The following is a 57,671-nucleotide window of genomic DNA, read 5'->3' as shown; positions in this document are numbered from 1 at the left end:
GAACTCCTGCCCGTAGAGCTCGATCAACCGCCGCCGGTCATAGGCGTTGCTCTGTTCCAGAAGGTCGGCGATATCGGCTGCGTGCAGCGGCTCCATTTCCGCCCAGAGCATCTCGCGGTCCTGCGTCTCGACCGCATACATGATCCGCGAAATCAACGCCCGCGTCAGCGGATGATGATCCTCATCTCCCTCCGCCTCGGGGGTCAGATCGTCCTCGTCTTCCGCCATATCGCCCCCTTGCCCGTCACAGTCGCGGGCAGGATTAAAGAACCGCTTTACAGAAAACAATCACAATGGGCCGATTTACCCCGACCGTGTCGCCGCTTATCCTCCGGCTTGCATAATCCGTCACCAAAAGGGGTCACATGCCGCCCAGAACCCTGATCACCGGTCACATCCTCAGCTTTGACCACTCGCCCTTCGAGGCCGGCGACCCCACCGATGCCGCCCGGCTGCACGAGGCGTTGTTGATCGAGGAGGGCCGGATCACCGCCCTCGGCACCGCACAGGCGTTGCACGCACAGGCGCCTGACGCGGCCCGGACCGACATGGGCAATCACCTGATTACCGCAGGTTTTGTCGATGCACATGTGCACTACCCCCAGACCGCGATCATCGCCAGTTGGGGCAAACGCCTGATCGACTGGCTGAATACCTATACCTTCCCAGAGGAAATGCGCCTCTCTGATCCCGCCTATGCCGCTGACATCGCGGGTCGCTATCTTGATCTGACCCTCGCCCATGGCACCACCACCTGCGCCAGCTTTTGCACCATCCACCCCGCCAGCGTGACCGCCTTTTTCGAGGCGGCACAGGCGCGCGGCCTGCGCGCCGTGGCGGGCAAGACCTGCATGGACCGCAACGCGCCCGAGGGGCTGCGCGACACGGCGCAATCGGCCTATGATGACAGCAAGCAGCTTTTGCAAACATGGCACGGCGTTGACCGGCTCTCTTACGCCATCACGCCCCGGTTTTCGCCCACCTCGACGCCAGATCAACTCGCCGCCTTGGGCGCGCTCTGGTCGGAATACCCCGATTGCCTGATGCAAACCCACCTCTCTGAACAGACCGACGAGGTTGCATGGGTTAAATCCCTCTACCCAGAGGCGCGCGACTATCTCGACACCTACGACTCGCACGGCCTCTTGGGGGCGCGCGGGCTCTATGGCCACGCCATCCACCTTGACGCGCGCGAGCGCGACCGCCTGCGCGAAGTGGGCGCGGCGCTGATCCATTGTCCCACCTCCAACACCTTCATCGGTTCAGGTCTCTTCAACCTCGCAGCCCGCATCGCCGAAGGCCAGCGCATCGGCCTGGCCACCGACACCGGCGGCGGCTCGTCTTTCTCGATGCTGCGCACCATGGCCGCCGCCTATGAAATCGGGCAATTGACCGGCACGGCGCTGCACCCCGCCCAGCTTCTCTGGCTCGCCACCGCAGGCTCGGCGCAGGCGCTGCACATGGGGTCAAAGATCGGCAATATAGCCCCCGGCATGGAGGCCGATCTCGTCGCCCTCGATCTCGCCTCAACCCCCGCGATTGCCCAACGCAGCGCGCGGGCGGATGACCTATGGGAGGCGCTCTTTCCCACCCTCATGATGGGCGACGACCGCGCCATCGCAGGCGTCTGGGTGGCGGGCAAGGCGGTGTAACTGGGGGGCTTGGGCAAGCAAAAGCACGCAGCCGCGCGGTCGCTGGGCCGGGGACTAGCGAAGCAACGGGGTGGATGCCACTTAATGTTAGCAAAGTCCGTATGACGTCACAGTGAGGCTCGCGCTCTACAAATCGCTAGGCCGTCACGCCAAAGGCGTGCCGAGATAAAGCGGCGCACCTTCGGTGCGACGGACGGCCCGGCGATCGCGCGGCGGCGCGTACCGCGCCTTGTCCCGCGCGGCACGCACCCCCGTCACACCACCTGCGACAGAATCTCCAGCGCCGCCTCATGCTGCGCGCGCCCGGCCGCGGCAATCACCCGGCCACCGTGATGCGCGGGGCCACCCTGCCAGTTGGTGACAATGCCGCCCGCCGCCTCGATCACCGCAATCGGCGCCTGAATGTCATACGGCGCAAGCCCGGCCTCGATCACCAGATCAACATGCCCTGCCGCAACCAGAGAATAGGCATAGCAATCAAGCCCATAGCGCGTCAACTTCGCGTGGCTCGCAACGTCGGCAAAGCCTGCCGCCTCAGCCGGGCTGCCCAATTCCGGGAATGTGGTAAAGACGATCGCCTCGGACAAGGACCGCGCGCCCAGCACCCGTAAATCCCGTGTGCCCATCGGCCCGACCATCCGCGCCGCGCCCCAACCGCCCTCAAACCGCTCGCCGATATAGGGTTGGTCGATAATGCCGTAAATCGGGCCGCTCGCATCGGACACCGCGATCAACACGCCCCAGGTCGGAGACCCGGACATGAACGCCCGCGTGCCGTCGATCGGATCAAGCACCCAAGTCAGGCCGCTCGTGCCCTCAACCGCGCCATATTCTTCGCCAAGGATTCCATCCTGCGGGCGCAATCGCCCCAGAACCTCGCGCATTGACCGTTCGGTTGCGCGGTCGCCCTCAGTCACCGGATCAAACCGCCCTTCGGGCAGCTTGTTCTCCGCCGTCAGATCGGCACTGCGAAAAAACGGCAGGACAGCCCCGCGCGCAGCATCTGCCACCGCATGGGCTGTCCTGACGATATCTGTCTTATCCATTCCGGCCCGCCTTTCCTACCGCATGCGCAGAGGGATAGCCCTTGGGCCGGTCAGGCTCAAGCCACCTCGCTCAGCACCCGAGCAAGGTCAAACAGGCGGCGGCGCTGGTTCTCTGGAATGGCGTAATAAGACCGCACCAGATCGAGCGCTTCCTTGTCTCCCATCAGGTCGGCACGTGCCGGATCGCTTTTCTCGCGCTCCACGCCGCCATCCTGTTCCAGCCCCTCAAAGAAAAAGCTGATCGTCACATCAAGTGATTCTGCGATATCCCAGAGCCGTGACGCGCTGACACGGTTCGCGCCGGTTTCGTACTTCTGAATCTGTTGAAATTTAATTCCCACACTCTCGGCCAGCTGCTGCTGGGTCATTCCCACCAGCCAGCGGCGGTGACGAATGCGTTTTCCGACGTGCACATCTACGGGGTGCGGCATTGAATGTTCCTTTTTACCTACTCTGAGATTTACCGTAATTCTGACAAACCGGGACTGGAATCTCGGAAATCACGCCACGCATCCCAGCGGCGTGTGCCAGAACTTATCAAGATGGTGTTAAAATTCAAGAAATATCGCTATCCATTTGCGTGACCTATACGAAAGAAACTCAATCTAAGCGGGCGCCTACCCTATTGCACAGGGTAAATACGGTCACGCCTCCGGAAACCTCAGGCGATTTGACAGCCCGAATCGAATTCGTCTAACCAACGCGCTTAGACTTACCTCGCAACGCCAGAATCACAAGGGTCCGACATGCGCGCTTATCAGATCCCCGCCCGAGGCGCAGACCCTGCCCTGACCACCCTCCCCCGCCCGCTCCCGAAATCGGGCGAACTCGCCCTGCGAATCGCCGCCTGCGGGCTCAACTTCGCGGATCTCTTGATGATCAAGGGCGCGTATCAGGACACGCCAGAGCCACCCTTCACCCTCGGAATGGAGGTGGCCGGCACGGTCGAGGCGCTCGGCCCCGACACGCGCGGCCCCGCTCCCGGCACCCGCGTCGCGGTCTTCGCCGGTCAGGGCGGGTTGGCGGACTATGGCTGCTTTCCGGCCGCCCGCGCCGTGCCTCTGCCCGACAGCATGACCTTTGCCGACGCGGCGGCCTTTCAGGTGGCCTATGGCACCAGCCATGTCGCGCTGGATCACAAGGCGCATCTGCAACCGGGCGAGACCCTGCTCGTTCTGGGGGCCGCCGGGGGCGTGGGTCTGACCGCGGTTGAGATCGGCAAGCAAATGGGCGCGCGTGTCATCGCCTGCGCGCGCGGCGCAGACAAACTCGCCGTGGCGAAACGCGCCGGGGCCGACCACCTGATCGACGCCGCGGAGCAGGACATCCGCGAGACGTGCCGCGCCTTGGGAGGCGTCGACGTGGTCTATGACCCGGTCGGTGGCGATCACTTCAAGGCCGCCTTTCGCGCCTGCAACCCCGAGGCCCGCATTCTCACCATCGGCTTTGCCTCTGGCGAGGTGCCGCAAATCCCGGCAAATCACCTCTTGGTCAAGAATATCAGCGTGATGGGCCTCTACTGGGGCGGCTATCTCAAATTCCGTCCCGAGGTGGTGACAAACAGCCTCGCGACCCTCTTTGACTGGTATGCGCAGGGGCTCCTGCGCCCGCATGTCTCGCACCTTCTGCCGCTCGAACAGACCGCAGAGGCGCTCGATCTGCTGCGCACGCGCAAATCCACCGGCAAGGTCGTCATCACACTGGACTGAGAACCGGCGGCGTCAGCGCCCCGAATCCCTGCCGCAGCATCCGCATCAAGGCACACCGCACCTCGTCGCGGCCCGCCCGCGCATAGAGATTGATCTTCTGCACCCCAAGCTCAGGCAGAGCCCCGCCGGGATGGATCGCCTCGAGATGTGGCGGCATGCTGTCCTCCAGCAACGCGCCGACCGCCAGATCGGCGCTCACCAACGCCTCGACCGCGCGGTCATCTTCGGAATCCACCGCCATCTCCCAATCGACGCCAGCCGCGTCCAGTTTGCGCAGCACGATCGGCCGGAAAATGCATTGCCGACAAAACGCCAGCCGCAGCGGCCGACGTTTCCACGACACACCCGCCGGCGCCCCCGTCCAGCGCAGCATCATTTCGGTCAGCGTCTCCCCCCCCTCGCCCAGACCTTCTTCGGTGGTCAGGATCACATCCACCTCACCCCGCGCCAAGGCTTCGCGCAGCTTGATCGTGCTCGACGAGCGCAGGTTCACCTTGACCCGCGGATAGGCGGCGTTGAACTGCTTGAGAACCCGTGGCACCACCGGATAGACGATGTCATGCGGCACCCCAAGCGCTAGTTCCCCTTCAAAGGTCTCTTCGGTCAAGCGTCCCACCACCTCATCATTGAGATCGAGCATCCGCCGCGCATACCCCACCAATTGCTCGCCCGAGGCGGTCAGCGAAACCCGCCGATTGGCCCGGTCAAACAGCGTCAGGTCCAGCATCTCTTCGAGCCGCTTGATTTGCATCGACACCGCCGATTGCGTGAGGTTCAACGCGGTCGCCGCCCGCGTCACGCCGCCTTGATCGGCAACCGCGACCAAAGAGCGCAATGTCGTGATATCCAGATTTCGCATTCATCACAGTCCTTGATGATATGATGATCAAACATTCATTTTCAAAATTGAACCAATCGTGGCAAAAGATCAATATCAGAAATGCAAACCCGCCCTCACATCACCAAAGGGAAAGGAAAAACCATGACCTTTCACAGTAACACCCCCGCCCTTCGCGCCGCCTTCCCCGGATTGAGCCTGCGGTTTGCGGATATGCTGGCGGTTTGGCATCAGCGCCGCGTCCTGCGTTACCTCGACGACGCAGCCCTTCGGGACATTGGCCTGACCCGCGAGGCGGCCTTGCGCGAAGCAGAGCGCGCCTTCTGGGATTTGCCCCGTCGGCTGCATTGCTGAGCAATGCTGCGCTGACCCCGAGGACAGGTTTGACACGGCCGTGCAGGATCGGACCAGACCCCGAAAAATGCACGGCTTCGACCCACAGCGTCAGGTCAAAACCACGTCGCACAACACCCGGAAACACCCCCGCCAACCAACCACCGCCAGTCCCCCGCAGAAAACCTGGCGGAAACAGTCATAAACGCTTGAAATGTAGGGGGTGGCACCCGATATTACTGGCAATGTCCCGGAACCGGGACGGCCATTCACATATCGGAGGGTTACATGGCAGAGTTTAACACGATCCGGACGGCGACGGGCACGCGCACCGCCCAGATTGACGCGGGCCTGCGCGCGCATATGAACAAGGTCTACGGCACGATGTCCGTTGGCATGCTCATCACTGCGTTGGCGGCATGGGCCATCGCGGGGCTTGCCGTGACAACCGATCCCTCGGCTGCGGCCGCCCAATTGCCCAACGGCACGATGCTGTCGGGCCTCGGTGCCGCCCTTTACCTCTCGCCGCTCAAATGGGTGGTGATGCTGGCCCCGCTCGCCTTCATCTTTCTTGGCTGGGGCGCGCTCCTGCGGCGCGGCTCCGCGGCCGCCGTTCAGCTTGGCTTCTTCGCCTTTGCGGCGCTGATCGGCATCTCGATGAGCTCGATCTTTCTGGTTTTCACCAGCTTCTCGATCGCGCAGACCTTCATCGTGACCGCCATCGCCTTCGCGGGCCTGTCGCTCTATGGCTACACCACCAAAAAGGACATCTCCGGCTGGGGATCGTTCCTCATCATGGGCGTGATCGGTCTCATCGTGGTCATGGTGATCAACATCTTCCTGCAGAGCCCGGCTGTGATGTTCGCCATTTCCGCCATCGGCCTTTTGATCTTCGCGGGCCTCACCGCCTTTTACACGCAGGAAATCAAGAGCACCTATGTGGCGCATGCCGCTCAGGGTGATCAGGAATGGCTGGACAAGGCCGCCTATGACGGGGCGCTGAACCTCTACATCAGCTTCCTCAACATGTTCCAGTTCCTCCTCATGTTCATGGGGCAACAGGAATAACAGCGATCGCTTCCGCGAAACCATTCTACCGAAACCCGCCGGTCAATCCACCGACGGGTTTTTTCATGTCCGAAACCAGCCTGTGACACAGATCAAGGCCATCTAGACACGTCACCGTTACTATGAGGTTAAAGAAACATCATAGAAAGTGTGCCCAATGCTGCGCCTTGGCCTCATCCTGCATCTCTTCATCGGCTCCACCCTGTCCGGCTCGGCTGTCATAGCCGCCCTCACCATGGGATATGACACGTTGTATCCCATCCTGATCGCCGCCCTTCTGGGGTTTATCGCGGCCTTTCCGGTGACCTATATCGTCACCAAAAAGCTCTACGAACTGCGCTAGGTCCGGATCGTACGGTTTGACCGCACAACCGTACGACTCACCCCAGCCATGTCCGCACCGCCGCCTCGAACTCGCGCGGCTTCTCGGCATGCAGCCAATGACCCGCGCCGGGGATCTTGGCGAACTGCGCCGCTGGAAACAGCGCCTTGATCCGGTCGCGGTGCTCACGCGTGACATAGGGCGACTCCGCCCCGGTCAGAAACATCACCTTTCCCTCGTAAGCGCCTGATATATCAGGAAACCCAAGGATTTTCGGCATCTCGCGCGCCAGCGTGTCGAGGTTCAGCAACCACCGTTTTTCCGCCACATCCAGCGCCTGAAGAAAGAACGGCACCAAGGCGGGATTATCCACCCTGCCTTGCAATTGCGTCGCCGCATCCGAACGTCGCTCGACACGGGTCAGATCGACCGATTTCATCGCCTCGATATACTGCATCTGGCTATGCCCATAGGCGATAGGCGCTATATCTGCCACGATCAGCCGGTTCACCAGTGCCGGTTGCGTCACCGCCAACACCATCGCCGCCTTGCCGCCCATGGAATGACCCAGCACATCATATGGCCCCGTCAGGCTCTCGATCACCTCAGCCAGATCACCCGCCATATCCTGATAGGAATGCGTTTCAAACCAAGGGCTTGACCCATGATTCCTCATGTCAACCGCGACCACATGACGGCTGTCCGACAGCCGCTTGGCGATCACACCCCAATTGCGCGCCGACCCATAGAGCCCGTGCACAATCACCAATCCCGGACGCTCTGTTGGCGTGCCATGTTCAATCAGGTTCAACATACCCTTGAATACCGCCCTCTCAGCCCGGATTCCAGCCCTATTGCTTGCACGGCGCAGACCCATTAAACTACATCAAAAGGAACACCCAAGTGATTGATACAGAACAATTTCAAGGGAAAGTCTCCGAGCTTCAAAAGGCTCTGAGCGACAAGATGCGCCTGCGTGGCCCCTCGCTTGAGCGTCAGTTGCGTCACGCCGGACGGCGCTTGCCCCGCCGCCCGCGCCGCGCCGCAGCGGTCATTTTGGGCGCACAGGATTGGATGGCCCACCCCAAACTCGCCCGCGTCCTCGACATGGCACAGGTCAATGCCGCCTTCACTGACTTGCACAGCCATCTCGACGGGCTCAATCCCGAAGAGGCGCGCAAAACCGCCATTCTCCGCCTCGTGGGCGGGATGATACTGAATCTGATGGTCCTCGCCGGGTTGATCTACGCCCTGCTCCGCTGGCAAGATGTGATTTAAGAACTGCCTGCAAATATCTGAATTACAAATAAAAACCCCGCGCAAACCATAGCTCACGCGGGGCAGTATCGTGATCCGAAGTCAGAGATTCGGATAGATCGGGAACCGCTTGCACAGCGCCTCCACCTCGGCCTTCACCTTGGCTTCGACCGCGGCATTACCCTCGGCGCCATTGGCCGCCAGCCCATCGACCACCTCGATGATCCAATCCGCGATCTGCCGGAATTCCGCCTCGCCAAAGCCGCGCGTCGTTCCCGCCGGAGAGCCAAGCCGTATCCCACTGGTTACAGTGGGTTTTTCCGGATCAAACGGCACGCCATTCTTGTTGCAGGTGATATGCGCCCGACCCAATGCCTTTTCGGTGTCATTGCCTTTCACGCCTTTGGGCCGCAGATCCACCAGCAACACATGCGTGTCGGTGCCATGCGTCACCGTGTCCAGACCGCCCTTGATCAACTGATCCGACAGCGCCTGCGCATTACGGATAACCTGTTGAATATACGACTTGAATTCTGGGCGCAGCGCCTCGCCAAAGGCCACCGCCTTGGCCGCGATCACATGCATCAGCGGCCCGCCCTGAATTCCGGGGAAAATCGCCGAGTTGAATTTCTTGGCCAGCCCCTCGTCATTGGTCAGGATCATGCCACCGCGCGGCCCGCGCAGCGTCTTATGCGTCGTTGTCGTGGCCACATGCGCATGCGGGAACGGGCTCGGATGCTCCTTCGCGGCCACCAGACCGGCAAAATGTGCCATATCCACAAGCAGATAGGCCCCGACGCTATCGGCAATCTCGCGCATCCGGGCAAAGTTGATCTGCCGCGGAATCGCCGAGCCGCCCGCGATGATCAGCTTGGGCTGATGCTCGGTCGCCAATGCCTGCACCTGATCGTAATCAATCAGGTTATCCTGTTTGCGTACCCCGTATTGAATGGCGTTGAACCATTTGCCCGATTGGTTCGGTGCCGCCCCATGGGTCAGGTGGCCGCCCGCATCAAGGCTCATGCCAAGGATCGTATCACCCGGCTGCAAGAGGGCCGTGAAGACGCCCTGATTGGCCTGAGAGCCGGAATTCGGCTGGACGTTGGCAAAGCTACAGCCAAACAGCTCACAAGCTCGCTCAATCGCCAGATTTTCCGCGATATCAACATATTGGCAGCCGCCATAATAGCGTTTGCCGGGATATCCTTCGGCGTATTTGTTGGTCATCACACTGCCCTGCGCTTCCATCACGGCGGCAGAAACGATGTTCTCAGACGCGATCAGCTCGATCTCGTCACGCTGCCGACCCAGCTCAGAGCGGATCGCGCCAAAGAGTTCGGGGTCACGCGACGACAGGGATTCGGTGAAAAAGCCTTGATCTGCAACAGGCTGGTGTCCGTCATGGGGCATTTGGGCAACTCCAAAAATTGGTGAATTGGTCATTTTCCTAAAGGAAACTCGTCCGGTTTGAAAGAATGTAAAGCGACGATTTCACCTGTATCACCGGCATGGCTGGTCTTGGCGGGGGAATTGTGGTTCGATCCGCCGCACGCCATCGCCTTTTGGAAACAGGACCGCCCATGAACCGCAAGATCGCCTTTGTCGCCAGCGAGATGCCCATCGCCCAGACGGCACGCGCCACGCTTGCAGGCCGATTTGGACAGGTTCCCGAGGTCGAGGCGGATGTGATCGTGGCGCTTGGTGGCGATGGGTTCATGCTGCACACGTTGCACCGCACGCAGGCGCTCGACGTTCCGGTCTACGGGATGAATCGCGGCACCGTCGGGTTTTTGATGAATGAATACAGCGAGACAGACTTGATCGACCGCCTCGTCGCCGCCGCGGAAGAGGTGATTAACCCCCTCTCCATGCGCGCCGAATCCCGCGATGGCGCCCTGCACGAGGCGCTGGCGATCAACGAGGTCTCGCTCCTGCGCGCAGGCCCTCAAGCTGCCAAATTGCGCATCACCATCGACGGGCGGCTGCGTCTGGAGGAACTCGTTTGCGACGGCGCGCTCGTCGCCACGCCGGCCGGGTCTACCGCCTACAACTACAGCGCCCATGGCCCGATCCTGCCCATCGGCTCGGATGTGCTGGCGCTGACGGCGGTGGCCGCTTTCCGCCCACGCCGTTGGCGCGGCGCGCTCCTGCCCAAGACGGCATTGGTCCGTTTTGACGTGGTCGATCCGGACAAGCGACCGGTGATGGCCGATGCCGACAGCCGCTGGGTGGAGAACGTACTCTGGGTCGAAATCCGCTCCGAAACCAGAATCAAACATCGCATTCTCTTTGATCCCGGACATGGGCTGGAAGAGCGGCTTCTGCGAGAGCAGTTTACATAATTCGATATTTTGATGGCAAAAGGCCGCAAAATATCTCCATAGAGTTATAAAAAAGCGATCAATAGATCCCGATCCACTGAAACGACAAATCGGCCTGATGATCCCGCCCATAGGCCACCGCAGCAAGACTCTTGACCGCCTCGGCACGCGGCACATCCCTTAACATCGCCCCAGAGGCGCGAAAGGCCGTAAAGGGCACACGCACCTCTTGCCAGGCCGGACCACTTGGGATCGGTGCCTGATAATACTGCCACGGCAACATCGTGCCCCGCGTGCGCAGATGGATGAAATAGCCCTCGCCATTCCCCCTGACGCGCACCACGACACCCTGCGCGCCGTCGGGCAAGGCGGTCTCCAGTTCGCCGCGCACCTGAATGAACCCGCCCCGGTTGGCGGTGCTCACCTCTCCCGTAAGCCGCACATAGCGCGCACCCTCCGGGCCTAGAACCTCTGCGCGCCCCGTCGATACGCCACCCATCACCTGATCGCTGAAATAGCGCCAACTGTCCGCCGGGGGTGGGGTGTAGTCCAGCATGCCATCCTCCTGTGCCACGCCCGGCCCGGCCATAAGCCATATCAGGACCGCCATAATCCGTTTCATTCCGCCGTCTCCGCCGCTTGCGCCAAGGCTGCAGGATCACAAAGCACAATCCCCTGGCCCTGCCGCTCGATCAGCCCGACCTGCTCCCACTCGCGGATCTGACGGTTCACACTTTCCCGCGACAGGCCCACCAGATCCCCCAGATCAGATTGCGAGAACCGCTCGGCCAACCGGAGCTTGCCCCCCGGCAACACCTCGCCCCATTTCTCCGAAAGGTGCAACAAGAGCCGCGCCAGACGGGCCTGCCCGTCCGCCAGCATATGCGCCGTATACATGCCAGAGGTCTCGCGGAGCCTCCGACAGAGCATGCCAATCACATCAATCGCCGCGTCCGGGTGATCCTGCAAAAGCTGCAACACCTGCGGCCGCGCCAGAACCCGCCCCCGGACCCCGGTTGCCGCCACCGCGTCAGCGCTGCGCGGCCCACCGTCCAGCGCCGCCAATTCCCCCAGCATATCCCCCGGTCCCAAATGCGTCAGGATCGACCGCCGTCCCTCTAGAGAGCTGCGGCTGATCTCGACCCGACCCTTTGTGATCAGCATCATCGAGGTGTCATCAGCCCCGGTGGTATAGATCATCTGACCGCGCTTGAACTCCACCGCCCGGCCATGCCGCTCCAGAAGCCCAACCAGCCCCTCCGTCGCCTGCCTTTGTTCGGCTTTCGAAATCATCTACGCGACCTCTCTTTTTTACGCACTGTGAGATGCATCACAGCAGCTAGGCGCAATCCCTGTAATACAGTGAATGTGTCTCGCGTGTAGGGGTGTCCCAAGCCCTTTTCATATCGCAATCCCTTACCCTTTTGGCGGGACGCACCGGTCTAGTGCCGCCTGATCTTCATGTCGGGCAATTTTTGACCGGTCTCGCTGTCTGGCCTAGCGTTTGTGAGTGCGCCGCGCCAGACAGCATTTCTTCCAGATGTCCCTTCTGGGGGATGAGGGTTCCGGCTTCCTCCGGAACCCTCTTGTTTTTCGCCGCATTATTTTGCCAAACCAATGCTTTGCAAGGCGCTCTTGATCTCATCGAGAATGATGGGGTCGTCGATCGTAGCTGGCATCTTATAGTCTTGGCCATCCGCGATCTTGACCATGATACCGCGCAGGATCTTGCCTGAACGGGTCTTGGGCAAACGCTCCACCACAACCGCGAGCTTGAAGGCCGCCACCGGCCCGATCTGATCCCGAACCCGCGTCACCACTTCGCGGACCACCTCGGCACGATCCCGGTCCGATCCGGTGTTCAGGCAGAGAAAGCCCACAGGCGCCTGACCCTTGAGCGCATCCGCAGCCCCGATCACAGCACATTCGGCCACATCGGGGTGCCCGGCCAGAACCTCCTCCATCGCCCCAGTGCTCAGACGATGCCCCGCCACGTTGATCACGTCATCGGTGCGCGCCATGATCCAGAGATAGCCGTCCTCGTCCTTCATCCCGGCATCGCCCGTTTCGTAATAGCCGGGAAAGGTGGTGAGATAGGATTTGCGATACCGGCCTTCGGCACTCCACAGCGTCGGCAATGTCCCCGGCGGCAGCGGCAATTTCACCGCAATGGCCCCCAAGGTGCCAGGTGCCACCTCATGTCCGCCCTCGTCCAGAATGCAGACATCATAGCCCGGCATCGCCACCGTCGGCGATCCGATCTTGACCGGCAGCGCCTGCATCCCCGCAGGATTCCCCGCAATCGCCCAGCCGGTCTCAGTCTGCCACCAATGGTCATAGACCGGCACCTGCATCACCTTCTGCGCCCATTCGATCGTATCAGGGTCCGCCCGCTCCCCTGCCAGATAGAGCGCGCGCAACTGCGAAATGTCGTAGTTCCCGATCAATTCCCCCTTGGGATCATCGCGCTTGATCGCCCGGAGCGCTGTCGGCGCGGTAAAGAAACTGCGCACCTTATGCTCGGAAATCACCCGCCAGAACGTGCCGGCATCCGGCGTGCCCACCGGCTTGCCCTCGAACACGATGGTCGTGTTGCCATGGATGAGCGGCCCGTAACAGATATAGCTGTGCCCCACGACCCAGCCCACATCGGACGCGGCCCAGAACACCTCGCCGGGATTCACGTTATAGATGTTCTTCATCGACCAGTTGAGCGCCACCAGATGCCCCGCCGTGGCCCGCACCACGCCCTTGGGCGCGCCTGTGGTGCCAGAGGTATAAAGGATATACGCCGGATGATCCCCCGATACCGGCACACAGTCCGCAGGCTCCACACCGTACTGGAACGCGTGCCAGTCGTAATCGCGCCCTTCGATCAGCTTGGCCACCTCTTCCTCGCGCTGGAAAATCACGCAAAAGTCAGGCTTGTGCTTGGCCTGTTCAATCGCCCCATCGAGGAGTGGCTTGTAATGCACCACCCGCCCCGGTTCGATCCCGCAAGAGGCGCCGATAATGGCTTTGGGCGTGCAATCGTCGATCCGCACCGCCAATTCATGCGCGGCAAACCCGCCGAACACCACAGAATGCACCGCGCCCAGCCGCGCGCAAGCCAGCATCGCCTCCAATGCCTCGGGCACCATCGGCATATAGATGATGACGCGGTCGCCCTTCTCCACCCCCCGGGCCCGCAGCGCCCCGGCCAGCCGCGCCACGCGGCTCCGCAATTGCGAATAGTTGATCTTTTGCTTGATGCCCGTAACCGGGCTGTCATGGATGATCGCGGTCTGCGCGCCACGCCCCGCCGCCACATGCCGGTCAACGGCATTCCAGCAAGCGTTGACCTCAGCGTCCTTGTACCACTCATAGATCGGGGCGGCCTCGTCAAACAGCGCCTTGCTGGGCTTCTTCACCCAATCAATCGCCTCCGCCGCCTCCATCCAAAAGCCTTCAGGATCTGCAAGCGACCGCTCGTAAACCTCAGTGTATCCCATGGTATCCTCCTCCGATCCGTTGGATATGTGTTACGGATCGCCCTGCCTTGGAGCAAGCATCATGCAGGGGCACGGGACAGAAGGCCGCAGAAATTTTGCAGAATAGACAAAAGCCGCCCTGCAAATTTTTGCAAAGCGGCTTATTCTGTTCAGCTTGACATAAAGTGATGCCATCTTTGCAAACCTGCAAAGATTTTATCTGCAAACCCTGATTCTACCCGTAATGCGCCACCGGCGTCCCCGCGATGGCCGCCATGTTGAGCAAGCCCCGCGCGGTGATCGACGGCGTCACGATATGCGCCCGGTTGCCCATCCCCATCAGGATCGGACCCACTTCCAGCCCCCCGGCCTTCATCTTCAGGATATTGCGCACGCCCGACGCGGCATCGGCATAGGCAAAGATCAGCACGTTTGCCGCCCCGTGCATCCGGTTCCCCGGCAAGAGACGCTCGCGCAGATCGGGATCAAGCGCCGCATCAATCGTCATTTCGCCTTCATAGACGAAATCACGCGGAGCCTCATCCAAGAGCGCAATCGCCTGCCGCAACCGTTCTGCCCCCTCATCCGGCTGATTGCCGAATAGGGACTGCGAACAGAACGCCACCTTGGGCGCGATCCCAAACCGCCGCACATGCCGCGCCGCACCAATCGCGGTCTCGGCCAGTTGCGCCGCGTTCGGCGTCACCCGCACATGGGTATCGGCAATGAACAGCGGCCCATCTTCGAGGATCATCATGCTCAGCGCGCCATGCGGGCGGCGGCTTGCATCCTCCAGGACATTGGTCACATATTTCATATGCCAGCGGAATTCACCAAAGGTGCCACAGATCAGGCTATCGGCCTCATTGCGATGGACCATCACCGCGCCAATCGCCGTGGTGTTGGTGCGCATGATCGCCCGCGCCAGATCGGGCGTCACCCCTTTGCGCGCCATGACCCCATGATAGGTCTCCCAGTAATCGCGATACCGCGGGTCGTCCTGCGGGTTGACGATATTGAAATCCCGCTCGGGACGGATTGACAGCCCCGCCCGCTCACACCGCCGCGCAATCACCTCGGGACGCCCGATCAGGATCGGCTGTTCCGTGGTTTCCTCCAAAATCGCCTGCGCCGCGCGCAAGACCCGCTCATCCTCGCCCTCGGCAAAGACAATGCGCCGCGACGCTGTGGACGCCGCCTGAAACACCGGCCGCATCAAGAGCGCCGATTTGAACTTGCTGGCATCCAGACCCGCCTTATAGGCCTCCAGATCCGCCATCGGCCGCGCCGCCACGCCGCTCTCCATCGCCGCCCGCGCCACAGCGGTCGAAACAACACCCGACAGGCGTGGATCAAACGGCTTGGGGATCAGGTAATCCGCGCCGAATGTCATCTGCTCGCCGTGATAGGCCGCCGCCGCCTCGGCACTGGTCGAGGCGCGCGCCAATTCGGCGATCCCCTGCACACAGGCCACCTGCATCGCGTCATTGATCTCGGTCGCGCCCACGTCGAGCGCGCCTCGGAAAATAAACGGGAAACACAGCACGTTATTCACCTGATTGGGGAAATCCGACCGCCCCGTGGCAATGATCGCATCCGGCACCGCCGCGCGCGCCAGATCGGGCATGATCTCGGGGTTCGGGTTGGCCAGAGCAAAAACGATCGGCCGCTTGGCCATTGCCTTGACCATCTCAGGCGTCATTATATTGGGCCCCGACAACCCAAGGAACAGATCCGCCCCGCCAATCACCTCGCCCAGTGTCCGCAGGTCCGTCACCTGCGCAAAGGCCGCCTTTTCGGGGTTCATCTCGATCTCACGGCCCACATGCACCACCCCATGCACATCGCAGAGCCAGATATTCTCGCGCTTCACACCCAATTTCAGCAGCATGTTGAGACAGGCAATGCCCGCCGCCCCGCCGCCGGTCGAGACCACCTTGATCTCTTCAAATGTCTTGCCCGCCACATGCAGCGCATTGGTGGCCGCCGCGCCCACCACGATGGCCGTGCCATGCTGATCGTCATGGAACACGGGGATATTCATCCGCTCGCGGCAAATTCGTTCAACGATGAAACAATCCGGCGCCTTGATGTCCTCCAGATTGATCGCACCAAAGGTCGGCTCCAGCGCGCAGACAATTGCCGCCAGCTTTTCCGGGTCACTCTCGTTCACTTCGATGTCAAAGCAGTCGATATTGGCGAATTTCTTGAACAGAACCGCCTTCCCCTCCATCACCGGCTTGGACGCCAACGCGCCGATATTGCCCAAACCCAACACCGCAGAGCCATTGGTTACCACCGCCACCAGATTGCCGCGCGTGGTATAGAGCGAGGCCGCCGCCGGATCGGCCTTGATCTCCAGACAGGCCTCCGCCACGCCGGGACTATAGGCGCGCGACAGATCGCGGCCATTGGCCATCGGTTTCGTCGCCCGGATCTCCAGTTTGCCGGGCCGGGGCAGCGCGTGGTAATCCAGCGCCGCCTGACGGGTGGCTTCCTTGTGGCTGTCGGTCATGGTCCTCATCTCCCTGCGGATAAAAATAGTTTAATGTTAAACTACCGCTACGGCATGCTCATACCATGCCCCCGTTATTTTTCAAGCCCGAGCTTGCACCGCCGCACCGGGCCGCGCAATCCCGATTGCACACCGCAAACCACAGCGTTGCCCTTGGCCGCGTTTTCTGGAATGACGGACACCACCGCAGCACAAGAGGCCCGCCATGTTTCCGAATCTCACCATCGTCGATCATCCGCTCGTGCAGCACAAGCTGACCTTGATGCGGCAAAAGGAAACCTCGACAGCCGTCTTCCGCCAACTCCTGCGCGAGATCAGCCAGCTTCTCGCCTATGAGATCACTCGCGAATTGCCGATGACCACCCGTGCCATTGACACGCCGCTGATGGAAATGGACGCGCCGGTCCTTGCCGGGCGCAAACTGGCGCTCATCTCGATCCTGCGCGCGGGCAACGGCCTGCTTGACGGCATGTTGGAACTGATCCCCTCGGCCCGCGTCGGCTTTGTCGGTCTCTACCGTGACGAGGCCACACTTCAGCCCGTCAAATACTACTTCAAAGTGCCCGAGCAGCTTGGGGAACGCCTCTCGATCGTCGTTGATCCGATGCTGGCCACCGGCAATTCCTCTGCCGCCGCCGTGACCATGCTCAAAGAGGCAGGCGCCCGCGACATCCGCTTTCTCTGCCTTCTCGCCGCTCCCGAAGGCGTGGCGCGCATGCAAGAGGCGCATCCCGACGTGCCAGTCGTCACCGCAGCACTCGACAAGCGCTTGAATGACAAGGGTTATATTCTGCCCGGACTAGGGGATGCGGGTGACCGCATGTTTGGCACTAAATAAGCCAATCACTGTTTACTAAATAGCAAAAATAAGGCAACCTGCCCTGAATTGATCTTGGGGGCAAAATGAGATTTCAACGACTTGCCATGCTGGCCTCGACCGTCGCCCTGCTCGGCGCGGGCGACCTATCCGCACAGACCCTTCGCACCGCTTCGGAACCCGCAGAGTTCCCCCCGTCCAGCTATCAGGGCCGGCAATATGTCGACAGCACCGGGTGCGTCTATGTGCGCGCGGGCGTTGCGGGCAATGTCACATGGGTGCCACGCGTAACCCGCAGTCGCGATCAGCTCTGCGGCTTCCAGCCCAGCCTCGCCCCCAGCGTTCAGGCAGCCGCCCCGGCGCCTGCGCAACCCGTGGCGCAGGCCGCACCCCGCCCGCAACCCACGGCCCCCGTCAAAACCGCCCCCGCCCAAACTGCCCCTGTGCCTCGCGTCGCCGCCGCGGCACCGGCTCCCGCCCCCACTGCGCGCGTGATCCGTCAACCGGCACCTGTCGCCACAGCCCAGCCTCTGCGCCGCGTTACAACCGGTCAGGCTCCTGCTCCGCAGACTGTCGTCGCCGGTGCCCCGCTCAATGCGCTGCGCCCCGAGGCTGACCCGCGCCCGGTCGCCATCAGAACTCCCGCTACAGCACAATCTCCGAGCCGCGCGATCCGCGTCACCCAACCCGATCCCGCACGCAGCGCCTGTGCCAATCTTACCGGGGTCTCCGCCGCCTATACGGTGCAGCACAAGGGCTCGCCCGTGCGTTGCGGCCCGCAGGGGTCGCCGCATGTGACCTATTCCAAGCGCAGCACGTCCAATCGCACGCTCGTCGCAGCCCCCCGCCCCGGCACCCCGGCCACGCCCGAAACCGTGCCCGCCTATACCCGCGTCGCCCCGGCCCGCGTCTATGCCAGCCAGCAGGCCAGCTTGGCCGGGGTCTCCGTGCCCAAAGGCATGCAGCCGGTGTGGGAGGATGACCGCCTCAATCCTTACCGCGCCCATCAGACCTTCGAGGGGCGCGAGCAGATGCTTGTGATGTGGACCAACACCGTGCCGCAACGTCTGATCGACCGTCGCACCGGGGCCGATGCGATCCACCAGTATCCCGGCCTGCAACCGCCCTACACGAGCTTTGAGGCGCAGCGCGCAGCCGGTGTGACCGTCGCCACCCAAGGGCGCTATGTCCCGGCCCCGATGACACGCCAGCAGTTGGCAGAGCTGCCCCCTCACCCCACCCCCCGCGCCACGGTCTCGACCCGCTCAACGCCTGCCAACGAACGCCAGAGCACGCCCAGCCACCGCTACGCGCAGGCCGGTCTCTTTGCCGATCCCGCGCAGGCACAGGCTGCGGCGCAGCGCATCGCGCGCAGCGGCCTTCCGGCGCGGCGCGGCACTCTTGCGCGCGACGGCCGCGCGTTGACCCTCGTGCTGGCCGGCCCGTTCAATACGCAATCCCAACTGGATGCGGGCGCAAACCGCCTGCGCGCCATGGGCTTTGCCAACGTCACCCTGCGCAAATAACGTCCGGGCGGCGCGTCACACGCGCCGCCCGATCAGCCGCGCCATATCCAGCATGCGGCAGGAAAACCCCCATTCATTGTCATACCAGCCAAACACCCGCACAAGTCCACCAACCGAGACCGAGGTTTGCGGCCCGGCGACAATCAGGCTCTCTGGACGTGCCCGCAGATCCGACGACACCAATGGCGACTCGGTCCAGCCCAACCAGTGATGCCGCGCTGCTGCTGCCTCTAACATCGTATTGACGGCCGCCACCGTCACATCGGCCTGCAACTGCACCACCAGATCAATACAGGACACGCTCGCCACCGGAACCCGGATGGCCCGTGCCTCGATCCGTCCCTTGAGCCCCGGCAGCACCAACCCGGTCTGATGCTGCGCGCTCGTCGTAGTGGGCACCATCGACAGGGCGGCGGCACGGCTGCGCTCGGGCGCATCGCGCGGCTTGTCCACCGTGGGTTGACTGCCGGTATAGCAATGCACCGTCGTCATCTGCCCGCTGACGATGCCATAGGCCTCGTCCAAGAGCCGCGCCAAAGGCGCCAGCGCATTGGTGGTGCAGGAGGCGTTGGAAATGATCCGATGCTCGCCCAGATCACCCTCATTGGCGCCGATCACCAAAGTCGCATCCGCCTCCGCCGATGGGCCAGAGACCAAGACCGCCCGCGCGCCCGCCGCCAGTCCGCGCTCGGCTACAGCGCGCGCGCCCCCCATGCCGGTGCATTCCAGCACCAGATCGACCCCGCTCAAATCCAGCGTGCTCAAATCATGCGCCGCGTGAAACGGGATTTCCTGCCCATCCACCACCAGAACGCCAGGTCGCGTCGCCACCTCCCCCGGCCAGGGTCCATAGACGCTGTCATATTGGAACAGATAGGCGCAGGTCTCCAACGGCTCGATATCGTTGATACACACCAGATCGAACGCTGCCCCCTCGCGCATCAGAATGCGCAGGATGCTGCGGCCGATCCGGCCAAACCCGTTTATGACAATACGAATACGGTCCTCTGGCATGACGTCCTCCGGCGTGACAGGTCAACAGGGCTGACATTGTCGCGCCATGTCGGGAAACGCCAGCCCCGAAATATAATTTGATCAAATTCTGCCCGCCTGCCCCTGCCCTCACCGTTCTGCCAATACTCCGGGGGTCCGGGGGCAGCACCCCGCCTCACAGCGCCATATGCCGATTGACGTCCTTGTAGAGCAGATAGCGAAACCGCCCCGGTCCGCCCGCGTAGCAGGCCTCCGGACAAAAGGCGCGCAGCCACATGTAATCGCCCGCCTCGGGCTCGGGCCGCGTGCTGCCACCTCCCGGTGCCACCTCCATCCCATAATGCGAAAAAGTCTCGGCAAAGCCGGGCATCGGCCGCGAGATCACCCGGACCCGCGTTTGTGTCAATGTCGCAGATAGCTTGTCACAATAGCCGTATCACCCCGCAGGGATCACGCCTAGGCCTCGGCAAACACCGCGCGGTCACTCAAAAGCTGGCCTTGCGAGGGCAATCCGCCCTCAGGTCTGGCAAAGCTGCGCGGATCGGTCATGGCGGGCCTCCTCTCGGGCGTCGGTGGTCTGCGCCCATCAAACTCTGCGCCGCACTGCCTGCCAGGGGCCAATCGTTCCAGCATCGTTCAGACCGCCATATATCCGCGCTCTGAGGACTCGCTCACCGGATGCCCAAGCGCGCCGATCCGGGCCATGGCCAGCACCAGCCCCCGCGCCTCGACGATCGACAGAACCTCATAGGACACCTGCTCTGGGCCCAGCCCATACTCCAGCAGATCGCGTGAGGACGGACACAGCACCATCAGACCATGCTCGGCAAACACCACCTGCTCGGTCTCGAACTGCAATAGAACCACCTCCGCTCCCGGCTCAGGCGGCACCCGGTCAACACCGGGCATCGCGTCAAGCGCCGCACCGGGCAAGAGCGCAAAGGGATCACCCCAAAGTGTCTCGGCAAGATCACTTTCCACCATCACCGCCTGATGCGGCATGATCCGCAGCGGCGCGCGATTGCCCAGCACCCCACGCGACAACTCCAGCGGCCAAAATCGCGGCGGACAGGCGCTTTCGCCGGTCCAGAGCCGATGCCGCATCACCCCGGTGAGGGGCTGCACGCCCGCATCAAAGGTCACGACCAGATCCCCCGCACAGAGGGCTTGAACCGGACGCCAGCCATGTCCCGTTGCCACCCGCGTCCCGCTCAAAAGGCCGCTTTTCACACCAGACGGCTCTGCCATCTGCTCCGTGGCAGCCCTGCCTGCGCCCATGCCAATCCAGCCCAGCATCCCGGTCCCGGTCCCTCTCAAACTTGTACCCATAGTCCTGCCTGTCCGACAGTCCAACACTCCGACAGAGTGACTAAGTCATGGTTAACATGACCCGTTTTTGCTCGGATTCAGGCAGGAAAAAGGCACCGTTGCGACGTGGTGAACAACCCAGCCAAAGCTGTCGGATTAGCGCATGCGACGCTCGCAATCTCACGAAACTGTCATATCGCGTCAAAAGTCATAGCCGAATCGCGCGATATCCTCAGCTGCGCATTCCGCCACGATCGCAACCTCGCGGGTGCCGTAATAGTCGCGGTAATGCCCCCGCTCCGAAGCATTGGCGCGCGGCACCGCAAGCGTAAATCCCAGATGCGCCCAGAGCGGTGCGGCATCCGCCTCCAAATTCTCCAGCCGGATATAAAGACGGCAATGTTCCTGCCCATCCGCCGCCGTCATATAGCGTCGTGCGGGGTTTGCCCGCAGCGCGGCCTGAGTCTCGGGCGCCGCCAGAAATCCCGCGAAATCATGGGTTTTCGCCAGATGCACCGCCGAATGCTCGAAATCCTGCCCGCGCAGCCAATGGTAATAGCTTACCATCCGATCCCACGGGTTGCGCACGAGTGTAAAGGTAAACGCATCCGCCACCACCGCAGCGCTCACCAGCCCGTCAATATCGGCCAGTGTCGCATGTTTCCACAGCCGCCCGCGCGCCTGCACGCCCTTCAACCGCGCCCGCCGGCGCTGCGCCTTGGGCGTATCCCCGATCAGAATATCCTCCGCTTGCGCGCGCCCCTCCAGCGCCAGCGCCAGCGCGGTGCCGCCGGTCTTGGGGATATGCACAAAGATATAATTGCGGCCGGGCGAAATGATCATGGACGCATCCTAGCCGCTGGCCCGCGCGGGACCAGCCCCTTTCAACAGCAGGCCCCCCCGGATCCAAGGATCTCCCGCTTGCAAGCCTCCGAGAAACCCCCATATTGCCTCGGTATATCAAGGGGGATGATCCGATGGGCTATCTGCGCACAGGCATTTTGATGGCGGTGATGACCGCGCTCTTTCTGGGCATCGGCGCGCTTTTGGGCGGCATGGGCGGAGCGATGATCGCCTTGGTGTTTGCCTTGGGCATGAACGCCTTTGCGTGGTGGAATTCCGATCGCATGGTGCTGCGCATGCACAACGCGCGCCCCGCCTCGGGGCCGGAAGGCGCGGCGCTCACCCAGATGGTGCATGACATGGCCGATGCCGCCGGCATGCCGCGCCCGGCGGTCTATATTCTCGACAATGATCAGCCCAACGCTTTTGCCACCGGGCGCAACCCCGCCAATTCCGCCGTCGCCGCCACCACCGGCCTCCTGCGCAACCTCAGCCGCGAGGAAATCGCCGCCGTCATGGCGCATGAGCTGGCCCATATCCGCAACCATGACACCACCATCATGACCGTGACCGCCACCTTTGCCGGGGCCATTTCCATGCTGGCCAATTTTGCCATGTTCTTCGGCAGGGGACGCAACAATGGCATGGGGATGATCGGCACGCTGGCGCTGATGATCCTGGCCCCCCTTGCAGCGGGCCTCGTGCAAATGGCGATCAGCCGCTCGCGCGAATACGAGGCCGACCGCATCGGTGCCGATATCTGCGGCAACCCGCTCTGGCTCGCCTCGGCGCTGGAAAAGATCTCAGGCCTCGCAGCCCGCATCGACAATGACGCCGCCGAGCGCAACCCCGCCACGGCGCATATGTTCATTATCAACCCGCTGCACGCCCACGCGCATGACAAGCTCTTCTCCACCCACCCCAACCCCGCCAACCGCATCCGCGCCCTGCGCGAGATGGCAGGAGAGCGCGCCCAAAGGGGGCCTTGGGCGTGAGGGGGAACCCCGGAGTCTTAATCCCAAGACCGCAGTTACGATAGCTGCCACACGCCCCAAATCCCAAAGCGCGGAATCAAGGTGCCGCAGGCACCGCCGCGCAGCGCCCGTCCGCCCCCTCGGGCGGGCGCTTTTGCGACCTCACGCCAAACTGATAATGCAGACGGATTTGGCAAACATAAACTGCCAGCCGATGAGGTTGGAGCGCCCACCCGGCGGACAGGCACTGCGCGGCAGCACCGTGTTTCCTGCATCGTCAACGACAGCGCAGAGTGTGTGAACTCACGCTGAAGCGCAATTTCTGTGGGGTCATTTTATCTGGATCATGGCCCTCCTTCCATCAGTTTTGCCCGGAATACCTCAGCCGGTGTTTGATACCCCAGACACTTGCGTGGGGTCGCGTTGAGGCGGTCACAGATTGACCTCAAATATCGATCTGTGAACGCCGTGGGATCAGCCTTGCGGGACAGGTAGCGGCGCAGGCGATTGTTGGTGTTCTCGACCGTTCCTTTTTGCCACGGCGACTGAGGATCGCAGAACCATGGTTCGACGCCCAGACCATCCTTTAGATGCTGCCATGCGCTGAACTCAGTGCCGCGATCAAAGGTGATGCTGCGACGCGCTTCAGCTGGCAGGGGAGACAGGTTGGCGATCAGGCTCTCCATCACCGGTTTTGACTGGCGATCCGGGTTCTTCAAAACGAGAGCAAACCGGCTGACACGCTCGACCAGAGACGTCACATTGGCTTTGCCAAACTCCTTGCGGAACATCACCAGGTCGCACTCCCAGTGACCGAACTGGTCACGTTCGGCTATCGCTTCAGGGCGGTGCGCGATGGCCAATTCATCAAGGATATGACGCCCATGATGCCTCCGAGTTCCACGTGGCCTGCGGCGATGGCGATGCATGGGTAAGTGGCGGTAGAACTTCTCAGCACGGCCGGCTTTTGAATAGGCATATCGATAGATCGTCTCGTGGCTCACACGCATCGGATGGCGTTCCAGGCGCATACGTCCTGCAATTTGTTCAGGGGACCATCCGGCGTCAAAACCACACCGCACGGCAGCCATGATCTCGGGATATAAGATCAGCTTGCGATGCACCGCACGGCGATCTTCGCTCCGATCCTGCGCGGCCAACGCATGATAGCCGTTCAACTCAGGTTGATCGTCGAAACGGCACGAGTTGCGCTTGATCTCGCGGTAGATTGTCGATGCATCTCTGCACAACCGATCAGCGATCTCTTTGATTGATATCTTCGCTTCAAGCCATTTGGCCAGATTACGCCGTTCGTCGAGGTTCAGGTGAGGGTAGCAGCGTCCCATAAATTAACTCCATGCAATTCAATACCTTGTTAAAGAAATTGCACTTCATTTGTGAATTCACCGTGCAAACCTGCCACAGCGCATAATACCACGACAACGATGCTGCACTACGCACCAAGTTCACCAGTGCGCAGGAAGCGGAGTTTGCAAAGCTTGGCCCGTTTCCCGACAGCGGCCTGTCGTGTAGCCTGCAGCGAAAGCTGAGGTAAGAGCCCTTACTTTCACCCTCAACGTTGCAGCTTGAGGCTTTGTCGTTTTGAATAGCTGAGATTTCTGGTGTTGGATGGACGGAGAAAGGCCGATGTGATGGATGAGTTTGCTGACCTCTATGAGAAGCTCCATAAACAGTGCAGCTACTATTCTCGGCACCTAGGGCATCTGAAAGCACTTATCGAAAACGATGATTGGATGCGGGTCGTGGATGGCTCGATGTCAGGCCGCGCTTTGTTACTCGGAAACACCGAAATAGCGAATGCACTAATTCTGTTCAATACTCGGATGCTTGATACGGGCCGTGATACGATAACAGTCCGCAGGCTGGCTAGGAACGTACCGACTGAGCAAGATATTGAGCGGCATCATGCTGCAAGAATGATCGAAATCGGGATCGAGTATCCTATTGATCGCTATTTCTTGGCTAGAGAACATTTCATTGCAGCTAATCGAGAATTAAGTGGGAACAGCACAAGTTCAAAGTTGAGGTCGTTGAGAGACTACACTTTGGCCCATAACATCGAGCCAGACGCTGAGCCGGAGAGAGCAACACTTAACGATCTCTTGGAGCTAACAGAGGCGGTGACCAATCTAGTGGACTTGGCCGGATACATTGTGACAAGCTCTCGGGGGCGTTATCGAGATTTTTCGGGCCGGTCTGAGAAAGAAACTAGGATGCTGTATGCAGCGCTTCCGACACTCGCGGCTATAGAAAACGAATAGAATTGGAAAGCAGCTAAGTCACGCACCTCAGTCACTCGGCTGCACCAACATCGACGTCCGCTTTGGCCATCTCAGCAGATCGGCTCCATGTCCGCTCCGGGCTGGAATACGTTATAACACGGATTAGACGCGAGGCTCCTGTAAGCCCCCCTCACCCCTCCCCCTTCAACACCTCCGGCCACCTTGCATCCCCCCGCGCAATAAACCCCGGCACGTCCGCTTGCCATTTCGCCTCAATATCATCGTTGAAATTGAGATAGAGCTTGCCCTCCACAATCGCCCAATTGTCGGGTTGGGTGGAATAGAGCTTGCCCTTCTCCGCCACCGCCCAGGCGCAGAACCCGCCGTATTGCGGCGCGTAGCGGTCCGGCTCGGCGGCAAAAGCGTCGCGGTTCTCGGCGCTGGCGAAATGCCAAGTGGCCCCGTTCCACTCAAAACTATGCGCGGCCAGCCCCGCCACCGGGCGCCCCTCGCTGAAATACCCCACCGGATCAGTGCCGCCCAGCGCCACGCCCTCTTGGGCGAACACCGGCACCGCCGCCAGTTCCTCGAACCCGGCCTGCCCCCAGACCAGATAGCCCGCCGCCCCGGCCCCGACCAGAACACCCCCTGCCAAAACCCTACGCCGTGTGATCATCGCGCTCATCCCTTGCTGACCCATCCTCCTGTATAGCTAAGCACACCGCCCTGAAATCCAAATCACGAAACCGCCAGAGGCCCGATCCCATTGCCATTCCCGCCGCAAATCCCCTAAAAGACCCGCAAACCCCAACGCCCGGAGGTCCGATGCCCGACGCCCAGCCCTTCCTCTCCGCTTTCCACCCGGTCGAAGAGGGCTGGATCGACTATAACGGCCATATGAACATGGGCTATTACACCGTGCTCTTTGACCGCTGCGCCGATGAGGCCTTCGAGGAGATGGGCTTTGGGCCAGAGTATCGCGCCACCCGCAACCTCACCACCTTTAGCGCCGAATTCCACATCCGCTATCTGCGCGAGGTGAAATTCGGCGACCAGTTGCGCAGCAGCTTTTATCTGCTCGACCACGATGGCAAACGCTTTCACTTCTTTCAGCAACTCTTTCACAGCGACGGCTGGATCGCCGCCACCGGCGAGGGGCTGACCCTGCATGTCGATCTAAACGGCCCGCGCGTTGTGCCCATGCCCGAGGATGTCGCCGCCCGCGTCGCCGCCATGGCCGAGGCGCATGCCGCCCTGCCCCGCCCCGATGGCATCGGCCGCCGCATCGGCCTCAAGGCCAGGGGCTGACCGCCGCGATGTCCGCCGTCCTGCTCATCGAACAGGCCCTCAACGGGCTGCAATTCGGGGTGATGCTGTTTCTCATGGCGGCCGGGCTCACGCTCATTTTCGGCGTGATGGGGCTGATCAATCTCGCGCATGGCTCGCTCTACATGATCGGCGCCTTTGCGGCGGCTTGGGTGGCGGGGCTGACCGGCTCGTTCCTCTTGGCCCTCGCCGCCAGCCTCGCCGCCGCCGCCGTGGCCGGCGTGCTGATCGAGCTTCTCGTCATCCGCCGCCTCTATGACCGCGACCACCTCGATCAGGTCTTGGCCACATTCGCCCTCATCCTGATCCTGTCCGAGGGCACCCGCTGGGCCTTTGGCTCTTTCCCGCTCTATCTCGACACGCCCGACTGGCTCTCGGGCACGCTGCGCCTGCCGTTTGGCATCGACTATTCGCGCTACCGCCTTGCGATGATCGGCGCAGGGCTGGTGATCGCCGCCGCGCTCTTTGCCATGATCTCGAAAACCCGCCTCGGCATCCGCATTCGCGCAGGCGAGAATGACCGCGAGATGATCGCGGCCCTCGGCGTCAACATCTCGGCGCTCTACACGCTGGTCTTCGCCCTTGGCGCGGCGCTCGCGGGCCTTGCCGGCGCACTGATCGGCGCCATTCAATCGGTGCAGGTGGGCATGGGCGAGCCGGTGCTGATCCTCGCCTTTGTCGTCATCGTGATCGGCGGCATCGGCTCGATCAAAGGGGCCTTTGTCGGCGCGCTCCTCGTGGGGCTGACCGACACATTGGGCCGCGCCCTCCTTCCAACCTTCTTCGCCACCTTCATGGAGCCAGCAGCGGCCAATTCCGTCGGCGCATCTCTCGCCTCGATGGCGATCTATATCCTTATGGCGGGCGTGCTGATCTTTCGCCCCCGTGGCCTCTTCGGAGCCACCGCATGACCCGCGAACGCCTGCTCAACGCCACCCTGATGGCGATCCTCTTGCTCTTTCCCCTCTACGCATGGGCCACAGACGAGCCCTTTCTGATCACCCTCACCACCCGCGCCGTGATCCTCGCCATCGCCGGTGTCGGCCTCAACATCGCGCTCGGCTTTGGCGGGCTGGTGAGTTTTGGCCATGCGCTCTTCTTTGGGCTTGGCGGCTATGCCATGGGCATTCTGGCCTATCACGCCCAGACCTATACGACCCTCACCGATTGGCCCCTCACCCTCCAGGGCACCAAATCCATGCCGGTGATCTGGATCATCGCCACGCTCACCTCGGCCCTCGCCGCCCTTGCCGTGGGCGCGCTGTCCTTGCGCACCACGGGGGTCTATTTCATCATGATCACCCTCGCGTTTTCACAGATGTTCTACTATTTCGCGATTTCCTGGCCCACTTACGGCGGCGAAGATGGCCTCTCGATCTATGTCCGCAACGGCTTTCCGGGTCTCAACACCATGGACCCGATCCAGTTCTTTGCGCTCTGCTACGGCCTTCTGGCGCTGATCCTGTTGTTCACCGCGCGTCTTTCCCGCTCAAACTTTGGCCTCATGCTGGGCGCGGCGCGGCAGAACGAGGCGCGCGTCGCCGCCATAGGTCAACGCCCCTATCGCCTCTATCTCATCGCCTTCACCCTCTCGGGGGCGATCACCGGGCTTGCGGGCGCGCTCTTTGCGGATCTCAACCGCTTTGTCAGCCCGGTGATGTTCTCCTGGCAAACCTCGGGCGAGATCATGGTCTTCGTGATCCTGGGCGGGGTGGGCCGCGTCTTTGGCCCGGTTGCGGGGGCCGCGCTTTTCATCCTGCTCGAACATAGCTTGGGCGGGCTCAGCGAGTATTGGCATATCTACCTCGGGGCCATCCTCCTTGGCACCGTGCTTTTCGCACGCGGCGGTCTCTTTGGACTACTTGCCGGACGGGGGCAGCCGCATGACTGACCCCATTCTCGCCATATCAGGCCTGTCCAAGAGCTTTGGCGCGCTCACCGCCAGCCGCGACATCAGCCTCGATCTGAGGCCGGGCGAGATTCACGCGCTGATCGGCCCCAATGGCGCGGGCAAGTCCACCCTGATTGCACAAATCGCAGGCGCGCTGCGCCCCGATGCAGGCCGCATCCTCTTTGCCGGACAGGACGTGACCGCCCTTGATACGGCGGCGCGCGCGCGGCTTGGCATGGCCCGCACATTCCAGATTTCCGCCCTGCCGATGGACTATACCGTGCTGCAGAACGCCGTGCTTGGCGCGCTCGGCCAACGCGGCGATGTGGTCCGCTTTCTGCGCCCGGTGCTGCGCGATACCGACCTGCGCGCCCGCGCCGAAGCGGCCCTTGATACCGTTGGCCTGCTTGATGCCCGCAACACCCGCTGTGCCGAGCTGTCGCACGGCCAACGTCGCCAACTCGAGGTCGCCATCGCCCTCACCCTGCGCCCCCGCGCTTTCCTCATGGATGAACCGATGGCCGGGCTTGGGGCCGATGGCACCCGCGCGCTGACCACGCTTCTGGACAAATTGCGCGCCGAGGCCCCGATCCTGCTGGTCGAGCATGACATGGATGCGGTCTTTGCCCTCGCCGACCGGATCAGCGTGTTGGTTTACGGCGAGATCATCGCCACCGGCACCGTGGATGAGATCCGCCGCGACCCCGAGGTGCGCAGCGCCTATCTCGGTGACGACATGGACGAGGCCGCGCCATGACGCTTCTGTCCCTCACCCAGATCACCGCCTCTTACGGCGCGAGTCAGGCGCTCTTTGATGTCAATCTCTCTGTCAGCGAGGGCGAGGTTGTCGCCCTGATGGGCCGCAACGGCATGGGCAAATCCACCACCGTCAAGGTGATCTGCCGCCTCCTGCGCCAGAGCGGAGGTGCCGCCACCTTTGCCGGGCGTGACCTCAGCGGTATGCCCGCCCACCGCGCCGCCCGCGCAGGCATCGGTCTTGTCCCCGAGGGGCGGCGCTGCTTTGCCAGCCTCACCGTGCGCGAAAACCTGATCGCCGCCGCCCGCCCCGGCCCTTGGGACATGACCGCCGTCACCCGGCTCTTTCCGCGTCTCGCCGAGCGTCAGGATCAAATCGCCGCCTCCCTCTCAGGCGGCGAACAGCAGATGCTGGCGATTGGCCGGGCACTCATGACCAACCCCCGTCTCCTCATCCTCGACGAGGCGACCGAGGGGTTGGCCCCCGTCGTGCGTCAGGAAATCTGGGCCGCGCTTGCCCGCCTCAAATCCGAAACCGGCATGGCGCTTTTGGTGATCGACAAATCCATCCGCGAACTCGGGCGCGTCGCCGACAGCGCCGTGATCCTTGAAAAGGGGCGCACCGTCTGGCAGGGCGGTTTTACCGACCTGACCCCAGAGATCACCGATCAATACCTCGGCGTCTAACTCGGTATCCCAACGATGGGAATCCCGCGATCTCCGCCCGTTCAATTCCCCTTCACAGCCCATGCGCGAAAATGTGACAGGCCGGTCCAAACGCCTCGATCCATGCTCTGCACCCGCAAAACCACGGAAATTCCAGCCCATCCGATCCTGTGTACATAACCCGTTTACAAAAGGCACAGGATGTACACCGCCCAAGCCCAAGAAACACTCGACGCAGGCACAGGCGCTGGTCTAGGCTGCGCTCAGGCACAGGCAGGGGACCGTGACCTGTTTCAGGGGAACAGGACAGATGTTTTCTATGATTTTCAAGCGGTTGGCGCTTGGACTTGTCACAGTTTGGCTCGTCTCGGTGATCATCTTTCTCGGCGTCGAGGCCTTGCCCGGCGACGCCTGCACCGCCATTCTCGAACGCGACGCCCACGGCGAAGCTCTGGAAAAATGCCGTGAAATCATGGGGTTAAACAGTCCCGCCCTCAGCCGCTACCTGTCTTGGGCCGGCTCCGCCCTACAGGGTGACTTCGGTCTGTCCGCCAATGGTAAGGATAGCATCACCGACCTCGTCGGCTACCGCGTTCGCAACTCCTTTCTCTTGGCCGCAGGGGCGCTAAGTGTCGGAATTCCCTTGTCTATTTTTCTTGGAACGGTCGCCGGGCTGCGCCGTGACACGTGGATAGACCTGCTTTTTTCCACCGGCGCGATCTTTGCCATGACCATCCCCGAATTCGTCGCCGCCACCCTTTTGATCCTGATCTTCGCCATCTGGCTGGGATGGGTTCCGGCTATTGTCCTGACCCCTGCTGACGCGCAACCCCTTGAATTCTTTCCTGAATTCATCCTCGCGGCGGTGGTTTTGACGATGCTCATGGTGGCTCATATCATGCGCATGGTGCGCTCGTCGGTGATCGACGCCATGGCCAGCGACTATGTTCAAATGGCCACCCTCAAAGGCGTTCCCTACTGGCAAATCGTCTTTCGTCATGCCCTTCCCAACGCCCTCCTGCCCGCCATCAACATCATCGCCCTGACCGTTGCTTGGCTCTTGGGTGGGGTAGTCGTAGTCGAAGTTGTCTTTAATTATCCGGGGCTTGGCCGGTTGTTGGTGGATGCCATTTCGGGCCGCGACCTGCCTGTCGTGCAGGCAATCACCATGATCGTAGCCGCGACCTACGTCGCCATCAACCTCCTCGCCGACATCCTCAGCCTCGCCCTCAACCCCCGCCTGCGCAGCCACCGCATGAGGCAGGGATGACCCGAACTGCCGCCATCGTGCGCAACATGATTGCGCGCCCGTCCGGGGCAATCGGGCTGACGCTGGTCGTCTGTCACCTTCTATTAGCGCTCGTCAGCCCTTGGATAGTTCCCTTTGATTACAAAGAGATGAACGCGCTCCAGACCCTTTCTGGCCCCTCCTCCGAGCATTGGCTGGGCACAGATCATCTCGGTCGAGATGTTCTGACCCGCATGCTCTTGGGCGGTCGCGAGGCTCTCTTGGTCACCGGCATCGCCACCCCGATCGCCATGATCTGGGGCGGCCTTCTGGGCGTCTACCTCGGCCTGCGCGGTGGCTGGACGGACGAGGTCGCCATGCGCCTCGTCGATGCCTTCCTCGCCCTGCCCGGCATCTTGCCCCTCTTGGTGCTCATCACCGTCTTTGGCAGCGGCGGCGAGGTCTTAATGCCTACATTGGCGTTTTTCTTTGGGATACCCGTGATCCGCGTCGCCCGCGCCGCCGCGCATGAGGTGGTGGCCCGCGATTTCATTTCTGCCGCCCGCGCGCGTGGACATCGACGCTTAGACATCGTGCGCCGCGAACTTTTGCCGAATGTGGCCGATGCTCTGCTGGTTGAAGGTGCGATGCGGTGGTCCTGGATGCTCCTGGGCTTCTCCGCCCTGTCATTTCTCGGCTTTGGGGTCGCCCCTCCACACCCCGACTGGGGGCTGATGGTTTCGGACGCGCGAGTCTATATGTCGTTGGCCCCGTGGGGCGTAATCGCACCAGTTGTGGCCCTCTCCAGCCTGATCATTGGCATCAACCTGACCGCAGACGCTCTTGCGAAAACTCTTGGCCTCGATCAGAGCCGCAAGGCGGTGGTGTGACATGGCCAGCCCCCCCCTGATCGACATTCGCAAACTTTGTATCGGGTTCCGGGGCCGCTCCGGGGCGCTCCTTCCGGTCTTACATGACGTCGATCTGACCGTTTGCCGCGGCGAAAGTATTGGCATCGTCGGCGAAAGCGGCTCGGGCAAAAGCACCTTGGCCCTTGCAGCCATGGGCTATCTCAAACACGGGCTGCAGAAAATTTCAGGTGAGGTGATCTATGACGGGGCGGATATGTTCGCTCGTACATCTCACGACTTGTCCAATATTCGGGGCGGTCAGCTTGGCCTCATTCCTCAAAACTCAGGCCAAGCCTTGACCCCGACCCTACGCATCGGGCGACAGATTCACGAGGCATTGCGGCTGCACTGCTCCATGCCGACAAGTTCTCATGCCGAGCGCGCCATGGATCTGTTGACTCAAGTCCGGCTGCCAGACCCCAAAGCAATTCTGCACCGCTATCCGCATGAATTATCTGGCGGTCAGCAACAGCGCGTGGCCATTGCCATGGCCCTCGCCGGTGAGCCGGATGCGCTAATGCTGGATGAGCCCACCACGGGCCTCGACGTCACCACACAGGCACATATCCTTGAATTGCTGAGAGAATTAGCTGCTTCGCGCAACATGGCCATGGTCTATGTCAGCCACGACCTTGGGGTTATCGCGCGGGTCTGCGACCGGGTGCAGGTGCTTTATGCCGGGGAAACCGTCCTGTCGGGGCCCACGCGCGAGGTGCTCAGACATCCCGGTCACCCCTATGCGCGCGGACTTTTGGCGTCAATCCCACGGCTGGGCGACCGCACCCTGCCCCGCGCTCTTGAAGGGCGACCGCCAGGTCCAGACGGCCCCCGTGACGGATGTGCCTTTGCGCCGCGTTGCGGAATGGCGACCAAGGAATGCACCACTACGCACCCACCAATGATCACAGGCATGGCCCGACAGATGACCCGCTGTCTTTACCCGATGCAGGTGGCGGGGTCTGATCTCGGCGGTGCAGGAGCAGTGCTCAGCTGTTGCGCGGCCGATAGCCCATCTGTGCTGCGACTTGACGAGGTGGCAGTCCGCTATGACCAACCCGGTATCCTGGCCGCACTCAGAGGCGCGCCGCGCCCCCCGTCCACCGTCGACGGCATCACTCTGGACCTGACACGCGGCGAGACTTTGGGGCTTGTCGGGGAGTCCGGAAGCGGAAAGTCCACTATTCTCAAGACAATCGCGGGCCTGCTGCCGCCTGCCAAGGGGCGCATCACTCTCGGCGATGGCACGGACCTCAGCCCGACCGTTGAACAGCGCCGCCCGGATCACCTACGCCGCATCCAGATGATCTTCCAGAACCCGGACGACAGTCTCAACCCACGCCAGTCAATAGGCGAGATACTCGCCCAACCTCTACGCCTCTATTTCGGACTCAGAGAGCGCGCCCTGCGGGACCGTGCTGTCGAGTTGCTCGACACAGTGCGGTTGGGGTCACATTATCTCGACCGCCGACCGGGACAGCTTTCAGGTGGTGAGAAACAGCGCGTGGCTGTGGCACGCGCCTTTGCCGCCGGGCCGGAAATCGTCCTGTGCGACGAGATCACATCGGCGCTCGACGTCTCCGTGCAAGCGGCGGTTCTGGAGTTGCTCAACGATCTCAAGGGATTACATGGCACCGCTTTCATCTTTGTCAGCCATGACTTGACGGTCGTGCGCGCATTGTCAGACCGGGTCGCCGTCCTCTATCAGGGACGGCTCTGCGAAATTGGGCCCGCCGCGGCAGTCTATGCACACCCCTCACATCCTTATACAGAGGCGCTTTTGGGCGCGGTGTTGGAGCCTGATCCAGATCAAACGCCAAACCTATTGGCAGAGGATTTCGCAGACCTCTCGCCGCCCGCCCGCGGTTGTCCGTTCCAGCGACGTTGTCCGGTCAAGCGCGGAGCGCTTTGCGAGACCGACACACCGCCTGCGCAAGAGGCCGGAGATGGGCATGTGATCCGCTGCCATATTCCGCTTGCCGAGTTGCGCGTTTCAACCACGCAGGCCCCGAAATCTTGAAGGGAGTTCGTCCTGTTTTCATTCCCTAAAACCGGACCTCACCACGAAAAAGCCCGGCCAAAAGGCCGGGCTTTTCCTCATCTTATCTGCGATCCTTATTGATCGCGGCTCTCGGGCGTCTCGACGAGATTGTCGAACTCGTCCCCACCAACCACGTCATTCTCGATCACGGGCGCAGCCAGAGCAGCGGCGGCTGCCGCCTCTTCCTGACGGGCCTCGATCACGATGCTGTCGCGAGCCAGAGCGATGCGGCGCATATCCTGCGTCGCTCCGCCCGTACCCGCCGGGATCAGACGACCAACGATGACGTTCTCCTTGAGACCGACCAGCTTGTCACGCTTGCCCTGAACAGAGGCTTCGGTGAGCACGCGGGTGGTTTCCTGGAAAGACGCCGCCGAGATGAACGAGCGAGTCTGCAACGACGCTTTGGTGATACCCAAGAGGATCGGCTCGCCCGTTGCCGGACGTCCGCCCTTGGCCTCAGCCTTGGCGTTGGCTTCGTCGAACTCGATCTTGTCGACATGCTCACCCTTGAGCAAAGTGGTATCGCCCGAGTCCTGGATTTCCCACTTCTGGAGCATCTGACGCACGATGACTTCAATGTGCTTGTCGTTGATCTTCACGCCCTGCAGGCGGTAAACCTCCTGCACCTCGTCGATCATGTAGTTGGCAAGCGCTTCGACGCCCATGATGGCGAGAATGTCATGCGGCGCGGGATTGCCGTCCATGATATAATCGCCCTTCTGAACGTAATCGCCTTCCTGCACGGGGATGTGCTTGCCCTTCGGCACCATGTATTCCACAGGCTCGAGGCTCTCGTCGGTGGGTTCGATCGTGATACGGCGCTTGTTCTTGTAGTCGCGCCCGTAGCGGACATACCCGTCGATTTCCGCGATGATGGCGTGATCCTTGGGGCGGCGCGCCTCAAAGAGTTCGGCCACACGCGGCAGACCACCGGTGATGTCCTTGGTCTTGCCACCCTCGCGCGGGATACGCGCGATCACGTCGCCGGCTTGCACCTGCTGACCTTCTTCGATCGAGAGGATGGCATCCACTGACATAGGATAGGTCACCGGATTGCCCGCATCGTTGCGCATAGGCTCGCCGTCCTCGCCCACGATGAACACCTCAGGCTTGAGCTCGTTGCCGCGCGGTGCCGCACGCCAGTCGGTCACGATCTTCTGGGTCATGCCGGTGGCATCGTCGGTCACGTCCTTGACCGAAACACCCGAGGTCAGGTCCACAAACTTTGCAGTACCCGATTTCTCGGCCAGGATCGGCAAGGTGTAGGGATCCCACTCGAACAGCTTCTGCCCGCGCGTGACCTTGCCCCCCTCCTTGACGAAGATCTTGGTGCCATAGCCGACCTTGTGACTGGCCAGTTCAACCCCCTTGTCTCCAATGATCCGGAGCTTCATGTTCCGGCCCATGACAAGGGTCTCTCCGTTGGAGTTCTCCAGAGTCTGCGGCTGATCATAGGTGACCGTGCCCTCTTGGCTCGCCTCGAGGAAGGACTGCTGCCCACCCTGCGCCACGCCACCGATGTGGAAGGTCCGCATCGTGAGCTGAGTGCCTGGCTCACCAATCGACTGGGCGGCGATGATACCGACCGCTTCGCCGATGTTGACCATGGTGCCGCGCGCAAGATCGCGACCATAGCACATCGCGCAGACGCCATCTTCGGCCTCACAGGTCAGCGGCGAACGCAGACGCACAGTCTGCACAGCCGCTTCTTCCAGCGAATCCGCCATACGCTCGTCAATCAACTGGCCACGCGCGATCAACACTGCATCGCTGATCGGATCAACGATATCCTCGGCCGCGACGCGACCAAGACAACGCTCTGCCAGCGATGCGACGACTTCACCATCATTCACCGCAGCCTCGACCGTGACCGCACGCTCGGTGCCGCAATCATGCTCGCGTACGATGCAATCCTGCGCCACATCCACGAGACGCCGGGTCAGATACCCCGAGTTCGCGGTTTTCAGAGCGGTATCCGACAGACCCTTACGGGCGCCGTGGGTCGAGTTGAAGTATTCAAGAACGGTCAGACCTTCCTTGAAGTTCGAGATGATCGGCGTCTCGATGATGTCGCCGTTCGGCTTGGCCATCAGGCCGCGCATGCCGCCCAGCTGTTTCATCTGCGTGACCGAGCCCCGCGCGCCCGAATGCGCCATCATGTAGACGCTGTTGGGTTCGCGCACGGCACCATTCTCGTCGCGCACTTCCGCCGAGATGGTCGTCATCATCGCTTCGGTGACCTGATCATTACACTTTGACCAGGCATCAACGACCTTGTTGTACTTCTCACCTTGGGTGATCAGGCCGTCCATGTACTGCTGTTCAAAGCCTTTGACCTGACCGCGCGTTTCTTCGACGATGGGCCACTTGCTGTCGGGAATGACCATGTCGTCCTTGCCAAAGGAAATCCCGGCCTTGAACGCCTCACGGAAGCCGAGGGTCATGATCTGGTCGCAGAAAATGACGCTCTCTTTCTGACCGCAATAGCGATAGACCGTGTCGATCACCTGCTGCACTTCCTTCTTGCGCAGGAGACGGTTGACCAGACTGAAAGGTGCCTTGGCGTTCTGCGGCAGAAGAGCGCCCAGACGGGCGCGGCCCGGTGTGGTGACGACCCGCACCATGACCTCGTTGCCATGCTCGTCGATCTGAGGAACCCGAACGGTGACCTTGGCATGCAGATGGACTTCGCCTGCATCGAGCGCATGCTGCACCTCGCCCAAGGACGAGAACACCATGTCTTCACCCTTCATACCGTCCCGCTGCAGCGTGACGTAATAGAGGCCAAGGATCATGTCCTGCGACGGAACGATGATCGGCGCGCCGTTGGCGGGCGACAGGACGTTGTTGGTGGACATCATCAACACACGCGCTTCCAACTGGGCCTCAAGGCTCAGCGGAACGTGTACGGCCATCTGGTCGCCGTCAAAGTCGGCGTTGAAGGCCGAACAGACCAGCGGATGCAGCTGGATCGCCTTGCCCTCGATCAGCACCGGCTCGAACGCCTGAATGCCCAAGCGGTGCAAGGTCGGTGCCCGGTTGAGCATCACGGGATGTTCGCGGATGACCTCATCCAGAATGTCCCAAACCTCGGGACGCTCTTTCTCTACCAGTTTCTTGGCCTGTTTGACCGTCGAAGAGAGGCCCTTAGCCTCAAGCCGTGAGTAGATAAACGGCTTGAACAGCTCGAGCGCCATCTTCTTGGGTAGACCGCACTGATGCAGTTTGAGCTCCGGACCAGTCACGATCACCGAACGACCCGAGAAGTCGACCCGCTTGCCCAAAAGGTTCTGGCGGAAGCGGCCCTGCTTGCCCTTGAGCATGTCCGAGAGCGATTTCAGCGGACGCTTGTTGGCCCCGGTGATGACCCGACCACGACGACCGTTGTCAAACAGCGCGTCGACCGATTCCTGCAACATCCGCTTTTCGTTACGCACGATGATATCGGGCGCGCGCAGCTCGATCAGCCGCTTGAGACGGTTGTTGCGGTTGATGACGCGACGATAGAGGTCGTTGAGATCCGAGGTGGCAAAACGGCCCCCGTCCAGCGGCACCAGCGGGCGCAGTTCTGGCGGAATGACCGGAATCACCGTCATTACCATCCATTCCGGGCGGTTGCCGGATTCGATAAAGGACTCAACCACCTTGAGGCGCTTGATGATCTTCTTGGGCTTCAGCTCGCCGGTGGCTTCCTTGAGATCGGCGCGCAGTTGCTCCGCCTCATTCTCAAGGTCGATGTTCTGGAGCATCTCGCGGATCGCTTCAGCGCCGATATTGGCGGTAAAGGCGTCCATGCCATAGGCATCCTGCGCATCCATGAACTCTTCTTCGGTCAGCATCTGGCCATAGGTCAGATCGGTCAGACCGGGTTCGATGACGACGTAGTTCTCGAAATAGAGCACACGCTCCAGATCGCGCAGCGTCATATCCAGCATGAGACCGATGCGCGAGGGCAGCGATTTCAGGAACCAGATATGGGCACAGGGTGCGGCCAATTCGATATGGCCCATACGCTCGCGCCGGACCTTTTGCAGCGTCACCTCGACACCGCATTTCTCGCAGACAACGCCGCGATACTTCATGCGCTTGTATTTGCCGCAGAGGCATTCGTAATCCTTGATCGGGCCAAAGATCCGCGCGCAGAAAAGACCGTCACGCTCGGGCTTGAACGTGCGATAGTTGATGGTTTCTGGCTTCTTGATCTCGCCATAGGACCAGCTGAGGATACGCTCCGGGCTGGCAAGGCTGACCTTGATTTCGTCGAACACCTTGGCCGGGGCCACAGGGTTGAACGGGTTGTTTGTCAGTTCCTGGTTCATTTTCAAATCCTTAAAGACTGGCGGTGGAAGGCGGTGAAACGCCGTTCTCTTGACGAGAAAACGGACCGGACCCTGTGAAAGGGTCCGGTGCGCGGCGCTTACTCATCTTCCTCCGCATCCAGGAGTTCCATGTTGAGGCCAAGGCCTCGGACCTCTTTGACGAGCACGTTGAACGATTCCGGGATACCGGCCTCGAAATTGTCCTCGCCCTTGACGATGCTCTCATAGACCTTGGTCCGGCCCGCCACGTCATCCGACTTGACCGTCAGCATCTCTTGCAGGGTGTAGGCGGCACCATAGGCCTCAAGTGCCCAGACCTCCATTTCCCCGAACCGCTGGCCGCCGAACTGGGCTTTACCGCCCAGAGGCTGCTGCGTGACAAGGCTGTACGGCCCGGTCGAGCGTGCGTGGATCTGTCATCGACAAGGTGATGCAGTTTGAGCAGATACTTGATGCCCACAGTCACAGGACGCGAGAATTGCTCGCCCGAGCGCCCGTCAAACAGCACCGACTGGCCGCTCGTGTCAAACCCGGCACGCCGCAGCGCGTCGTTGACATCGGCCTCTTTCGCCCCGTCAAACACCGGGGTGGCAATCGGCACACCGTTGGTGACGGTGCTGGCAGACTCGACCAGCGTGGTCTCATCCATGCCCTCGATCCCTTCGGCATAGACATCATCGCCATACGCAATGCGCATCGCCTCACGCACAGGAGTCAGATCGCCAGAACGGCGATATTCCTGCAGCGCTTCGTCGATCTTGAGACCAAGAGAGCGTGCAGCCCAGCCCATATGCGTCTCGAGGATTTGCCCCACGTTCATACGCGACGGCACGCCCAAAGGATTGAGACAGATATCGACCGGCGTGCCGTCCGCGAGGAATGGCATGTCCTCGATCGGGATCACCTTGGAGACCACACCCTTGTTGCCGTGACGACCGGCCATCTTGTCACCCGGCTGGAGCTTGCGCTTGACCGCGATAAAGACCTTGACCATCTTCATCACGCCCGGCGGCAGATCGTCGCCACGGCGCACCTTCTCGACCTTGTCCTCGAACCGTGCATCCAGCGTGCGCTTTTGCGCCTCGTACTGATCATGCAGCGCTTCGACGATCTTGGCATCGGCCTCATCCTTGAGGGCAAGCTGCCACCATTGGCCTTTGGTCAGGGTCGAGAGCAACTCTTCGGTGATGTCCGAGTTGGCCTTGACGCCCTTGGGGCCTTTGACGGCCATCTTGCCGAGGATGAGAGTGCGCAGACGAGCGTAGATGTTGCGATCCAGGATCGCCAGCTCGTCGTCACGGTCGCGCGCCAGACGCTCGACTTCTTCCCGCTCGATCTGAAGCGCGCGCTCGTCCTTTTCAACGCCGTGGCGATTGAACACACGCACCTCAACGACCGTGCCATAGTCACCCGGCTTGACGCGCAACGAGGTATCGCGCACGTCGCTGGCCTTTTCGCCAAAGATGGCGCGGAGGAGCTTTTCCTCCGGCGTCATCGGGCTTTCGCCCTTGGGGGTGATCTTGCCCACAAGGATATCGCCCGGCTCGACGTCTGCGCCGATATAAACGATGCCCGCCTCGTCGAGGTTGCGCAGAGCTTCCTCACCGACGTTGGGGATATCGCGCGTGATCTCTTCCGGCCCCAGTTTGGTATCGCGGGCGGCAACTTCGAATTCCTCGATGTGGATCGAGGTAAAGACGTCATCGCGCACGATGCGCTCGGAGATCAGGATTGAGTCTTCGTAATTATAGCCGTTCCACGGCATGAAGGCCGTGATCACGTTCTTGCCAAGCGCCAGTTCGCCCATATCGGTACAGGGACCATCGGCGATGACCTCGCCCTTGAGCACGGTATCGCCCACTTTGACCAGCGGTTGCTGATTGATGCAGCTATTCTGGTTCGAGCGCTGGAACTTGCGCATGCGGTAGATATCGACACCTGGATCCCCAATCTGAAGATCCTCTGTGGCGCGAACCACGATCCGCTGCGCATCGACTTGGTCGATCACACCGGCACGTTTGGCCATAATCGCAGCACCCGAGTCGCGGGCCACGACGCCCTCGATCCCGGTTCCCACAAGCGGAGCCTCGGCGCGCAGCGTCGGCACCGCCTGACGCTGCATGTTCGACCCCATCAATGCACGGTTCGCGTCGTCATTCTCAAGAAAGGGAATGAGCGAGGCCGCAACCGACACAAGCTGCTTGGGACTAACGTCGATCAGGTCCACGCTCTCGCGCGGCGCGAGCATGTATTCGCCCGACTGACGGGTCGAGACCAGATCGTTGACGAACCGTCCACCCTCGTCGAGGTTGGCGTTGGCCTGTGCCACGGTGTGACGCATTTCCTCGGTGGCGGACATGTATTGCACTTCGTCCGTCACCTGACCGTCGATCACCTTGCGGTAGGGTGTTTCGATAAAGCCATACTTGTTGACCCGCGCAAAAGTGGCGAGGCTGTTGATCAGACCGATGTTCGGCCCTTCCGGCGTCTCAATCGGGCACATGCGACCGTAGTGGGTCGGGTGCACGTCGCGCACCTCAAAGCCCGCGCGCTCGCGTGTCAGACCGCCCGGCCCGAGCGCCGAAAGACGGCGCTTGTGGGTGACTTCCGACAGCGGGTTGGTCTGGTCCATGAACTGCGACAGCTGCGAGGACCCAAAGAATTCACGCACAGCGGCAGCGGCTGGCTTGGCGTTGATCAGATCCTGCGGCATCACCGTGTCGATCTCGACCGAGGACATACGCTCTTTGATCGCGCGTTCCATCCGCAACAGACCCACACGATACTGGTTCTCCATCAATTCGCCAACCGAACGCACCCGGCGATTGCCAAGGTGATCGATGTCATCAATGTCACCCTTGCCATCGCGCAGCTCAACCAGAGCCTTGATGCAGGCCACGATATCGTCGCGGTCCAACGTGCGCTGCGTGTCAGGTTTGTTGAGGTTCAGACGCATGTTCATCTTGACCCGGCCAACGGCCGAGAGATCATAACGCTCCGAGTCAAAGAACAGCGTGTCGAACAGAGCCGCCGACGCCTCTTCGGTGGGGGGCTCGCCCGGGCGCATGACGCGGTAGATGTCCATGAGCGCGCTTTCGCGGTTCATGTTCTTGTCCGCTGCCATGGTGTTGCGGATATAGGCACCCACGTTGATACCATCAATATCCAGCACCGGAATGTCGGTGATCCCGGCATCCAGAAGATCCTGCAGCGTACCGCCAGAAATCTCGCCAGCCTTGTCATATTCCAGCGTCAGCTCGTCACCCGCCTCGACATAGATCGCGCCGGTTTCCTCGTCGATGATGTCACGCGCCACGAATTTGCCGACAATATGCTCGAACGGAACCAGCAATTCCGAAACCGTGCCCTCATCAATCAACTGCTTGACGGCACGCGGGGTGATTTTCTTGCTCGCTTCAAAAATCACTTCGCCGGTCTTGGCGTCGATCAGATCATAGGTCGGACGGGTGCCACGAACCCGCTCAGGGAAGAATTTGGTGACCCAACCCTTCTTCTTTTTCAGCTTGAAATCGACCGTATCATAATAGGCATTCATGATGCCTTCTTGATCCAGACCAAGCGAGTAGAGCAGCGTCGTCACCGGCAGTTTGCGACGGCGGTCGATCCGCGCGAACACAATATCCTTGGCGTCGAATTCGAAATCGAGCCAAGAGCCGCGATAGGGAATGATCCGGCAGGTAAAGAGCAGTTTGCCCGAAGAGTGGGTCTTGCCCTTGTCGTGGTCAAAGAACACGCCGGGGCTGCGGTGCATCTGGGATACGATCACCCGCTCTGTGCCGTTCACGACAAAGGTGCCATTCGGTGTCATCAGGGGCATGTCGCCCATGAACACGTCTTGCTCCTTGATGTCTTTGACAGATTTCGCGCCGGTATCCTCGTCAATATCAAACACGATCAGACGCAGCTTGACCTTGAGAGGCGCGGCATAGGTCATGTCGCGCTGCATGCATTCCTCAACGTCGTACTTCGGCTTTTCAAGCTCGTAGCTGACGAATTCCAGCACGCTGGTCTCGTTGAAATCCTTGATCGGAAAGACTGATTGGAACACGCCTTTGATCCCCTCACCGTCCTGCGGTTGGGGCTGATCACCGGATTTCAGGAACAGGTCATACGAGGATTTCTGCACCTCGATGAGGTTCGGCATCTCCAACACTTCGCGGATTTTGCCATAATATTTGCGCAAACGTTTCTGGCCAAGATAGCTTTGAGCCATGGTCGATGTCACCTTTCATTTCTCACCGGTCGCGCGTGCTGTTGGGGCTCAGCACCGCGTCCATCCGAGACGGCTGGGTTTGATCCATTCATGGCCATCGTCCCAATGACGGCCTCCCGATCGTATAAACCTCGCCTTAGAAAACCCCCGACTGTTGCAGGGTCTCTCTGAGACAGGTTTGGCCGGAACCGGGAAACCCCGGATCCAGCCGCAAAATCCTGTCCGGGTTGCCCCGGCACGGATTACTTGATTTCGACTTCTGCGCCAGCTGCTTCGAGCTTGGCTTTGATGTCGTCTGCTTCGTCCTTGGACACTTGCTCTTTGACAGCTTTGCCGCCGGCATCGACCAGGTCTTTGGCTTCTTTCAGGCCCAGACCGGTAATGGCGCGCACTTCCTTGATCACGTTGATCTTGGATGCGCCAGCCGACTTCAGGATGACGTCGAATTCGGTTTGCTCTTCAGCATCCGATCCGCCAGCATCGCCCGCCGGGCCAGCCATCATGACCGCGCCACCGGCTGCGGGCTCAATGCCATACTCGTCCTTGAGGATGGTTTTCAGTTCTTGTGCTTCGAGAAGCGTCAGACCAACGATCTCTTCTGCCAGTTTCTTCAGATCAGCCATTTTTTGACTCTTTCCGTTCTCTAGATGTGTTCCAACGTCGGGAAGTAAACCCCTACGCGGTGATTACAGTTTGCCTTACGCGGCCTCGGCCTTTTCGATGATCGTCGAAAGGATGCCCGCGATATTCGAAGCAGGTGCGCCAATAGCACCGGCGATGTTCGAAGCAGGTGCGCCGATACAGCCCACGATCGAAGCAATAAGCTCGTCACGCGAAGGCATTTTCGACACGGCTTCAACACCGGCCCGGTTCAGAGCCGTGCCACCCATAGCCCCACCAAGGATCTCGAACTTTTTGTTCACCTTGGCAAAGTCCTCAGACACTTTGGCAGCTGCCACAGGGTCTTCGGAATAGGTAAGCACGGTCATGCCCGTGAGGTAGTTTGCAATGCTTGCGCACGGCTTGCCCTCAAGGGCGATCTTGGCGAGCTTGTTCTTGGCTACACGAACTGATGCCTCTGCCGCACGGGCGCGGGCACGCAGATCCTGCATTTCGGCAACTGTAAGACCCGCGTAGTGGGCGACCACTACAACGCCAGAGCTTTCAAAGATCTGGCCGAGTTCCTCGACCACTTTCTCTTTCTGGGCTCTATCCACAGTTTCACTCCAAATTTGGGGGTCTCCCCCCGGCTCAGTTTTTGCCTCTCCCGAAGGATCGGCGTTCGGGTCCAAAACACGGGTCCCGAGGCCAAGATCACCCGAGAGCAAATGCCTCGGCTGGAAATCTCATCTCGTTCCCCATCTCAGGAAGGATTTATTCAGGCAAATGCCTGAACCCTCCGTCTCGGACAGGACAGAGCTGACGTGCAGCTCTGCCGTTCGCCCCCGGATCAAGAGATCCGGACGCAAATTCTTATTCGACGACAGCGCTATTGATGTCGACGGTGATCCCTGCGCCCATGGTGGACGAAAGCGAAATCTTCTTGACATATGTGCCTTTGGCACCGGTCGGTCGGGCACGTTGAACGGCAGACACAAAGGCGCGCACATTCTCCGCCAGTTTGACCGCGTCAAACGACGCCTTGCCAATACCAGCGTGAACGACACCGGCTTTTTCAGCCTTGAACTGAACCTGACCGCCCTTGGCATCCTTGACCGCCTGCGCCACATCCATGGTCACTGTTCCGACCTTGGGGTTGGGCATCAGGTTACGTGGGCCAAGAACCTTGCCCAGACGGCCCACGACGGGCATCATGTCCGGTGTCGCAATGCAGCGATCAAACTCGATTTTGCCGCTCTGCACGGTTTCCATCAGATCTTCGGCACCGACGATATCGGCTCCGGCGGCCAGCGCTTCGTCAGCCTTTGCGCCACGCGCAAAAACGGCGACGCGCACGGTCTTGCCGGTGCCATTGGGCAGGCCGACGACACCACGGACCATCTGATCCGCGTGACGCGGGTCAACCCCGAGGTTCATCGAAATCTCGACAGTTTCATCGAATTTCGCAGTCGCACAGCCCTTGATCAGCGAAATCGCATCTTCAACGCTGAGATTGTCCTTGCCCTCAAAAGTTTCACGCAGGGCGCGGGTCCGTTTTCCAAGCTTTGCCATCTTATTTCACCTCGATGCCCATGGAACGCGCGCTGCCCAGAATGATCTGCATGGCGGCGTCGATATCGTTCGCGTTCAGGTCTTTCCACTTGGCTTCTGCGATCTCACGCACCTGCGCGATGGTCACATTGCCAGCAGTGGCACGACCGGGGGTCTTGGACCCGGACTGAAGCTTGGCAGCCTTCTTCAGGTAATAAGACGCCGGCGGCGTCTTGATTGCCAATTCAAAGGACTTGTCCTGATAATAGGAAATCACGGTCGGGCACGGGGCACCCGGTTCAAGATCTGCAGTCTTGGCGTTGAACGCCTTGCAGAATTCCATGATGTTGATGCCGCGCTGACCCAATGCAGGGCCGACGGGCGGGCTGGGGTTGGCTTGCCCGGCTTTCACCTGAAGCTTGAGCGTCCCGATAAGTTTCTTGGCCATATGGCCTCTCCTTTTGGTCCAACACCATTGGGGCGCGCCCCTCTGGCTCTCTTGTTGTGTGGTGCGGTCCGGTGGCCGCGGCCACCTCGCCTCCCACGGCTCCTGCCCGGCTCGCCCTCAGGCGCGACCGCGCAACCCGGATCACATCTGCTTCGTGACCTGAGTGAATTCCAGCTCGACCGGGGTTTCCCGACCAAAGATCGACACGGACACCTTGAGGCGCTGATTATCCTCATCAACCTCCTCGACCATGCCATCAAAGTCTTCGAACGGACCGTCGTTGACCTTGACCTTCTCGCCAATCTCAAAATGGATCAGGGTGCGCGGGCTCTCTTCACCCTCCTGCACACGGTTGAGAATCGCGTTCACTTCCGCATCGCGCATCGGCATCGGGCGGCCCTGCGGCCCCAGAAATCCCGTCACACGGTTGATCGAGCTGATCAGGTGATAGCCACGATCCGACATTTCCATATGCACGAGCACATAACCGGGCATAAACCGACGCTCGGCCGTTACCTTTTTGCCACGACGGATTTCGATCACCTCTTCGGTGGGGACCAGAACCTCATCGATTTCATCCTCAAGGCCGTTCTCGACGACAGATTGTCTGATCTGCTCGGCAATCTTCTTCTCAAAATTCGAGAGAACACTGACCGAGTACCACCGCTTTGCCATCGTCGCCCTACGCCTTTATTCTTACCGATACCAAGACCGGATTTCCGTATTCTTTCAGACCCTTGGGCCTGCACCACCGAAAACAAAAATCGGCGCGCAACACGAATCGCCGCGCGCCATGTTTCAGAGTGTGGGGTCAACTACCCCTGATTGCCTGCGAATTCAAGAGCCTGAGCAAGATTTTCGCCGGTTCAGCCAAACAGGCTCAGCACCCCTTGGAGACCACTGCGGATCCCAAGATCGACCAACGCAAAGAAGATCGCCGTAATCGTCGCCATGATGAACACCATGACCGTAGTCAGCACCACCTCACGGCGGGTAGGCCACACGACCTTGGCCACTTCCGAGCGGACCTGCTGAATGAATTGAAGCGGATTCGTGCGTGCCATCTGCGCTGTCTTCTCTGATATCATTGCTCAGCGCGACATACGCGGGCTGGCCCGCAAGTTCAAGGGCAGAAGGCTGTCACCCCCTGCCCATTACATCAGCGCGACTTATACGCGATCCGATCAAACGGATCGGGAAGATCTTCAAAGATATCCGGTTGCGGTTCGCGACGCAGCTTGAGTTCGGGCATGGTAGGACGAAAAGCGAAATCACGAGGAAGCCACCGCAGCAGCCGTGACCGCACCTGGGTCATTCGCTCGGGCCCGAAAATGGCGTAGCCTAGGAAGACCAGTACGAATCCGATAAACATGGCGATCAGCACCGGCAACGGTTGCCACCAAACCAACGCGAAGGCTGCGAGCCATCCGACCTGGTGTGGCTTGACCTCCAACGATCTGGGGCGCAGCGACTTGATCCGCGACAAAAGACGGACGCGACGAGCGGTTGCCTTTGCCTTGACCGGTTCAAGATACTCAACCGGCACATGCGGCGCCAGTTCCGGGAGCGCATTGCGGCGCGTCTTGCGGCGCTCTTCGGTCAATATCTCACGAATTGTCGTAATGGCATTTTCAACAGCTTGTTCCGTCGAAGCGGCATCTCGCGGTGCCCGTCCCTCAAATTCAGTGTTGTGATGTGAAAAATACATCTTCGGGTCTTGAACCCGCGGTAAATGCGTTTCCATAGCAGCTATTCCCCTGTTTCTTCCGCGCCCCCACGCAGATCGGCTTCAGTCCCCCCGGACCTCGAAGCCGATAAGTGGTCAGCATGCGGCGCAATTGCGGCGGAAAAATGGCGTGCTAGCGGCCAAAAGGCGGCAGGTCCAAATTTAACCGCATTTTAGCTGTATTCGTTTCGTCCTTGAGCTGCGCAGACCGCCAAACAGACGTAACGAACCAAATTCTGCTTCGACTGCGCCAGATGAGCCAAATCACAGCCGAACCAGACGGCGCGCGATTCTACTCGCAAATCGCCCATACAGATCCAAGGTTCTGGAGGTTTGGCAGGGGCAGCAGGGTTCGAACCCGCGACCTACGGTTTTGGAGACCGTCGCTCTACCAGCTGAGCTATACCCCTAAGGCCGAGCGCCGGATTACGCCAGCTTGGATCGGGAATCAAGCGTCATCGGCCTGAATTCGGTGGGAAATCCACAATTTCCTGTTCAGGCCGCTGGACGGGCCCCGTAGCGTGGGCTTTGCACGATCCCTGTGTCAAAGAGGCAAGCGATCTCCGTATCGCTGAGTCCGGCCACTTCGCCCAAAACCTCTTCGGTCTGTGCGCCAAGCTGCGGCGCGGGTTGCGCCGCCACGCGCTCATGGGCCGAAAAACGCGCTGGATGCCCCGGCACCGGGAAACGACCAAGGCCCGGCTGCATCAAGAGCTTGAACATCGGATTGTCCTCGCTCAGGTCCGAATCCTCGGCCAGAGCCTCGCGCACGGTGCGAAACACCGACCATGTCAGGCCAGACGCATCAAATGACTCGGCGAAGCTACTCAATTCCCGCGCCGCGAACCATGGCCGCAGAATAGCCGTGATCTCGCGCCGCAGATGCCAACGATTGCCCTCGTCGTTCAGATCGCGCCCGCTCCGCGCGGCGAGCGCGGCCATCGCCGCTTCGGTGTCCGTGGCCTTGACCAGCCCGCGCCATTGCCGATGGGTGAGCCCAATCACCATCACCCGCCGCCCGCAGGCGCAGAGGAAATCCTGCCCATAGGCCCCATAGAGCGCATTGCCCGACTTGCGACGCTCTTTGTCATTGACCACGGCGTCCCCGATCAGCCCAAGATGCCCGATCGTGGCCGCCGCCACATCCTTGAGCGACAGCTCTACCTCCTGCCCCCGGCCCCGTCGCAGACGCTCGCGCTCTGCCGCCAAGAGCGAGGACACCACCAAATGCCCCGCCGCGATATCCCAAGCGGGCAGCGCATGCGCCACGGGTTCGGGCCAGCCCACCGGCCCGGTCATCTCGGGGATCCCCAGCGACGGGTTGACCGTGTAATCCACCGCTGATCGGCCATGCCGATCCCCCATCAGCGTGACCATGACCAGATCCGCGCGGTGCTGTTTGAGCGTCTCGTAATCCATCCAGCCGCGCACCCGCAGGTTGGTCAGGAAGAGGCCCGCATCCTCGCCCGGAGCGGTAACAATCCGCGTCACCAACTCCCGCCCCTCCGGTCGGCTCATGTCCACGGCGATGGATTTCTTGCCCTTGTTCAACCCCGCCCAAAAGAGGCTCTGGCCCGAGGGGGCCAACGGCCAGCGGCCTGCATCCAGCCCGCCGCCGATCCGATCAAAACGGATCACCTCAGCCCCCATTTGTGCCAGCGTCATCCCCGCCAACGGCACCGCGACAAAGGCCGAACCTTCGACCACCCGCATTCCCTTGAGTATACCGCCCATGCCGTGCCCTCCTGAACAGGTGCCGCCGAGAGCGCGCAGCAATCACCTGCCCGCGCCGCCGGTACAGCCTGCCAGACGTGGAAGTAAAGTCAATATTTCAATGGCTTAAAGGAATACAACGGCATGCAATCCGTTTTCGCAGATGCAGCATACACCAGAGCGCTTGATTTCTATTGAAAATCCGCACCACTGGACGTCACCGCCTGCACCCATGCTGCATTTGAAACCAAACCTCCGCGTGTTGACGCAGGCGCGACAGAGTGACCCATAACGCCCCTTTCGCTCAATCCATCAGGAAACCACCCGATTGCCGCGCCCAGAGACGCGCGTATAGCCCCCCCTGCGACAACAGGGCCGCATGCGTGCCTTGCTCGACAATCCGCCCCTCGTCCATCACCACCAACCGATCCATCGCCGCAATCGTCGAAAGGCGGTGCGCGATGGCGATGACGGTCTTGCCCTGCATCAGCCGGTAAAGCTGCGCCTGAATCGCCGCTTCCACTTCAGAGTCCAGCGCTGATGTCGCCTCATCGAGCACGAGGATGGGTGCATCCTTGAGCGCGGCACGCGCGATTGCGATCCGCTGCCGCTGCCCCCCCGAGAGCTTGACACCCCTTTCGCCGACATGCGCCGCCAGCCCCTGCCGCCCCTTGGTATCCTCCAACCCGGCAATGAACACACGCGCCTCCGCCAATTCAGCAGCGGCCATGACCTCGGTTTCGGTGGAGTCAGGACGGCCATAGGCGATATTCTCGCGTACCGAGCGATGCAGAAGGGCGGTATCCTGTGTCACCACCCCGATGGCCGCGCGCAGACTGTCCTGCGTGACGGCCGACACATCCTGCCCGTCGATCAGGATACGCCCCGAACTCACGTCATGAAACCGGAGCAAGAGGTTGATGAGGGTCGATTTTCCCGCCCCCGAACGCCCGACCAGTCCAACCTTCTCGCCCGGTGCGAGCGTGAGATCGAGCCCGTCGATCACCGGCGCTTTCTGCATGCCAGAACGATCATATACAAACCGGACCGCTTCGAACCGAATATCACCCCGGCTCACCACCAACGGCTTTGCATCCGGCGCGTCTTGCACCGTGCGTGGCAGGGCAAGGGTAGCCAGACCATCTCGCGCCGTGCCGATATTCTCAAAGAGCGCGGCAAACTCCCACATGATCCAATGCGACATATTCCCAAGCCGCAAGGCGAGCGGAATCGCGACTGCCAAGGCCCCAAGATCAATGCGTCCCTGCACCCAAAGCCAGAGCCCCAACCCCGTCACCGCCCCGGTCAGAAGCGCGTTGAGCAAGTTGACCGACATGTCCTGCACCGCCACAAGCCGCATTTGCCGGTGGACGGTTTGCAGGAATCCGTCCAGCCCGGCGCGGGCATAGGCCTCTTCACGCGCGGCATGGCTAAAGAGCTTGACCGTGGCAATATTGGTGTAGCTGTCCACAATCCGCCCCGTCATGTCAGCGCGCGCATGCGCCTGCTCCTGCGCCACATGTCCCAACCGGGGCACGATAAGGCCCAAGAGCGCGCCATAACACAGCGCCCATATGGCAAAGGGCGCGGCCAGCCGAATATCCTGCGTTCCCGCCAGAACCAGCGTGCCGATGAAATAGGCAAGAATATAGACCGCCACGTCCATCAGCTTCATCACCGTCTCGCGCACCGCAAGCGCAGTCTGCATCAGCCGCGTGGCGATGCGCCCGGCGAACTCTTCCTGAAAATAGCCCATCGACTGACCCAAGAGCCAACGATGCCCTTGCCAACGGATGCGCTGTGGAAAGTTGCCCATCAAGGCCTGATACATGATCAATGCGCCAATCACGCTGAGCAACGGCAGGACGACGAGCAAGAGAATACCCATCCCGCCAAGCCGCGTGGCCTCCTCGCCTAGAAACCGTTCTGGCCCCAGTTCCGCCATGCGGTTGACCAGCGTGCCAAGGTATCCCAGCAAAATAATCTCGACGGCGGCAAAGACCGCCGACGCCACAGACATGGCGATGAGCCACGGGGCCACGGGACGTGCGTAATGCCACAGAAACGGCCAGAACCGCGACGGGGGCTGACTCGGCGGAGACGCAGGATAGGCCTCAATCCGCGTCTCGAAATACTTGAAAATGCTTTTCATATCCGGCTCCAGAATGCAAAAGGGGCGTGCAGTGACCCGCACGCCCCTTAAAGCTAAGAGCGGATCAGACGTTACTCGATGATCTTCGACACGACGCCGGCGCCGACGGTGCGGCCGCCTTCGCGGATGGCGAAACGCAGGCCGTCTTCCATGGCGATCGGCGCGATCAGTTCAACCGTGAACTTCAGGTTGTCGCCGGGCATCACCATTTCGGTGCCTTCGGGCAGCATCACCGTGCCGGTCACATCCGTGGTACGGAAGTAGAACTGCGGACGGTAGTTGGCAAAGAACGGCGTGTGACGGCCACCCTCTTCCTTGGTCAGGATATAGGCCTCGGCCTCGAACTTGGTGTGCGGCAGAACCGATTTCGGCTTGCACAGAACCTGACCACGCTCAACGCCCTCACGGTCGATGCCGCGCAGCAGAACGCCGACGTTGTCGCCCGCTTCCCCACGATCCAAGAGCTTGCGGAACATCTCGACGCCGGTACAGGTCGTCGTCTTGGTGTCCTTGATCCCCACGATCTCGATGCTGTCGCCAACATTGATCACGCCACGCTCGATCCGGCCGGTCACAACCGTGCCACGGCCCGAGATCGAGAACACGTCTTCGATCGGCATCAGGAACGGCTGATCCACGGCGCGCGCCGGGGTCGGGATATACTCATCCACAGCCGCCATCAGCGCGCGGATCGAATTCTCGCCGATTTCCGGCTGGGTGCCGTTCATCGCATGCAGCGCCGAGCCGCGCACGATCGGAATATCGTCGCCCGGATAGTCGTAAGAGGTCAGAAGCTCGCGGATCTCCATCTCCACCAGTTCCAGCAGCTCTTCGTCATCGACCTGATCGACCTTGTTCATGTAGACGACCATGAAGGGGATGCCGACCTGACGACCGAGCAGGATATGCTCGCGGGTCTGCGGCATCGGGCCGTCAGCGGCGTTCACAACCAGGATCGCGCCGTCCATCTGCGCGGCACCGGTGATCATGTTCTTCACATAGTCGGCGTGGCCGGGGCAGTCGACATGGGCGTAGTGACGCGCCTCGGTCTCGTATTCCACATGCGCGGTCGAGATCGTGATCCCGCGCGCCTTTTCTTCAGGCGCACCGTCGATCTGGTCATAGGCCCGGAATTCGCCAAAATACTTGGTGATCGCCGCAGTCAACGTCGTCTTGCCGTGGTCAACGTGACCAATCGTGCCGATGTTCACATGCGGCTTGTTACGTGCAAACTTTTCCTTTGCCATATCTCAGGACGCCTTGTCAGTTGGGGGGCCGCCATGGCCCGAGGGTTACATCGCGCGCCGTTTATTGGGTTGCGCCGGGAAAATCAAGCCTTACTCTCTGCGCCGGAGTTACTCAGCAGGGGGCGATGCGACCGTGGGCTCCTCGTTCACCTCAGCGGCGGCACTGGCTAGTTCAGCGGCGCTTGGGACTGCCGCTTGGTTTGGTACGGGCGCGCTCGCTGCGAGCGGTGTTGGCACCTCTGCGAGCCGCGCCTCGGGGCGCGGCTTGTCATTGGCAGGCACGCCATCATCCTCGAACCAGCCGAATTCGTTGTTTTGCTGAACCAGCCAGTTCTGGATCTGCTTGGCCGCGTTGCGGCTCAGGTTCTCAAGCTGCTTTTCCTTGCTCTGGGTCAGGCCAGATCCAAGAAAGGTATTGCCCGAAAAGCTCTCGACCACCGTCACCAGATGCGGCTTGGCATTGAGCTTGGCGCCCTTTGCGTCATCCCATGCGGTGACATTCAGGATCAGCGCCGATTTTGGCGAAGCCACCAGCGGCACGCCCGGAATGGCCAGCACATAGCCTTCGACACTCACCCCAAGATGATAGAGCTTGGTGCCTTCATAGCGCCCGAACCGATCCGTCATCGCCAAGGTCATCGCCGCGATCCATTCCTCCTTGGAGGCCTCGCGTGAGGCCGGACCCTTGGTCAGGTTCGGGGCCACCACGACATTATGCCCAAGGTGAAAGTTGCCCAAATAGGCCGGAGCCTCGTCAAGATCATTGGCATTGGTACACGCCGCCATCAGAGCAAGACCAAAGAGCGCGAGGAAACGGATCATCAAAAACTTCCCGAAACGTGACAGTTCGGGCAGGGATAGCCCAGCCACCGCCCTTGCGCAATCATTTGCCCGACGCCATCCCACGCCCTATGTCTGGTGTGACCCGCAAGAGGTGCCCCATGCCGCCGATGTCCAAAACGAACCATCCCCGAACACCCGTGCATGTGCCTCTGGTGACTGAACCGATGGGGGTCTTGGCCAGCTTGCGCGCGGCGCGGCGCAACATCCTGTCGATCATCCCGGAAATTGCCACCCGGCAGCCCATGGTCTCGGGGCGCACGGGCAAACGCTGGCATATGGTGATGGATCCCGGTGCAATCCGGCGAATGCTCTTGGAAAGTCTAGACAATTACCCCAAGTCCATCGTCACCAAGAACCTCTTGCGTCCCGCGATCGGCGACTCTCTCTTTATCGCCGAGGGTGCGCATTGGCGCTGGCAAAGGCGCACGGCGGCCCCGGTCTTTTCGCATCGCAATGTGATGAACCTCGCCCCGATCATGACCGGCGCTGCCGACCGGAGCGCCGAGCGAATCGCGGCTGCAGGTCCACGCGCTGTGGATATGGCCGCCGAGATGGTGCGCACCACGTTTGAGGTCATCGCCGATGTGACCTTTTCAGACGACGGCATGTTTGACGTCGATGCCGTGCACCGCGGGATTGACGCCTATATTTCCGAGGCGGGCAAGATCTCACTCTTTGATATTCTTGGATTTCCTGACTGGGTCCCGCGTCCAGGCCGGTTGATGTCAGGCGGCTCTGTAGCCGAGATGAAGCGCGTGGCGGATCAGGCGGTCGAGGCGCGACGTTCGCGGGGCGCACAGGGCGTGCCCGACCTGCTCGATCTTTTGCTGGAGGGCGAAGACCCGGAAACCAAACGGCGCATGAACACGGCGGAATTGCGCGACAACCTGCTGACCTTTATCGTGGCAGGGCACGAGACGACGGCGCTGACATTGGGATGGTCGCTCTATCTATGCGCCTTTGATCAAACCGTTCAGGACCGCGCCCGCGCCGAGGCGAAAGCCGTGCTACAGGGGCGCGCCGCGACAGGCGAGGACGTGGCCCGCCTGCCCTATATCCGTCAGATCATCGACGAGGCGTTGCGGCTTTATCCGCCTGCGGGCATCATCTCTCGGACCGCGCAGGTTGCCGATACCCTCTGCGGGCGCGATATTCGTGCGGGGGATACGGTGATCATCCCGATCTATGCGCTGCACCGCAATCACCTCTTGTGGCCAGAACCGGATGCCTTCGATCCTGACCGCTTTGCCGACCGCAAGAGCCTTGAGCGCTATGCCTATCTGCCCTTTGGTGACGGGCCGCGCATCTGCATCGGCGCGAGTTTTGCACTGCAGGAGGCGGTGATCATCCTTGCGACGCTGCTCTCGCGATTCAGATTTACGCCCGTACCGGGCCGGGAGCCGGAGCCGGTGATGATCCTCACCCTGCGGCCACAGGGCGGGGTCTGGTTGATGGCCGATCCCGTTCACGAGATCGGCCAAAAACCCGCAACCGTTTGAATCAGGCTGGCATTCTCTCTTCGACAATCCCCGCCCACCAGCTACAGCCCGCCGGAATGGTCTCGTCGTTGAAATTATAATCCGGGCTGTGAACCATCGCCGTATCGCCATTGCCCACAAGGATATAGGCCCCCGGTCGCTCTTCGAGCATGAAGGCGAAATCCTCGCCGCCCATGATCAAGGGGGCTTCGTCGCAGCCGCCGCTGACCTTGGCCGCGACGCTTGCCGCGAACTCGGTCTGTTCTTCGTGGTTGATCATCACCGGGTAGCCACGATGGTAACTCACCTCGGCACGACCGCCGAAACCCGCCGTCACATGCTCACAGAGCGCACGAATACGGGCCTCTGCCAGATCGCGCATCTGCGTACTCATTGTACGAACTGTACCTCGAAGATGTACACCTTGCGGAATGACATTGAACGCGTTGGACGAGGTCTGAAAGGACGTGACCGAGACCACCACCTGATCCACCGGATCGGCATTACGGCTGGCAATGGTTTGCAGCATTGTGACCAGATGGGCCGCCATGACGGTCGTGTCCACGGTCTCATGCGGCTTGGCGGCGTGTCCGCCCTTGCCGGTGAGCGCGATGTCGAACTGATCAGTGGCGGCAAAAAATGCGCCGGGGCGAATGGCAAAACTGCCCACCGGGCGGCCCGGCCAGTTGTGCATGCCATAGACTTCCTGAATGCCGAAGCGGTCCATCATCCCGTCCTCGCACATCTCGCGGCCCCCGGCCCCTCCCTCTTCGGCGGGTTGAAAGATCACCACGGCAGTGCCATCGAAATTGCGGGTCTCCGCCAGATATTGCGCGGCCCCAAGCAGCATGGCGGTATGCCCGTCATGGCCACAGGCATGCATCGCACCGGGGGTCTTGGAGGCGTAGTCAACACCGGTCGCCTCATGGATCGGCAGAGCATCCATGTCTGCGCGCAGGCCGACCACTCGCCCCGAGGCCGTGCTGCGACCCTTGATCACCCCCACAACGCCGGTGCGCCCGATCCCAGTGACCACCTCATCGCAGCCAAAGGCCTTGAGCTTTTCCGCGACAAGCGCGCTGGTACGATGCGTCTCGTAGAGGATTTCGGGATGGGCGTGGATGTCGCGGCGCCAGTCCGTGATATCATTGTGCAATTCAGCAAAGCGGTTCTTGACGGGCATCGGTCTCACTCCTCTTGGCAATTCGGCCTGTTCGCAAATTCGGGATTTGCTCCACCGTGGCGCAAAGCCAGTGCGACCACAAGGGGCACGGTCACAGCGACGCATTTGCCATATACAAGAGCGCATGTCTGAGGTATGCGTCGCGGCTTGACGCGCAAGCCGCACCCCTTTTCGGAACCGACCTCCCCCATGATCCTGCCTGCCCTCTCCAATGCTCTTGCCGCGCGCGGCTATGAAACCCTGACGCCTGTGCAAGAGGCGGTGACGGACCCCGCGCTCTCTGGGTCTGACCTTTTGGTGTCGGCCCAGACCGGATCGGGCAAGACCGTGGGTTTTGGTCTGGCGATAGCGCCGACCTTGCTCGATGGTGCGGAGCGTTTGCCACCTGCTGCGGCACCGCTTGCGCTGATCGTGGCCCCCACGCGCGAACTGGCGTTGCAGGTGATGCGCGAGCTGAGCTGGCTCTATGCCGAGGCGGGCGCACGGTTGGTGTCTTGTGTGGGGGGCATGGATGCCCGCGACGAGCGGCGCGCGCTCGAACGTGGCGCGCATATCGTCGTCGGCACGCCCGGACGGCTGTGTGACCATATCAACCGTGGCGCGCTCGACATGACCAGCCTGCGCGCCATTGTGCTCGACGAGGCCGACGAAATGCTCGATCTCGGCTTTCGCGAAGATCTCGAATTCATGCTCGCCGCCGCCCCGGCAGAGCGTCGCACGCTGATGTTCTCGGCCACCGTGCCGCCGATGATCGCCAAGCTGGCGGAAAAATTCCAGCGCGATGCGCACCGCGTGACCACCCTGACCGGGGCCAAGCAGCATGCCGATATCTCCTATCAGGCGCTGACCGTGGTGCCGCATGACGCCGAGGGTGCGGTGATCAACCTCCTGCGGTATCACGATGCGCAGAACGCCATCGTCTTTGCCAATACCCGCGCGATGGTGGCCCGGCTGACCGCGCGTCTGGCCAATCGCGGCTTTGCTGTCGTGTCCCTCTCGGGGGAACTCAGCCAAGCCGAGCGCACCCATGCCCTGCAAGCGATGCGCGACGGGCGGGCACGGGTCTGCGTGGCCACCGATGTGGCGGCGCGCGGCATCGACCTGCCCAATCTCGATCTTGTGGTGCATGCCGAACTGCCCACCAATTCCGAAGGCCTCTTGCATCGTTCTGGCCGCACGGGTCGTGCCGGGCGCAAGGGCATCTCTGCCCTGATCGTCGCGGTCAAATCCGCGAACAAGGCCGAGCGCCTGCTGAAATTCGCCAAGATCACCGCCGAATGGACCACGCCCCCGACACCCGACGATATCGAGGCCAAGGATCGCGAGCGGCTCCTGTCCGATCCGGTCTGGTCCGAAACCCCCTCTGAGACCGAGGCCGCCTTTGCCGCCGAATTGCTGGCGCTGCACAGCCCCGAGGTGATCGCCGCCGCCTATCTCCGGCTCTATAAATCGCGCTGGTCCGCGCCCGAGGAACTGAGTGCGCCCGGCAGCCCCGCGCCCGCCCGCGAGCGCGCCGCCTTTGGCCCGAGCCGCTGGTTTGCGCTCTCGGTCGGCAACAATGACCGGGCCGAAGCGCGGTGGTTGCTGCCGCTCTTGTGCCGCGCCGGCAATATGGACAAATCCGCCATTGGGGCCATTCGCGTGCAGGCCTCCGAGACCTTTGTCGAACTGGCCGAGGCCGCTGTTCCGGGCTTTCTCTCCGCACTTGGCGAGGGCGGGCAGTTGGATGAGGGTATTATCGCCCGTCAGTTGGACAGCGCCCCCGATCTCGGCTCTGCCCCGCGCGCCCCGCGGGAGGACCGTCCCGAGCGGGCGCCCCGTGCCCCGCGTGAGGATCGCCCAGAGCGGGCGCCGCGCGAACAGCAGGCCTCCCGCGAGCATCATGCCCCCCGCGACAGCGCCCCGCGCCCTAAACCACGCGCCAAACCGCTTGCTGATGCGCCGCGTCCCGCACCCAGATCGCATCCGAAACCGGCAGGTGCCGCCACCGATGCGATGACCCGCGCGGTCGAGGACGGCTCTGTCACCGCCTACCGCAAACCCCGAACCGAGTCGGGCGATGCGCCGCGACCGGCCAAAAAGCCGTGGTCAAGCGACAAACCCGCTGGAAAGCCTGCCAGCAA

Annotated in this window: 49 protein-coding genes, 1 tRNA gene and 2 pseudogenes (1 of these 52 only partly in view); 21 read left to right on the top strand and 31 right to left on the bottom strand. The window is 61.4% G+C overall.

Annotation, left to right across the window (positions count from 1 at the left end):
• Positions 1 to 228, bottom strand: partial view of a magnesium transporter gene (gene mgtE / locus ROS217_RS12830; protein WP_009818190.1) — the 5' end (the start) only. It extends 1,164 nt beyond the left edge of the window; the window shows 228 of its 1,392 coding nt (coding positions 1-228); it begins with the start codon at positions 226 to 228; its stop codon lies off the left edge, out of view.
• A 137-nt stretch (positions 229 to 365) separates the two neighbouring features.
• Here mgtE and guaD point away from each other — a divergent pair, with 137 nt between their 5' ends.
• Positions 366 to 1,652, top strand: coding sequence for a guanine deaminase (gene guaD / locus ROS217_RS12825; RefSeq protein ID WP_009818189.1), 1,287 nt, complete (start codon positions 366 to 368; stop codon positions 1,650 to 1,652).
• Between the two features lie 254 nt (positions 1,653 to 1,906).
• Here the strand turns inward: guaD and ROS217_RS12820 are convergent, their stop codons facing one another.
• Positions 1,907 to 2,698, bottom strand: a complete 792-nt coding sequence (locus ROS217_RS12820; RefSeq protein ID WP_009818188.1) for an inositol monophosphatase family protein — start codon at positions 2,696 to 2,698, stop codon at positions 1,907 to 1,909.
• 56 nt (positions 2,699 to 2,754) lie between these two features.
• A complete protein-coding gene (locus ROS217_RS12815; RefSeq protein ID WP_009818187.1) occupies positions 2,755 to 3,129 on the bottom strand; it encodes a helix-turn-helix domain-containing protein in 375 nt (124 codons plus the stop codon).
• A 315-nt stretch (positions 3,130 to 3,444) separates the two neighbouring features.
• On the opposite strand from ROS217_RS12815, the gene ROS217_RS12810 reads away from it, so the two are divergent.
• Positions 3,445 to 4,407, top strand: a complete 963-nt coding sequence (locus tag ROS217_RS12810) for an NADPH:quinone oxidoreductase family protein (RefSeq protein WP_009818186.1) — start codon at positions 3,445 to 3,447, stop codon at positions 4,405 to 4,407.
• Here ROS217_RS12810 and ROS217_RS12805 read toward each other — a convergent pair.
• Entirely contained in the window at positions 4,394 to 5,266 is an 873-nt protein-coding gene (locus tag ROS217_RS12805; RefSeq protein WP_009818185.1) for a LysR family transcriptional regulator, read from the bottom strand. The two genes, ROS217_RS12810 and ROS217_RS12805, sit on opposite strands and share 14 nt — an antisense overlap.
• Before the next feature lie 123 nt (positions 5,267 to 5,389).
• Between ROS217_RS12805 and ROS217_RS12800 the strand changes: the two genes are divergently transcribed.
• From ROS217_RS12800 to ROS217_RS12790, 3 genes are all read left to right on the top strand, one after another.
• Positions 5,390 to 5,599 carry a DUF1127 domain-containing protein gene (locus tag ROS217_RS12800; RefSeq protein WP_040651450.1) on the top strand — a complete coding sequence of 70 codons (210 nt, stop codon included), beginning with the start codon at positions 5,390 to 5,392 and terminating at the stop codon, positions 5,597 to 5,599.
• A 267-nt stretch (positions 5,600 to 5,866) separates the two neighbouring features.
• Entirely contained in the window at positions 5,867 to 6,646 is a 780-nt protein-coding gene (locus ROS217_RS12795; RefSeq protein WP_009818183.1) for a Bax inhibitor-1/YccA family protein, read from the top strand.
• Between the two features lie 157 nt (positions 6,647 to 6,803).
• On the top strand, positions 6,804 to 6,989 hold the full coding sequence (locus ROS217_RS12790) for a hypothetical protein (protein WP_009818182.1): 186 nt from the start codon (positions 6,804 to 6,806) through the stop codon (positions 6,987 to 6,989).
• 37 nt (positions 6,990 to 7,026) lie between these two features.
• Here the strand turns inward: ROS217_RS12790 and ROS217_RS12785 are convergent, their stop codons facing one another.
• Positions 7,027 to 7,782 (bottom strand): alpha/beta fold hydrolase, encoded by a 756-nt coding sequence (locus ROS217_RS12785; RefSeq protein ID WP_009818181.1) that lies wholly within the window; start codon positions 7,780 to 7,782, stop codon positions 7,027 to 7,029.
• A gap of 89 nt (positions 7,783 to 7,871) precedes the next feature.
• On the opposite strand from ROS217_RS12785, the gene ROS217_RS12780 reads away from it, so the two are divergent.
• A complete protein-coding gene (locus ROS217_RS12780; protein ID WP_009818180.1) occupies positions 7,872 to 8,246 on the top strand; it encodes a hypothetical protein in 375 nt (124 codons plus the stop codon).
• A gap of 81 nt (positions 8,247 to 8,327) precedes the next feature.
• On the opposite strand, the gene glyA is transcribed toward ROS217_RS12780, so the two are convergent.
• Positions 8,328 to 9,635, bottom strand: a complete 1,308-nt coding sequence (glyA, locus tag ROS217_RS12775) for a serine hydroxymethyltransferase (RefSeq protein WP_040650573.1) — start codon at positions 9,633 to 9,635, stop codon at positions 8,328 to 8,330.
• A gap of 170 nt (positions 9,636 to 9,805) precedes the next feature.
• Here glyA and ROS217_RS12770 point away from each other — a divergent pair, with 170 nt between their 5' ends.
• Positions 9,806 to 10,567 carry an NAD kinase gene (locus ROS217_RS12770; RefSeq protein WP_040651449.1) on the top strand — a complete coding sequence of 254 codons (762 nt, stop codon included), beginning with the start codon at positions 9,806 to 9,808 and terminating at the stop codon, positions 10,565 to 10,567.
• A gap of 58 nt (positions 10,568 to 10,625) precedes the next feature.
• Here the strand turns inward: ROS217_RS12770 and ROS217_RS12765 are convergent, their stop codons facing one another.
• The 4 genes from ROS217_RS12765 to ROS217_RS12750 form a co-directional block, all read right to left on the bottom strand.
• On the bottom strand, positions 10,626 to 11,168 hold the full coding sequence (locus ROS217_RS12765) for a CIA30 family protein (RefSeq protein ID WP_009818177.1): 543 nt from the start codon (positions 11,166 to 11,168) through the stop codon (positions 10,626 to 10,628).
• Positions 11,165 to 11,839, bottom strand: coding sequence for a Crp/Fnr family transcriptional regulator (locus tag ROS217_RS12760; protein ID WP_009818176.1), 675 nt, complete (start codon positions 11,837 to 11,839; stop codon positions 11,165 to 11,167). The genes ROS217_RS12765 and ROS217_RS12760 overlap by 4 nt, the downstream gene beginning before the upstream one ends.
• 308 nt (positions 11,840 to 12,147) lie before the next feature.
• Complete coding sequence (prpE, locus tag ROS217_RS12755; RefSeq protein ID WP_009818175.1) at positions 12,148 to 14,037, bottom strand: propionate-CoA ligase PrpE; 1,890 nt, start codon at positions 14,035 to 14,037, stop codon at positions 12,148 to 12,150.
• Between the two features lie 214 nt (positions 14,038 to 14,251).
• Positions 14,252 to 16,531 carry an NADP-dependent malic enzyme gene (locus tag ROS217_RS12750; protein WP_009818174.1) on the bottom strand — a complete coding sequence of 760 codons (2,280 nt, stop codon included), beginning with the start codon at positions 16,529 to 16,531 and terminating at the stop codon, positions 14,252 to 14,254.
• A gap of 205 nt (positions 16,532 to 16,736) precedes the next feature.
• Between ROS217_RS12750 and upp the strand changes: the two genes are divergently transcribed.
• Together upp and ROS217_RS24890 are read left to right on the top strand one after the other, a co-directional pair.
• Positions 16,737 to 17,369 (top strand): uracil phosphoribosyltransferase, encoded by a 633-nt coding sequence (gene upp / locus ROS217_RS12745; protein WP_009818173.1) that lies wholly within the window; start codon positions 16,737 to 16,739, stop codon positions 17,367 to 17,369.
• 65 nt (positions 17,370 to 17,434) lie between these two features.
• Positions 17,435 to 18,874 carry an SPOR domain-containing protein gene (locus ROS217_RS24890; protein WP_157046597.1) on the top strand — a complete coding sequence of 480 codons (1,440 nt, stop codon included), beginning with the start codon at positions 17,435 to 17,437 and terminating at the stop codon, positions 18,872 to 18,874.
• A gap of 15 nt (positions 18,875 to 18,889) precedes the next feature.
• Here ROS217_RS24890 and ROS217_RS12735 read toward each other — a convergent pair whose 3' ends face one another.
• From ROS217_RS12735 to ROS217_RS12720, 4 genes and pseudogenes are all read right to left on the bottom strand, one after another.
• Positions 18,890 to 19,888 carry a type I glyceraldehyde-3-phosphate dehydrogenase gene (locus ROS217_RS12735; RefSeq protein WP_009818171.1) on the bottom strand — a complete coding sequence of 333 codons (999 nt, stop codon included), beginning with the start codon at positions 19,886 to 19,888 and terminating at the stop codon, positions 18,890 to 18,892.
• Between the two features lie 154 nt (positions 19,889 to 20,042).
• Positions 20,043 to 20,228: pseudogene (locus ROS217_RS25120) on the bottom strand ((S)-ureidoglycine aminohydrolase); the annotation flags it as partial.
• Between the two features lie 275 nt (positions 20,229 to 20,503).
• Positions 20,504 to 21,163 carry a Hint domain-containing protein gene (locus tag ROS217_RS12725; protein ID WP_009818168.1) on the bottom strand — a complete coding sequence of 220 codons (660 nt, stop codon included), beginning with the start codon at positions 21,161 to 21,163 and terminating at the stop codon, positions 20,504 to 20,506.
• A gap of 213 nt (positions 21,164 to 21,376) precedes the next feature.
• The gene (locus tag ROS217_RS12720; RefSeq protein WP_009818167.1) at positions 21,377 to 22,018 is read right to left on the bottom strand and encodes a sulfotransferase family 2 domain-containing protein; all 642 of its coding nucleotides are present in this window, start codon (positions 22,016 to 22,018) and stop codon (positions 21,377 to 21,379) included.
• 134 nt (positions 22,019 to 22,152) lie between these two features.
• On the opposite strand from ROS217_RS12720, the gene htpX reads away from it, so the two are divergent.
• Positions 22,153 to 23,013 carry a zinc metalloprotease HtpX gene (gene htpX / locus ROS217_RS12715; protein ID WP_009818166.1) on the top strand — a complete coding sequence of 287 codons (861 nt, stop codon included), beginning with the start codon at positions 22,153 to 22,155 and terminating at the stop codon, positions 23,011 to 23,013.
• Positions 23,014 to 23,336: 323 nt separating this feature from the next.
• On the opposite strand, the gene ROS217_RS12710 is transcribed toward htpX, so the two are convergent.
• Entirely contained in the window at positions 23,337 to 24,338 is a 1,002-nt protein-coding gene (locus ROS217_RS12710) for an IS30-like element ISRssp4 family transposase (protein ID WP_009817807.1), read from the bottom strand.
• 306 nt (positions 24,339 to 24,644) lie between these two features.
• Between ROS217_RS12710 and ROS217_RS12705 the strand changes: the two genes are divergently transcribed.
• The gene (locus ROS217_RS12705) at positions 24,645 to 25,274 is read left to right on the top strand and encodes an AbiU2 domain-containing protein (protein ID WP_009818165.1); all 630 of its coding nucleotides are present in this window, start codon (positions 24,645 to 24,647) and stop codon (positions 25,272 to 25,274) included.
• A gap of 151 nt (positions 25,275 to 25,425) precedes the next feature.
• Here ROS217_RS12705 and ROS217_RS12700 read toward each other — a convergent pair whose 3' ends face one another.
• A complete protein-coding gene (locus tag ROS217_RS12700; protein ID WP_157046595.1) occupies positions 25,426 to 25,911 on the bottom strand; it encodes a YHS domain-containing (seleno)protein in 486 nt (161 codons plus the stop codon).
• A 149-nt stretch (positions 25,912 to 26,060) separates the two neighbouring features.
• On the opposite strand from ROS217_RS12700, the gene ROS217_RS12695 reads away from it, so the two are divergent.
• The 8 genes from ROS217_RS12695 to ROS217_RS12660 all read left to right on the top strand — a co-directional run bounded on the left by ROS217_RS12695 (position 26,061) and on the right by ROS217_RS12660 (position 34,030).
• Entirely contained in the window at positions 26,061 to 26,543 is a 483-nt protein-coding gene (locus ROS217_RS12695; RefSeq protein ID WP_009818163.1) for a thioesterase family protein, read from the top strand.
• Positions 26,544 to 26,551: 8 nt separating this feature from the next.
• Entirely contained in the window at positions 26,552 to 27,472 is a 921-nt protein-coding gene (locus ROS217_RS12690) for a branched-chain amino acid ABC transporter permease (RefSeq protein ID WP_009818162.1), read from the top strand.
• Positions 27,469 to 28,452: a branched-chain amino acid ABC transporter permease gene (locus tag ROS217_RS12685; protein WP_009818161.1), complete on the top strand. Its 984-nt coding sequence runs from the start codon at positions 27,469 to 27,471 to the stop codon at positions 28,450 to 28,452. Before ROS217_RS12690 ends, ROS217_RS12685 begins: the two co-directional genes overlap by 4 nt.
• Complete coding sequence (locus ROS217_RS12680; RefSeq protein WP_009818160.1) at positions 28,445 to 29,209, top strand: ABC transporter ATP-binding protein; 765 nt, start codon at positions 28,445 to 28,447, stop codon at positions 29,207 to 29,209. Before ROS217_RS12685 ends, ROS217_RS12680 begins: the two co-directional genes overlap by 8 nt.
• Complete coding sequence (locus ROS217_RS12675) at positions 29,206 to 29,895, top strand: ABC transporter ATP-binding protein (protein WP_009818159.1); 690 nt, start codon at positions 29,206 to 29,208, stop codon at positions 29,893 to 29,895. Before ROS217_RS12680 ends, ROS217_RS12675 begins: the two co-directional genes overlap by 4 nt.
• A gap of 289 nt (positions 29,896 to 30,184) precedes the next feature.
• A complete protein-coding gene (locus tag ROS217_RS12670; RefSeq protein ID WP_009818158.1) occupies positions 30,185 to 31,144 on the top strand; it encodes an ABC transporter permease in 960 nt (319 codons plus the stop codon).
• Entirely contained in the window at positions 31,141 to 31,992 is an 852-nt protein-coding gene (locus ROS217_RS12665) for an ABC transporter permease (RefSeq protein ID WP_009818157.1), read from the top strand. Before ROS217_RS12670 ends, ROS217_RS12665 begins: the two co-directional genes overlap by 4 nt.
• A 1-nt stretch (position 31,993) precedes the next feature.
• A complete protein-coding gene (locus ROS217_RS12660) occupies positions 31,994 to 34,030 on the top strand; it encodes an ABC transporter ATP-binding protein (RefSeq protein WP_009818156.1) in 2,037 nt (678 codons plus the stop codon).
• A gap of 95 nt (positions 34,031 to 34,125) precedes the next feature.
• Here ROS217_RS12660 and rpoC read toward each other — a convergent pair whose 3' ends face one another.
• From rpoC to ROS217_RS12590, 14 genes and pseudogenes are all read right to left on the bottom strand, one after another.
• The gene (gene rpoC / locus ROS217_RS12655) at positions 34,126 to 38,373 is read right to left on the bottom strand and encodes a DNA-directed RNA polymerase subunit beta' (RefSeq protein ID WP_009818155.1); all 4,248 of its coding nucleotides are present in this window, start codon (positions 38,371 to 38,373) and stop codon (positions 34,126 to 34,128) included.
• Between the two features lie 98 nt (positions 38,374 to 38,471).
• Positions 38,472 to 42,607, bottom strand: a pseudogene (gene rpoB / locus ROS217_RS12650) (DNA-directed RNA polymerase subunit beta).
• A 242-nt stretch (positions 42,608 to 42,849) separates the two neighbouring features.
• Positions 42,850 to 43,230 (bottom strand): 50S ribosomal protein L7/L12, encoded by a 381-nt coding sequence (gene rplL, locus ROS217_RS12645; protein WP_009818152.1) that lies wholly within the window; start codon positions 43,228 to 43,230, stop codon positions 42,850 to 42,852.
• Positions 43,231 to 43,305: 75 nt separating this feature from the next.
• Positions 43,306 to 43,824, bottom strand: coding sequence for a 50S ribosomal protein L10 (gene rplJ / locus ROS217_RS12640; RefSeq protein WP_040651445.1), 519 nt, complete (start codon positions 43,822 to 43,824; stop codon positions 43,306 to 43,308).
• A gap of 256 nt (positions 43,825 to 44,080) precedes the next feature.
• Complete coding sequence (gene rplA / locus ROS217_RS12635; protein WP_009818150.1) at positions 44,081 to 44,779, bottom strand: 50S ribosomal protein L1; 699 nt, start codon at positions 44,777 to 44,779, stop codon at positions 44,081 to 44,083.
• A gap of 1 nt (position 44,780) precedes the next feature.
• On the bottom strand, positions 44,781 to 45,206 hold the full coding sequence (gene rplK, locus ROS217_RS12630; protein ID WP_009818149.1) for a 50S ribosomal protein L11: 426 nt from the start codon (positions 45,204 to 45,206) through the stop codon (positions 44,781 to 44,783).
• A gap of 141 nt (positions 45,207 to 45,347) precedes the next feature.
• Positions 45,348 to 45,881, bottom strand: a complete 534-nt coding sequence (gene nusG, locus ROS217_RS12625) for a transcription termination/antitermination protein NusG (protein WP_009818148.1) — start codon at positions 45,879 to 45,881, stop codon at positions 45,348 to 45,350.
• 191 nt (positions 45,882 to 46,072) lie between these two features.
• A complete protein-coding gene (gene secE, locus ROS217_RS12620) occupies positions 46,073 to 46,270 on the bottom strand; it encodes a preprotein translocase subunit SecE (protein WP_040651443.1) in 198 nt (65 codons plus the stop codon).
• 95 nt (positions 46,271 to 46,365) lie between these two features.
• On the bottom strand, positions 46,366 to 46,950 hold the full coding sequence (locus ROS217_RS12615; protein WP_040650570.1) for a hypothetical protein: 585 nt from the start codon (positions 46,948 to 46,950) through the stop codon (positions 46,366 to 46,368).
• A 316-nt stretch (positions 46,951 to 47,266) separates the two neighbouring features.
• Positions 47,267 to 47,342: transfer RNA gene (locus tag ROS217_RS12610), tRNA-Trp, on the bottom strand.
• An 85-nt stretch (positions 47,343 to 47,427) separates the two neighbouring features.
• Positions 47,428 to 48,666: a CoA transferase gene (locus ROS217_RS12605; RefSeq protein ID WP_040650569.1), complete on the bottom strand. Its 1,239-nt coding sequence runs from the start codon at positions 48,664 to 48,666 to the stop codon at positions 47,428 to 47,430.
• A gap of 283 nt (positions 48,667 to 48,949) precedes the next feature.
• Positions 48,950 to 50,797, bottom strand: coding sequence for an ABC transporter ATP-binding protein (locus ROS217_RS12600; RefSeq protein ID WP_009818144.1), 1,848 nt, complete (start codon positions 50,795 to 50,797; stop codon positions 48,950 to 48,952).
• Between the two features lie 71 nt (positions 50,798 to 50,868).
• Complete coding sequence (tuf, locus tag ROS217_RS12595; RefSeq protein ID WP_009817501.1) at positions 50,869 to 52,044, bottom strand: elongation factor Tu; 1,176 nt, start codon at positions 52,042 to 52,044, stop codon at positions 50,869 to 50,871.
• 108 nt (positions 52,045 to 52,152) lie between these two features.
• The gene (locus ROS217_RS12590; RefSeq protein ID WP_009818143.1) at positions 52,153 to 52,866 is read right to left on the bottom strand and encodes a hypothetical protein; all 714 of its coding nucleotides are present in this window, start codon (positions 52,864 to 52,866) and stop codon (positions 52,153 to 52,155) included.
• A gap of 119 nt (positions 52,867 to 52,985) precedes the next feature.
• Here ROS217_RS12590 and ROS217_RS12585 point away from each other — a divergent pair, with 119 nt between their 5' ends.
• Entirely contained in the window at positions 52,986 to 54,386 is a 1,401-nt protein-coding gene (locus ROS217_RS12585; RefSeq protein ID WP_009818142.1) for a cytochrome P450, read from the top strand.
• A 1-nt stretch (position 54,387) separates the two neighbouring features.
• On the opposite strand, the gene ROS217_RS12580 is transcribed toward ROS217_RS12585, so the two are convergent.
• Positions 54,388 to 55,548: a M20 aminoacylase family protein gene (locus tag ROS217_RS12580; RefSeq protein WP_009818141.1), complete on the bottom strand. Its 1,161-nt coding sequence runs from the start codon at positions 55,546 to 55,548 to the stop codon at positions 54,388 to 54,390.
• 189 nt (positions 55,549 to 55,737) lie between these two features.
• Between ROS217_RS12580 and ROS217_RS12575 the strand changes: the two genes are divergently transcribed.
• On the top strand, positions 55,738 to 57,671 hold a 1,934-nt coding region (locus tag ROS217_RS12575), incomplete at its 3' end, for a DEAD/DEAH box helicase (protein ID WP_050766435.1).

Origin of the sequence: Roseovarius sp. 217, assembly GCF_000152845.1 — a bacterium.
Lineage (GTDB): Bacteria > Pseudomonadota > Alphaproteobacteria > Rhodobacterales > Rhodobacteraceae > Roseovarius.
Note: the sequence above shows the minus strand (reverse complement) of the source record. Positions and strands in the feature narration are given on the sequence as shown.

Coding starts and splice junctions, on each gene's coding strand:
- ROS217_RS12590 (WP_009818143.1), bottom strand. CDS start 52,866: ATGATCCGTTTCCTCGCGCTCTTTGGTCTTGCTCTGATGGCGGCGTGT.
- ROS217_RS12725 (WP_009818168.1), bottom strand. CDS start 21,163: ATGCTGGGCTGGATTGGCATGGGCGCAGGCAGGGCTGCCACGGAGCAG.
- ROS217_RS12585 (WP_009818142.1), top strand. CDS start 52,986: ATGCCGCCGATGTCCAAAACGAACCATCCCCGAACACCCGTGCATGTG.
- nusG (WP_009818148.1), bottom strand. CDS start 45,881: ATGGCAAAGCGGTGGTACTCGGTCAGTGTTCTCTCGAATTTTGAGAAG.
- ROS217_RS12665 (WP_009818157.1), top strand. CDS start 31,141: ATGACCCGAACTGCCGCCATCGTGCGCAACATGATTGCGCGCCCGTCC.
- ROS217_RS12600 (WP_009818144.1), bottom strand. CDS start 50,797: ATGAAAAGCATTTTCAAGTATTTCGAGACGCGGATTGAGGCCTATCCT.
- ROS217_RS12795 (WP_009818183.1), top strand. CDS start 5,867: ATGGCAGAGTTTAACACGATCCGGACGGCGACGGGCACGCGCACCGCC.
- ROS217_RS12685 (WP_009818161.1), top strand. CDS start 27,469: ATGACCCGCGAACGCCTGCTCAACGCCACCCTGATGGCGATCCTCTTG.
- rpoC (WP_009818155.1), bottom strand. CDS start 38,373: ATGAACCAGGAACTGACAAACAACCCGTTCAACCCTGTGGCCCCGGCC.
- prpE (WP_009818175.1), bottom strand. CDS start 14,037: ATGGGATACACTGAGGTTTACGAGCGGTCGCTTGCAGATCCTGAAGGC.
- upp (WP_009818173.1), top strand. CDS start 16,737: ATGTTTCCGAATCTCACCATCGTCGATCATCCGCTCGTGCAGCACAAG.
- glyA (WP_040650573.1), bottom strand. CDS start 9,635: ATGCCCCATGACGGACACCAGCCTGTTGCAGATCAAGGCTTTTTCACC.
- ROS217_RS12670 (WP_009818158.1), top strand. CDS start 30,185: ATGTTTTCTATGATTTTCAAGCGGTTGGCGCTTGGACTTGTCACAGTT.
- ROS217_RS12805 (WP_009818185.1), bottom strand. CDS start 5,266: ATGCGAAATCTGGATATCACGACATTGCGCTCTTTGGTCGCGGTTGCC.
- ROS217_RS12705 (WP_009818165.1), top strand. CDS start 24,645: ATGGATGAGTTTGCTGACCTCTATGAGAAGCTCCATAAACAGTGCAGC.
- ROS217_RS12815 (WP_009818187.1), bottom strand. CDS start 3,129: ATGCCGCACCCCGTAGATGTGCACGTCGGAAAACGCATTCGTCACCGC.
- ROS217_RS12660 (WP_009818156.1), top strand. CDS start 31,994: ATGGCCAGCCCCCCCCTGATCGACATTCGCAAACTTTGTATCGGGTTC.
- ROS217_RS12800 (WP_040651450.1), top strand. CDS start 5,390: ATGACCTTTCACAGTAACACCCCCGCCCTTCGCGCCGCCTTCCCCGGA.
- ROS217_RS12580 (WP_009818141.1), bottom strand. CDS start 55,548: ATGCCCGTCAAGAACCGCTTTGCTGAATTGCACAATGATATCACGGAC.
- ROS217_RS12700 (WP_157046595.1), bottom strand. CDS start 25,911: ATGATCACACGGCGTAGGGTTTTGGCAGGGGGTGTTCTGGTCGGGGCC.
- ROS217_RS12690 (WP_009818162.1), top strand. CDS start 26,552: ATGTCCGCCGTCCTGCTCATCGAACAGGCCCTCAACGGGCTGCAATTC.
- rplK (WP_009818149.1), bottom strand. CDS start 45,206: ATGGCCAAGAAACTTATCGGGACGCTCAAGCTTCAGGTGAAAGCCGGG.
- ROS217_RS12675 (WP_009818159.1), top strand. CDS start 29,206: ATGACGCTTCTGTCCCTCACCCAGATCACCGCCTCTTACGGCGCGAGT.
- ROS217_RS12695 (WP_009818163.1), top strand. CDS start 26,061: ATGCCCGACGCCCAGCCCTTCCTCTCCGCTTTCCACCCGGTCGAAGAG.
- guaD (WP_009818189.1), top strand. CDS start 366: ATGCCGCCCAGAACCCTGATCACCGGTCACATCCTCAGCTTTGACCAC.
- rplA (WP_009818150.1), bottom strand. CDS start 44,779: ATGGCAAAGCTTGGAAAACGGACCCGCGCCCTGCGTGAAACTTTTGAG.
- rplL (WP_009818152.1), bottom strand. CDS start 43,230: ATGGCTGATCTGAAGAAACTGGCAGAAGAGATCGTTGGTCTGACGCTT.
- ROS217_RS12760 (WP_009818176.1), bottom strand. CDS start 11,839: ATGATTTCGAAAGCCGAACAAAGGCAGGCGACGGAGGGGCTGGTTGGG.
- ROS217_RS12810 (WP_009818186.1), top strand. CDS start 3,445: ATGCGCGCTTATCAGATCCCCGCCCGAGGCGCAGACCCTGCCCTGACC.
- ROS217_RS12770 (WP_040651449.1), top strand. CDS start 9,806: ATGAACCGCAAGATCGCCTTTGTCGCCAGCGAGATGCCCATCGCCCAG.
- ROS217_RS12615 (WP_040650570.1), bottom strand. CDS start 46,950: ATGGAAACGCATTTACCGCGGGTTCAAGACCCGAAGATGTATTTTTCA.
- ROS217_RS12785 (WP_009818181.1), bottom strand. CDS start 7,782: ATGTTGAACCTGATTGAACATGGCACGCCAACAGAGCGTCCGGGATTG.
- ROS217_RS12605 (WP_040650569.1), bottom strand. CDS start 48,666: ATGGGCGGTATACTCAAGGGAATGCGGGTGGTCGAAGGTTCGGCCTTT.
- ROS217_RS12790 (WP_009818182.1), top strand. CDS start 6,804: ATGCTGCGCCTTGGCCTCATCCTGCATCTCTTCATCGGCTCCACCCTG.
- ROS217_RS24890 (WP_157046597.1), top strand. CDS start 17,435: ATGAGATTTCAACGACTTGCCATGCTGGCCTCGACCGTCGCCCTGCTC.
- ROS217_RS12680 (WP_009818160.1), top strand. CDS start 28,445: ATGACTGACCCCATTCTCGCCATATCAGGCCTGTCCAAGAGCTTTGGC.
- secE (WP_040651443.1), bottom strand. CDS start 46,270: ATGGCACGCACGAATCCGCTTCAATTCATTCAGCAGGTCCGCTCGGAA.
- ROS217_RS12710 (WP_009817807.1), bottom strand. CDS start 24,338: ATGGGACGCTGCTACCCTCACCTGAACCTCGACGAACGGCGTAATCTG.
- ROS217_RS12750 (WP_009818174.1), bottom strand. CDS start 16,531: ATGACCGACAGCCACAAGGAAGCCACCCGTCAGGCGGCGCTGGATTAC.
- ROS217_RS12765 (WP_009818177.1), bottom strand. CDS start 11,168: ATGAAACGGATTATGGCGGTCCTGATATGGCTTATGGCCGGGCCGGGC.
- ROS217_RS12735 (WP_009818171.1), bottom strand. CDS start 19,888: ATGCCAGAGGACCGTATTCGTATTGTCATAAACGGGTTTGGCCGGATC.
- tuf (WP_009817501.1), bottom strand. CDS start 52,044: ATGGCAAAGGAAAAGTTTGCACGTAACAAGCCGCATGTGAACATCGGC.
- ROS217_RS12720 (WP_009818167.1), bottom strand. CDS start 22,018: ATGATCATTTCGCCCGGCCGCAATTATATCTTTGTGCATATCCCCAAG.
- ROS217_RS12820 (WP_009818188.1), bottom strand. CDS start 2,698: ATGGATAAGACAGATATCGTCAGGACAGCCCATGCGGTGGCAGATGCT.
- htpX (WP_009818166.1), top strand. CDS start 22,153: ATGGGCTATCTGCGCACAGGCATTTTGATGGCGGTGATGACCGCGCTC.